Annotated in this window: 52 protein-coding genes and 2 pseudogenes (1 of these 54 only partly in view); 34 read left to right on the top strand and 20 right to left on the bottom strand. The window is 52.7% G+C overall.

The window, feature by feature from the left end; translation table 11 throughout:
* From G7064_RS00525 to G7064_RS00515, 3 genes are all read left to right on the top strand, one after another.
* A protein-coding gene (locus G7064_RS00525; protein WP_166072021.1) for a competence/damage-inducible protein A crosses the window boundary here: on the top strand, positions 1-694 show its 3' portion. Its footprint begins 557 nt before the window's first position; only the last 694 of its 1,251 coding nucleotides appear in the window; its start codon lies off the left edge, out of view; the stop codon is at positions 692-694.
* 221 nt (positions 695-915) lie between these two features.
* Positions 916-2,355: a dihydrolipoamide acetyltransferase family protein gene (locus tag G7064_RS00520; RefSeq protein WP_166072020.1), complete on the top strand. Its 1,440-nt coding sequence runs from the start codon at positions 916-918 to the stop codon at positions 2,353-2,355.
* Between the two features lie 90 nt (positions 2,356-2,445).
* Positions 2,446-2,634, top strand: a complete 189-nt coding sequence (locus G7064_RS00515) for a hypothetical protein (RefSeq protein ID WP_133273103.1) — start codon at positions 2,446-2,448, stop codon at positions 2,632-2,634.
* Between the two features lie 71 nt (positions 2,635-2,705).
* On the opposite strand, the gene G7064_RS00510 is transcribed toward G7064_RS00515, so the two are convergent.
* Together G7064_RS00510 and G7064_RS00505 are read right to left on the bottom strand one after the other, a co-directional pair.
* Entirely contained in the window at positions 2,706-4,835 is a 2,130-nt protein-coding gene (locus G7064_RS00510) for a S9 family peptidase (protein ID WP_410505519.1), read from the bottom strand.
* Between the two features lie 152 nt (positions 4,836-4,987).
* Entirely contained in the window at positions 4,988-7,618 is a 2,631-nt protein-coding gene (locus G7064_RS00505; RefSeq protein WP_166072019.1) for a valine--tRNA ligase, read from the bottom strand.
* A 223-nt stretch (positions 7,619-7,841) separates the two neighbouring features.
* Between G7064_RS00505 and G7064_RS00500 the strand changes: the two genes are divergently transcribed.
* Positions 7,842-8,759: a carbon-nitrogen hydrolase family protein gene (locus tag G7064_RS00500; protein WP_166072018.1), complete on the top strand. Its 918-nt coding sequence runs from the start codon at positions 7,842-7,844 to the stop codon at positions 8,757-8,759.
* A gap of 84 nt (positions 8,760-8,843) precedes the next feature.
* Positions 8,844-10,088 (top strand): N-acetyl sugar amidotransferase, encoded by a 1,245-nt coding sequence (locus G7064_RS00495; RefSeq protein ID WP_166072017.1) that lies wholly within the window; start codon positions 8,844-8,846, stop codon positions 10,086-10,088.
* 109 nt (positions 10,089-10,197) lie between these two features.
* Here the strand turns inward: G7064_RS00495 and G7064_RS00490 are convergent, their stop codons facing one another.
* Positions 10,198-10,548 carry a 4Fe-4S dicluster domain-containing protein gene (locus tag G7064_RS00490; protein ID WP_133273107.1) on the bottom strand — a complete coding sequence of 117 codons (351 nt, stop codon included), beginning with the start codon at positions 10,546-10,548 and terminating at the stop codon, positions 10,198-10,200.
* Positions 10,549-10,825: 277 nt separating this feature from the next.
* Here G7064_RS00490 and G7064_RS00485 point away from each other — a divergent pair, with 277 nt between their 5' ends.
* Together G7064_RS00485 and G7064_RS00480 are read left to right on the top strand one after the other, a co-directional pair.
* The gene (locus tag G7064_RS00485; RefSeq protein WP_317172796.1) at positions 10,826-11,785 is read left to right on the top strand and encodes an acyl-CoA reductase; all 960 of its coding nucleotides are present in this window, start codon (positions 10,826-10,828) and stop codon (positions 11,783-11,785) included.
* Between the two features lie 161 nt (positions 11,786-11,946).
* Positions 11,947-12,246, top strand: a complete 300-nt coding sequence (locus tag G7064_RS00480) for a hypothetical protein (protein ID WP_166072016.1) — start codon at positions 11,947-11,949, stop codon at positions 12,244-12,246.
* 54 nt (positions 12,247-12,300) lie between these two features.
* Here the strand turns inward: G7064_RS00480 and G7064_RS00475 are convergent, their stop codons facing one another.
* Positions 12,301-13,173 carry a nucleoside phosphorylase gene (locus tag G7064_RS00475; RefSeq protein ID WP_133273110.1) on the bottom strand — a complete coding sequence of 291 codons (873 nt, stop codon included), beginning with the start codon at positions 13,171-13,173 and terminating at the stop codon, positions 12,301-12,303.
* Between the two features lie 162 nt (positions 13,174-13,335).
* Here G7064_RS00475 and G7064_RS00470 point away from each other — a divergent pair, with 162 nt between their 5' ends.
* Positions 13,336-14,760 carry a Glu/Leu/Phe/Val family dehydrogenase gene (locus G7064_RS00470; protein WP_166072015.1) on the top strand — a complete coding sequence of 475 codons (1,425 nt, stop codon included), beginning with the start codon at positions 13,336-13,338 and terminating at the stop codon, positions 14,758-14,760.
* 104 nt (positions 14,761-14,864) lie between these two features.
* Here G7064_RS00470 and G7064_RS00465 read toward each other — a convergent pair whose 3' ends face one another.
* The 8 genes and pseudogenes from G7064_RS00465 to xerD all read right to left on the bottom strand — a co-directional run bounded on the left by G7064_RS00465 (position 14,865) and on the right by xerD (position 24,262).
* Positions 14,865-15,818 (bottom strand): rhodanese-related sulfurtransferase, encoded by a 954-nt coding sequence (locus G7064_RS00465; protein WP_166072014.1) that lies wholly within the window; start codon positions 15,816-15,818, stop codon positions 14,865-14,867.
* A gap of 117 nt (positions 15,819-15,935) precedes the next feature.
* Entirely contained in the window at positions 15,936-16,568 is a 633-nt protein-coding gene (locus tag G7064_RS00460) for a NeuD/PglB/VioB family sugar acetyltransferase (protein ID WP_133273113.1), read from the bottom strand.
* A gap of 116 nt (positions 16,569-16,684) precedes the next feature.
* Positions 16,685-17,956, bottom strand: coding sequence for a hypothetical protein (locus tag G7064_RS00455; RefSeq protein ID WP_166072013.1), 1,272 nt, complete (start codon positions 17,954-17,956; stop codon positions 16,685-16,687).
* A complete protein-coding gene (locus G7064_RS00450; protein WP_166072012.1) occupies positions 17,953-19,257 on the bottom strand; it encodes a DUF2851 family protein in 1,305 nt (434 codons plus the stop codon). The genes G7064_RS00455 and G7064_RS00450 overlap by 4 nt, the downstream gene beginning before the upstream one ends.
* A gap of 177 nt (positions 19,258-19,434) precedes the next feature.
* Complete coding sequence (locus G7064_RS00445) at positions 19,435-20,079, bottom strand: LolA family protein (RefSeq protein ID WP_133273117.1); 645 nt, start codon at positions 20,077-20,079, stop codon at positions 19,435-19,437.
* Between the two features lie 61 nt (positions 20,080-20,140).
* Positions 20,141-21,664 (bottom strand): annotated as a pseudogene (locus tag G7064_RS00440) (DNA translocase FtsK); the annotation flags it as partial.
* Positions 21,610-22,875, bottom strand: coding sequence for a DNA translocase FtsK 4TM domain-containing protein (locus G7064_RS00435; RefSeq protein ID WP_166072011.1), 1,266 nt, complete (start codon positions 22,873-22,875; stop codon positions 21,610-21,612). The pseudogene G7064_RS00440 and the gene G7064_RS00435, both read right to left, overlap by 55 nt.
* Before the next feature lie 487 nt (positions 22,876-23,362).
* On the bottom strand, positions 23,363-24,262 hold the full coding sequence (xerD, locus tag G7064_RS00430; protein WP_166072010.1) for a site-specific tyrosine recombinase XerD: 900 nt from the start codon (positions 24,260-24,262) through the stop codon (positions 23,363-23,365).
* Positions 24,263-24,460: 198 nt separating this feature from the next.
* On the opposite strand from xerD, the gene aroQ reads away from it, so the two are divergent.
* From aroQ to G7064_RS00400, 7 genes are all read left to right on the top strand, one after another.
* Entirely contained in the window at positions 24,461-24,907 is a 447-nt protein-coding gene (aroQ, locus tag G7064_RS00425; RefSeq protein WP_133273120.1) for a type II 3-dehydroquinate dehydratase, read from the top strand.
* 150 nt (positions 24,908-25,057) lie between these two features.
* Positions 25,058-25,972 (top strand): aminotransferase class V-fold PLP-dependent enzyme, encoded by a 915-nt coding sequence (locus G7064_RS00420; RefSeq protein WP_240935628.1) that lies wholly within the window; start codon positions 25,058-25,060, stop codon positions 25,970-25,972.
* 11 nt (positions 25,973-25,983) lie between these two features.
* Positions 25,984-26,118 carry a hypothetical protein gene (locus G7064_RS22625; RefSeq protein WP_262888630.1) on the top strand — a complete coding sequence of 45 codons (135 nt, stop codon included), beginning with the start codon at positions 25,984-25,986 and terminating at the stop codon, positions 26,116-26,118.
* A gap of 120 nt (positions 26,119-26,238) precedes the next feature.
* Positions 26,239-26,799 (top strand): MarC family protein, encoded by a 561-nt coding sequence (locus tag G7064_RS00415; RefSeq protein ID WP_133273121.1) that lies wholly within the window; start codon positions 26,239-26,241, stop codon positions 26,797-26,799.
* A 104-nt stretch (positions 26,800-26,903) separates the two neighbouring features.
* The gene (gene rnhA, locus G7064_RS00410; RefSeq protein WP_133273122.1) at positions 26,904-27,368 is read left to right on the top strand and encodes a ribonuclease HI; all 465 of its coding nucleotides are present in this window, start codon (positions 26,904-26,906) and stop codon (positions 27,366-27,368) included.
* Between the two features lie 124 nt (positions 27,369-27,492).
* Positions 27,493-28,605 carry an acyltransferase family protein gene (locus G7064_RS00405; RefSeq protein ID WP_166072009.1) on the top strand — a complete coding sequence of 371 codons (1,113 nt, stop codon included), beginning with the start codon at positions 27,493-27,495 and terminating at the stop codon, positions 28,603-28,605.
* A complete protein-coding gene (locus tag G7064_RS00400; RefSeq protein WP_240935626.1) occupies positions 28,545-29,267 on the top strand; it encodes a tRNA1(Val) (adenine(37)-N6)-methyltransferase in 723 nt (240 codons plus the stop codon). Before G7064_RS00405 ends, G7064_RS00400 begins: the two co-directional genes overlap by 61 nt.
* Positions 29,268-29,345: 78 nt before the next feature.
* Here the strand turns inward: G7064_RS00400 and G7064_RS00395 are convergent, their stop codons facing one another.
* Complete coding sequence (locus G7064_RS00395) at positions 29,346-30,701, bottom strand: saccharopine dehydrogenase family protein (protein ID WP_166072008.1); 1,356 nt, start codon at positions 30,699-30,701, stop codon at positions 29,346-29,348.
* 266 nt (positions 30,702-30,967) lie between these two features.
* On the opposite strand from G7064_RS00395, the gene cdd reads away from it, so the two are divergent.
* The 4 genes from cdd (at position 30,968) to G7064_RS00380 (ending at position 34,552) form a co-directional block, all read left to right on the top strand.
* Entirely contained in the window at positions 30,968-31,465 is a 498-nt protein-coding gene (cdd, locus tag G7064_RS00390) for a cytidine deaminase (RefSeq protein ID WP_166072007.1), read from the top strand.
* Between the two features lie 29 nt (positions 31,466-31,494).
* Positions 31,495-31,833, top strand: coding sequence for a hypothetical protein (locus tag G7064_RS22035; RefSeq protein ID WP_240935624.1), 339 nt, complete (start codon positions 31,495-31,497; stop codon positions 31,831-31,833).
* Between the two features lie 8 nt (positions 31,834-31,841).
* Complete coding sequence (locus tag G7064_RS22030; protein ID WP_240935623.1) at positions 31,842-32,144, top strand: alpha/beta hydrolase; 303 nt, start codon at positions 31,842-31,844, stop codon at positions 32,142-32,144.
* 371 nt (positions 32,145-32,515) lie between these two features.
* Complete coding sequence (locus tag G7064_RS00380) at positions 32,516-34,552, top strand: 7TM diverse intracellular signaling domain-containing protein (RefSeq protein ID WP_166072006.1); 2,037 nt, start codon at positions 32,516-32,518, stop codon at positions 34,550-34,552.
* Positions 34,553-34,732: 180 nt separating this feature from the next.
* Here G7064_RS00380 and G7064_RS00375 read toward each other — a convergent pair whose 3' ends face one another.
* The 4 genes from G7064_RS00375 to G7064_RS00360 form a co-directional block, all read right to left on the bottom strand.
* Positions 34,733-35,482: an SDR family NAD(P)-dependent oxidoreductase gene (locus G7064_RS00375; protein WP_166072005.1), complete on the bottom strand. Its 750-nt coding sequence runs from the start codon at positions 35,480-35,482 to the stop codon at positions 34,733-34,735.
* A gap of 91 nt (positions 35,483-35,573) precedes the next feature.
* A complete protein-coding gene (locus G7064_RS00370) occupies positions 35,574-36,275 on the bottom strand; it encodes a porin family protein (RefSeq protein WP_166072004.1) in 702 nt (233 codons plus the stop codon).
* 26 nt (positions 36,276-36,301) lie between these two features.
* A complete protein-coding gene (gene ubiE, locus G7064_RS00365) occupies positions 36,302-37,027 on the bottom strand; it encodes a bifunctional demethylmenaquinone methyltransferase/2-methoxy-6-polyprenyl-1,4-benzoquinol methylase UbiE (protein ID WP_133273131.1) in 726 nt (241 codons plus the stop codon).
* Between the two features lie 131 nt (positions 37,028-37,158).
* On the bottom strand, positions 37,159-39,372 hold the full coding sequence (locus G7064_RS00360; RefSeq protein ID WP_240935621.1) for an OmpA family protein: 2,214 nt from the start codon (positions 39,370-39,372) through the stop codon (positions 37,159-37,161).
* A gap of 528 nt (positions 39,373-39,900) precedes the next feature.
* Here G7064_RS00360 and yihA point away from each other — a divergent pair.
* From yihA to G7064_RS00345, 3 genes are all read left to right on the top strand, one after another.
* Complete coding sequence (yihA, locus tag G7064_RS00355; protein ID WP_166072001.1) at positions 39,901-40,518, top strand: ribosome biogenesis GTP-binding protein YihA/YsxC; 618 nt, start codon at positions 39,901-39,903, stop codon at positions 40,516-40,518.
* Positions 40,519-40,579: 61 nt separating this feature from the next.
* Entirely contained in the window at positions 40,580-40,999 is a 420-nt protein-coding gene (locus G7064_RS00350) for a TonB family protein (RefSeq protein ID WP_166071999.1), read from the top strand.
* A gap of 29 nt (positions 41,000-41,028) precedes the next feature.
* On the top strand, positions 41,029-41,661 hold the full coding sequence (locus G7064_RS00345) for a DUF5606 domain-containing protein (RefSeq protein WP_166071998.1): 633 nt from the start codon (positions 41,029-41,031) through the stop codon (positions 41,659-41,661).
* Positions 41,662-41,735: 74 nt separating this feature from the next.
* Here G7064_RS00345 and fbp read toward each other — a convergent pair.
* A pseudogene (gene fbp, locus G7064_RS00340) lies at positions 41,736-42,760 on the bottom strand (class 1 fructose-bisphosphatase).
* 136 nt (positions 42,761-42,896) lie between these two features.
* Here fbp and G7064_RS00335 point away from each other — a divergent pair.
* From G7064_RS00335 to G7064_RS00305, 7 genes are all read left to right on the top strand, one after another.
* A complete protein-coding gene (locus G7064_RS00335; protein ID WP_166071997.1) occupies positions 42,897-44,198 on the top strand; it encodes an aspartate kinase in 1,302 nt (433 codons plus the stop codon).
* Positions 44,199-44,269: 71 nt separating this feature from the next.
* Positions 44,270-45,043 carry an enoyl-CoA hydratase-related protein gene (locus G7064_RS00330; protein WP_166071996.1) on the top strand — a complete coding sequence of 258 codons (774 nt, stop codon included), beginning with the start codon at positions 44,270-44,272 and terminating at the stop codon, positions 45,041-45,043.
* 148 nt (positions 45,044-45,191) lie between these two features.
* Positions 45,192-45,674: a Fur family transcriptional regulator gene (locus G7064_RS00325; protein ID WP_166071995.1), complete on the top strand. Its 483-nt coding sequence runs from the start codon at positions 45,192-45,194 to the stop codon at positions 45,672-45,674.
* A gap of 126 nt (positions 45,675-45,800) precedes the next feature.
* On the top strand, positions 45,801-46,442 hold the full coding sequence (locus G7064_RS00320) for a peroxiredoxin (RefSeq protein WP_133273140.1): 642 nt from the start codon (positions 45,801-45,803) through the stop codon (positions 46,440-46,442).
* A 199-nt stretch (positions 46,443-46,641) separates the two neighbouring features.
* Entirely contained in the window at positions 46,642-47,904 is a 1,263-nt protein-coding gene (locus G7064_RS00315) for a 3-deoxy-D-manno-octulosonic acid transferase (protein ID WP_166071994.1), read from the top strand.
* Positions 47,905-47,917: 13 nt separating this feature from the next.
* Entirely contained in the window at positions 47,918-48,844 is a 927-nt protein-coding gene (gene rsgA / locus G7064_RS00310) for a ribosome small subunit-dependent GTPase A (RefSeq protein ID WP_166071993.1), read from the top strand.
* Positions 48,845-48,920: 76 nt separating this feature from the next.
* Positions 48,921-49,622, top strand: coding sequence for an SDR family oxidoreductase (locus G7064_RS00305; RefSeq protein WP_133273142.1), 702 nt, complete (start codon positions 48,921-48,923; stop codon positions 49,620-49,622).
* Between the two features lie 73 nt (positions 49,623-49,695).
* Here the strand turns inward: G7064_RS00305 and G7064_RS00300 are convergent, their stop codons facing one another.
* The gene (locus G7064_RS00300; RefSeq protein WP_166071992.1) at positions 49,696-50,307 is read right to left on the bottom strand and encodes a fasciclin domain-containing protein; all 612 of its coding nucleotides are present in this window, start codon (positions 50,305-50,307) and stop codon (positions 49,696-49,698) included.
* A gap of 218 nt (positions 50,308-50,525) precedes the next feature.
* On the opposite strand from G7064_RS00300, the gene G7064_RS00295 reads away from it, so the two are divergent.
* The 5 genes from G7064_RS00295 to G7064_RS00275 all read left to right on the top strand — a co-directional run bounded on the left by G7064_RS00295 (position 50,526) and on the right by G7064_RS00275 (position 55,996).
* Positions 50,526-50,984 (top strand): peptidylprolyl isomerase, encoded by a 459-nt coding sequence (locus tag G7064_RS00295; RefSeq protein ID WP_133273144.1) that lies wholly within the window; start codon positions 50,526-50,528, stop codon positions 50,982-50,984.
* Between the two features lie 259 nt (positions 50,985-51,243).
* A complete protein-coding gene (locus G7064_RS00290; protein ID WP_166071991.1) occupies positions 51,244-52,920 on the top strand; it encodes a hypothetical protein in 1,677 nt (558 codons plus the stop codon).
* A gap of 4 nt (positions 52,921-52,924) precedes the next feature.
* Positions 52,925-54,178, top strand: a complete 1,254-nt coding sequence (locus tag G7064_RS00285) for a radical SAM protein (protein ID WP_166071990.1) — start codon at positions 52,925-52,927, stop codon at positions 54,176-54,178.
* Positions 54,179-54,409: 231 nt separating this feature from the next.
* Positions 54,410-55,567 carry an esterase-like activity of phytase family protein gene (locus tag G7064_RS00280; protein WP_133273148.1) on the top strand — a complete coding sequence of 386 codons (1,158 nt, stop codon included), beginning with the start codon at positions 54,410-54,412 and terminating at the stop codon, positions 55,565-55,567.
* 237 nt (positions 55,568-55,804) lie between these two features.
* Positions 55,805-55,996: a hypothetical protein gene (locus G7064_RS00275; RefSeq protein WP_133273149.1), complete on the top strand. Its 192-nt coding sequence runs from the start codon at positions 55,805-55,807 to the stop codon at positions 55,994-55,996.
* A 71-nt stretch (positions 55,997-56,067) separates the two neighbouring features.
* On the opposite strand, the gene G7064_RS00270 is transcribed toward G7064_RS00275, so the two are convergent.
* Entirely contained in the window at positions 56,068-57,591 is a 1,524-nt protein-coding gene (locus G7064_RS00270) for a sigma 54-interacting transcriptional regulator (protein ID WP_133273150.1), read from the bottom strand.
* Between the last annotated feature and the right edge of the window lie 80 nt (positions 57,592-57,671).

Raw genomic sequence — 57,671 nt, 5'->3', positions numbered from 1 at the left:
TCAGACGGTAGGCATTGGCGAGTCGTTTCTGGCGGAGAAAATCTCGGATTGGGAAGACAGTTTGCCCCCCAATTTTAAGCTAGCTTACTTGCCTCACTTAGGCGCCGTGCGCCTCCGCCTTACCGCCACCGACGATGGAATACCCGACCTGCGCGGCCGACTGGAAGCGCACTTGCCCTTGCTTCAGGAACTGATTGGCGAGTATATCTTTGCCGTTGGGGAAGTGTCGCTGGAGGCGGCCGTCGGCCAGTTATTAGTGGAGCGCAACCTCACTATTGGCACGGCCGAGAGTTGTACGGGTGGCTATGTGGCCCACAAGCTGACAAGTGTGGAGGGCAGCTCCCGCTATTTTCTGGGGGGTATTTTAGCTTATCATAACGACATCAAAATCAAACAGCTGGGCGTTAGCACTGAAACCTTAGCTACACATGGAGCAGTAAGCGAAGCTACCGTGCGTGAAATGGCTGAAGGCGCGCGCAAGCACTTGGGCGTAGACGTGGCGCTGGCAACCAGCGGTATTGCCGGCCCCGGTGGCGGCACCCCCGAAAAGCCCGTCGGTACCGTCTGCATTGCTTATGCCGACGCCCACCAGACCATTAGCAAGCAGTTCACTTTCGACCGGGGGCGCCAGCTCAACATTGAGTACACAACTACAATCATCTTGAACCTGCTGCGGCTGAGCTTGCCGAAGTAACTTAAGCGGCGGATGGGAAGGGCTTAGATTTTCGGTAAAAGGGCATTGCTGTTTCAGGTTACTCCTGCCTTCTCCCTACCCGAAGCCTGCCACGCTTCCGCTACTCACTAAAACACCTACCTTTGATGCAGCTTGGCGGGCGTCCACCCCGCATACTATGGCGCCGACCAAGCAAGTTTTCTGACCTTCAACACCCAATAACCCCAACCCCCAATAACCGCATGGCACGAGTGGAAATGGTGATGCCCAAAATGGGCGAAAGCATTATGGAAGGCACCGTCCTGAAATGGCTCAAACAAGTAGGCGACGCAATTGAGCAGGACGAATCAGTACTGGAGGTGGCTACCGATAAAGTAGATACCGAGGTACCGGCCATTCATGCCGGCGTTTTGCAGGAAATTCTAGTACAGGAAGGCGAAGTAGTAGCGGTGGGGGCTCCCATTGCTATTGTTGAAACCGACGTGAATAGTGCCAGCGCTACGGCGCCAGCCGCAGCTCCTGCTGCTCCACAGGCAGCTTCGACCGTAGATACTCCAAATGGCCAAGATACGGCGGCCGATGTGCCACACGTACCTCAGCTGCAGGACGCGCAGGCTAGTCAATCATCGGCCCAGCCCCAACAAGGTCGCTTTTATTCGCCCCTGGTATTGAGCATTGCCCGGCAGGAAGGCATTTCGATGGCTGATCTGGAATATTTGCCTGGTACCGGCAAGGAAAACCGCGTTACGAAAAAGGATATTCTGGACTACGTGGAAGGCGGCAAGAAGTCGTTAAGCCAGACGTCTGGCACAGCGGCTCCTGCGCCCGCGCAAACTGCTCCCCAGGCCGCCTCAGCGCCCGCCACGCAGTCGGTGCAGTCGCAACCTACGGCTACGGCTCAGGTGGCGCCAGCCGAAGCGGCAAAGCCAGCCAGCAGCGTGCCGGCCAGCAAGCCGGCCCCATCGGTGAGCGGCAACCAGGAGCTAATCGAAATGGACCGCATGCGCAAGATGATTGCTCAGCGCATGGTGGACAGCAAGCGAATTGCCCCCCACGTTACGTCCTTTGTGGAAGCGGACGTGACTGACCTGGTAAATTGGCGCAACAAGCACAAAGACGCCTACAAGAAGCGCGAGGGCGAAAACCTCACCTTCACGCCTATCCTCATTCAAGCCATTGCCCGCGCCATTCAGGACTTCCCCAATATCAACGTATCGGTGGATGGCGACTACATCATCAAGAAGCGCGACATAAACATTGGCCTAGCGGTGGCGCTGCCTTCCGGCAATCTGATTGTGCCGGTTATTCATAATGCCGATCAGCTAAACTTGAATGGGTTGAGCAAGAAGGTAAATGACCTGGCTAACCGGGCCCGCATCAATAAGCTAACTCCTGGCGACTTGGAAGGCGGCACCTATACCGTATCTAATGTGGGATCTTTCGGCAACGTGATGGGCACGCCCATTATCATGCAGCCGCAGGTAGCCATCATGGCGCTGGGTGCAATCAAAAAGAAACCGGCTGTAATCGAAACGCCCCAGGGTGATTTGATCGGTATCCGTCACTTCATGTTCCTTTCCCACTCCTACGACCACCGTGTGGTTGATGGCTCGCTGGGCGGCATGTTCGTTCGTAAGGTGGCCGACTATCTGGAGCAATTTGACCCAAACACGGTTATCTAAATCTGCGCTTAACATCGTAAATAGCGGCGCGGCTGCACTTGAACAAGCCCGTCTGGTAGACGGGCTTTTCTTTTTCTAAATCAATTGCTTATGAAGAATATTTTTTCACTGATTGCCCTCGTCATTTCATTAGGGTTAATCATCTTTTTGTACTTCCAGTTATCCTCAACTCAAGAGGCGTTGCGCCAAGCAGAACAACGATATGCCGACTGCGAGAAGGTGACGTTTCAACTGCAAAATCAGCTAACGGCTCAGCAACGTGCGGCTGAAGCGAAGTAAAGCCTACCGCTGGCGCAGCCATAAAAAAAGCCCCCAGAAAATATCTGGGGGCTTTTTTCGGCTGGATAGTCCTACGACTTAATTCCCAAAAGCATCAGCATAAACGCTTGCTGCCGGGCTACGTCGCGGATGGACTTAAAGCGGCCAGATGCACCGCCGTGGCCCGCTGCCATATCGGTGTGCAGCAGCAATAAGTTGTTATCGGTTTTCATGGTGCGCAGCTTGGCTACCCATTTGGCGGGCTCAAAATATTGTACCTGTGAGTCGTGCAGACCAGTGGTAACGAGCATGTTAGGATACGGCTGCTTTTTCACATTGTCGTAGGGCGAGTATGAGAGCATGTAGTCGTAGTACTCCTTCTTGTTGGGGTTGCCCCACTCGTCATACTCGCCGGTGGTGAGCGGAATGCTTTCATCCAGCATGGTAGTTACCACATCCACGAACGGTACGCCGGCCAACACGCCTTTATACAGATCAGGACGCATGTTCACTACGGCACCCATCAGCAGGCCACCTGCGCTGCCACCTTGAGCAAACAGCTTAGCGGGCGAGGTAAACTTCTGCTGAATCAGGAACTCCGAGCAGTCGATGAAATCGGTAAAAGTGTTCTTCTTCTTGAGCAATTTGCCATCCTCGTACCACTGACGGCCCATTTCCTGTCCACCGCGAATGTGGCACAGCGCGTAAGCAAAGCCGCGGTTAAGCAGGCTCAGGCGCGCGGCGCTGAAGGTAGCGTTGGAAATAATGCCGTAGGAACCATAGGCGTATTGGAGCACCGGCGCATTGCCATCTTTCTTGAAACCCTTCTTGTACACAATCGAAATCGGAATCTTCGTGCCGTCTTTGGCCGTGGCGTACATGCGCTCCGTCACGTAATCTTCTTTGTTAAAGCCCCCCAGCACGGCTTGCTCCTTGAGCAGCGTTTTCTGCTTCGTGACCATGTTGTAATCGTACGTGGAATTGGGCGTGGTAAGCGAGGTATAGGAATAGCGCAGCACCGGCGTATCAAACTCGGGGTTTACGCTGATACTAGCCGAGTACGTAGGCTCCCCGAAATTGAGGTAGTGCTCCTCGCCTTTCCAGGGACGCACGCGCAGGCCTAGCAAGCCTTCCTTGCGTTCACCCAACACGAGGAAATTCTTGAACAACTCCATGTTCTCCAAAAACACATCCTTACGGTGCGGAATAATCTCCTTCCAAGCCGTTTTAGCTGTATTGCTGACGGGTGTTTCGAGCAGACGATAGTTGGGAGCGCCGGCATTCGAGCGAATGTAAAATTTGTCCCCCAGGTGCTCTACGTCGTAGAGATGGTCCTTTTCGCGGGCCAAGAATACTTTGGGAGCAGCCGTGGGGTTGCTGGCGTCGATGTAGCGCAACTCGGAGGACATGGTGCTGCCCATGCCGATGAAGATGTACTTCTTCGACTTGGTACGACCTACGCCTAGGTTAAAGGTATTATCCTTCTCCTCGTACACCAGCACGTCCTGCTTGGGGTCAGTACCCAGCGTGTGCCGGTACACCTGATAAGGCAGCAACGTGGTGGGGTCTTTTTTGGCGTAGAAAAGCGTCTTGTTGTCGGCGGCCCACACGGCATTACCGCTGGTATTCACAATTTTCTCGGGATACAGCTTGCCTGTTTTCAGGTCTTTAAAGCGTAACGTGTACAAGCGGCGGCTCACTGTATCGGCGCCGTAGGCCATCACCAGGTTGTTGTCGCTAACCTCGTAGCCGCCAATTTGGAAGTACGTTTTATCCTTACCCAACTCGTTAGCGTTGAGCAGAATTTCCTCCGGCGCTTTCATATCACCCTTCTTGCGGCAGTAGATGGGGTACTCGCTGCCCGCCTCGTAGCGGGTGTAGTAGTAGTAGCCGTTGTCGCGGTAAGGCACCGATTCGTCCTGCTCTTTTATGCGACCTTTTATTTCGTTAAACAGCTTGTCTTCCAACTCTTTGGCGGGCGCCATTTGCTTGTCGAAGTAAGCATTCTCAGCATTGAGGTAGCTGATTACCTCGGGGTTTTCGCGCTCATTCAGCCAGTAATAGTTATCGGTGCGCGTGCCAAAGGGCGAGGTGAGCTGCTTGGGCTTGATGGGCGCGAGAGGCGGAGTGGTCATGGTGTAGGTTGTGGGCTGGGTCTGGGCCTGCGCTACGCCGAGCGTCAGGGCGAAGGCACCAGCCAGCCAGAGTAAGGAATGATTCATAAAGGGTTAGGCTGAATTGGAGTGTAGAACAAGCTAAAGATACTGAAATGAATTAGCCTAGCTTACAGCGCAAGCTATTTCCAAACAGAAACAAGCATGCGCAAAAAAGCCCCCCAGTATGTGGCTGGGGGGCTTTTTTTAAAGGAATAAACCTACAGTGCGGCTAGGCTTTGCTCCAGCGCCGTAATTTTCCCCTCAGCGTCAGCTTGCTTCTGTCGCTCCCGCTCCAATACGTCAGGTTTAGCGTTCTGCACGAATTTCTCGTTGCTTAGCTTCTTCATTACCGACTCCAGAAAGCCGCGGGCGTACTCAATTTCCCTCGTCAGTCGCTCGCGCTCGGCGCCCAAATCAATGTGGCCTTCCAGGGGAATGAAGAACTCACCCGTACCCAGCACGAAGCTGACAGCCCCAGCCGGAGCAGCCTCTACGAAGCTGATGTCGCTGAGCGCGGCCAGCTTCCTAATTACTCCGTCGTAGTCGCGCAGCAAAACGGTTTCCTCGGTTTTCGCTGCCAGCGTCAGTGGCTTGTTTGGGCCGATGCCTTTCTGATTGCGCACATTCCGAACGCCGGCTACTATTTCCAGTGCTTTGTCCATGCGGCTCAGGATATCGGCAGCGTTTGCCAACGGCTGCGGCTTGGGCCAGGCCGCTACGCACACGTACTCTTTCTCACCGCGCTCAGCCAGTTCGTGCCATATCTCCTCCGTAATGAAGGGCATGAACGGATGCATGAGCTTGAGTAGAGTTTCGAGGTAAGCCGTGGTCTGGCGCAGCGTCTCCGGGTCGATGGGCGCCTGATAAGCCGGCTTAATCATTTCCAGATATACCGAGCAGAAGTCATCCCACACAAGCTTGTACACGGTCATGAGTGCGTCTGACATGCGGAACTTGGCAAAATGCTCATCCAGCTCTGTCTGTGCGCTTTGCAGCTTCGCCCCGAACCATTCTACGGCTTTTTCATTCACGAACGGCAGCTCCTGATTTACTTCCCAGCCCTGAGTTAGGCGGAAGGCGTTCCAGAGCTTGTTGGTGAAGTTGCGGCCTTGTTCCACGAGGCGAATATCGAACAGCAAATCATTACCAGCCGGCGACGAAAACAGCATACCAGTGCGCACGCCATCGGCGCCGTACTGCGCAATAAGGTCCAGCGGGTCAGGCGAGTTGCCGAGTTGCTTGCTCATTTTACGGCCCTGGTCGTCGCGCACGATGCCCGTGAGGTACACGTTGCGGAATGGCACCTCTTTGCGGTACTCCAGACCGGCCATGATCATGCGAGCTACCCAGAAGAACAGAATCTCGGGGGCCGTTACGAGGTCATCGGTAGGATAGAAATAGTTGATGTCGGGATTGTCGGGATCCTTGAATCCATCGAACACTGAAATGGGCCACAACCAGGAAGAAAACCACGTATCGAGCACGTCTTCTTCCTGCCGTAAGTCACTGATTTGCAAATCAGGGTTCCCGGTCTTTTCACGTGCTGCTTCAAGTGCTTCATCCGCTGTTAGAGCAACTGCAAAAGAGCCATCGGGGAGGTAGTATGCCGGGATGCGCTGCCCCCACCATAGCTGCCGCGAGATGCACCAGTCACGCACGTTCTCCATCCATACCCGGTACATGTTCTTAAACTTGGGCGGGTGCAGTTTGATTTCGTCGTTCTCCACTACGGCCAGCGCTTTGGCAGCCATCTGGTCCATTTTGCAGAACCACTGCATGCTCAGGCGCGGCTCAATCACTGCCCCGGTGCGCTCAGAAGTTTGCAGCACGCTAGCGTAGTCCTCAATCTTATCGAGCAGGCCGGCAGCCTGTAAATCCTTGGCTATCTGCTTGCGGGCAGCAAAACGATCTTGGCCTACATAGAGCACAGCCTTGTCATTCAGCGAACCGTCGTCGTTGAGGATGTCAATAACGGGCAGATTGTGCTTCACGCCCAACTCGTAGTCGTTCAGATCGTGGGCCGGCGTCACTTTCAGCGCGCCCGTTCCGAAATCGATGGCTACGTACTCATCCAGAATAATGGGCACCTCACGACCCAGCAGCGGAATGCTTACCTGCTGGCCGTGTAGGTGCTTGTAGCGCTCATCATTGGGGTTTACAGCCACGGCTACGTCGGCCATAATCGTCTCGGGGCGCGAGGTAGCTACGGTCAAAAACTGGCCCTCCTGCCCTACCACTGGGTAGCGCAGATAATACATTTTGGCCTGGGTATCCTTGGCAATAACTTCCTCATCGGAAATAGCCGTGCGGCTTTGGGGGTCCCAGTTTACCATGCGTATCCCACGGTAAATCTGGCCCTTTTGGTATAGGTCCACGAAGACGCGCAGTACAGCGTCGGTCAGTTCGGGCTCCATGGTGAAGCGGGTGCGGTCCCAATCGCAGGAAGCACCGAGTTTCTTGAGCTGCTCCAGGATAATGCCGCCGTATTTTTCCTTCCATTCCCAAGCGTGAGCCAAAAACTCTTCACGGGTGAGGTCGCGCTTATCAATGCCTTTTTCCTTCAGTAGGGCTACTACTTTGGCCTCGGTAGCGATAGACGCGTGGTCGGTGCCGGGCACCCAGCAGGCTTCCTTGCCCTGCATGCGGGCCCGGCGCACCAGCACATCCTGGATGGTATTATTGAGCATGTGGCCCATGTGTAGCACGCCCGTCACGTTGGGCGGCGGAATCACCACGGAGTAGGCAGGCTTGCGCGGGTTGGGCTTGGCTTTAAAAAAGCCCTGCTCCTGCCAACGCGTGTACCATTTGGCTTCTACGTCGGCGGGAGTATAGGTTTTGGCGATAGACATGGGCGCGGGGGGCAAATTCAGTTCTAAACAAAGACAAAAGTAGGCATTTCAACTGGGCAAATGCCCCCCAGAACATCAGATTGGCTAAACTGAAACTGGGACGTCAATTCTTAGCTTCTGGTCCTACCTTTGAGTCCGAAAAGGGATTGACCGATCTACAGAGAGGAGTCAGGTTCGTTTTTTGCTTTATTTTTACTGTTCTGTTCACCGTTTTTCTGTCGGCATGGCCGCTTTGTTTTCTTTTCGAAAAGCACCTAAAGCTGCTCCCAGCACTTCTGCACCGGTTAATTTGCCCCCCACTACCTCCGTACGAATCGGGATGGGCCAACTACTGGTAGAGGGCGGCGAACCACTGCGCAACTTGGAGCGGGCCGCTCGCATGATTGGTGAAGCGGCACAGCAAGGCTGCGAGTTAATTCTGCTACCCGAAACGCTCGACTTTGCTTGGACGCACCCAAGCGCCCTCACAGAGGCCCAGCCTATTCCAGGACCTTTCAGCGACTTGCTTTGCGAGCAGGCAAGCAAGCACAAGATTTATGTGTGCGCGGGCCTTACGGAACGATTGAATGGCCAGAACTACAACGCCGCTATTCTAATAAATCCGGAAGGCGAAATCATCGTTAAATATCACAAGATAAACCTATTAGGCGTTGAGTTGCCGTTTTACGCAGTGGGTCAGACCCTGAATGTAGTGGACACGCCTTTGGGGAAAATTGGGGTTAATATCTGCGCCGACAACTACCTCGATGGTTTGTCCATTGGTCATACGCTAGCTCGTATGGGCGCTGAGTTCATCATCTCTCCTTCCTCCTGGACCGTCGATTATTCGCTGACGGAAGAGGATGATCCGTACCGCGAAAAATGGGTGAATCCATTCTCCATTCTGGCGCGCCTATATAATGTGGTGGTGGTCGGTACCACGTCGGTGGGATACATTGTGGGCGGCCCGTATGAGGGCAAGAAAAGCGTAGGCTGCTCTCTGGCAGTCGATGCGAGCGGTGTGCGGGCCCAGGGTACTTTTAACGAATTTGCGGGTGATTTGGTGGTGGCCGACTTGCCCCGTCCTATTCGTCCGGAGCAGGGAACGGCCATTGGCGAAATGCTCCAACGCAAAGGCTATCAGTTTGATAAGTTGCTTTAAAATAACGCCTATCCAGTTATTCACGTTATAAACCTTACTAAGCAAAGCTTCAAATTTCCTAGTCTTTCACTTTTCCTTTGCCGCTTGTCCGCTCCTCTTCCTTCTTCCACTAGCTCATCAGTCAGGGCAACAGAGCCTGCTGCTGCCGTGGCGTCCGCTTATCAGCCGAAATCACCCGCCCAGCGCTGCACCCGGTGTATTATGGATAGCACCGTGCCTGGTATTCATTTTGATACCCGCGGCGAGTGCAGCTTCTGTGCTCTGCATAACAAGTTAGATAAAGCTTTTCCGCTGGGTGAAGCCGGTCGCCAGCAAGTGCAGAAGCTCGCCGACGATATTAAGCGCGTGGGCCGGGGCAAGAAATACGACTGCGTACTGGGCGTAAGCGGGGGCCGCGACAGTTCCTTTACGCTCTGGTATTGCGTTACCAAGCTGAAGCTGCGCCCGCTGGCAGTGCATTTCAACGACGGCTTCGGTAACCCCGTAGCGGGCGAAAATATGGTGAAAGCTTGCCGCAAGTTGGGCGTTGAGCTACGCACCATCACCTCCGACTGGCGCGAATCCAAAGACCTCAAAATTGCCTTTCTCAAAGCCTCCACTCCGGATATGGAGGAAGGTACTGACCTCGGTATTGCTACTGCTTTGTATGGAGTAGCGGCCAAAGAAGGAATTCAGCGCATCGTGATTGGCCAGAGCTTCCGTACCGAAGGCATCTGCCCATTATCCTGGAATTATCTGGATGGCCGCTACCTGAAAGCTGTGCACAAGCGCTTCGGCACGGTGCCGCTGCGGCCTTGGTCGCCCGCTGACCCAGGTTTCAATCTGGATTTGAAGGAGATGTTTTACTACGCCTTCGTGCGGCGCATCAAGACGGTAACCTTGCTTTACCACATCGACTATGTGCGGGCTGATGTAGACGAGTTGATTGCTCGTGAACTGGACTGGGTGAATCCGGGCGCGCATTACTTCGACGACCTCTACCAAAGTGTTATTTACTACCTCAACCGGACCAAATTCAATATTGATCGGCGGCTATTCAATTATTCAGCGCTGGTGCGCTCAGGTCAGATGTCGCGGGAAGAAGCATTGGAACGCACCGCTCACATCAATTCCATTGAAGACCCACGCGTGATTGACCTCTGCATCAAGCGTCTTGGCCTGACTCGTGCGGAGTTCGATCAAATTGTGGCCACGCCACCTAAAACCTTCCGCGATTACCCAAACAACTATTCCCTCATTCGTCGGCTGCGCTGGCCGATCAAAGTGCTTAGTCAGCTGAATCTGATTCCAGAGTCAGCTTACGACAAGTACTTTAACTGCGGCGCTTAAGCACTGCTTTCCAGAAGTATACGTATACCAAAAAAGCCCCCCAGATAGTTTCTGGGGGCTTTTTATTGCTAATTTTGGAAAGCGGAGAATGCCTGCAAGCTGCCGGCTGTTAGGCAGTAAGGTGGAGCCACTCTTTCTTTTTGAGCAGTTCTTCCTGCGTTTCGCGCAGATCGGGATCGTCTACGCAGCAGTCTACGGGGCACACGGCGGCGCACTGAGGCTCTTCGTGGAAACCCACGCATTCCGTACACTTATCGGACACGATGTAATAATATTCGTCGGAAACTGGGGTTTGGGGTGCCGTAGCGGATACGACAGCGCCACCGTCAACTTCTACTTGTTTCAAAGAAGTGCCATCGGCCCAACGCCACTGAGCACCACCTTCATAAATCGCATTGTTGGGGCATTCAGGTTCGCAGGCACCGCAGTTGATGCACTCGTCGGTTATCATTATGGCCATAGCCGCAGTCGTCTTGAGTTGGGTACTAGTAATTGAACATATACGCTTACGCAAAGATGCCCCCCAAAAGTTGATCTGGGTACGCAAAAGTAGAAACTAACCTTGTTTTAATTTTGAATGTTCAGCTTTGAGGGAGGAATAACTAAAAAATCTCTTTCACTCCTGCTTTGGTTGAACGCCCATCGCAAGCAGACATCAACAACGCTAGAAGTATTCCGAAGCCCTTTAGCCATTCGTAGTACTACCCCGCCACTTCTCTCATCAGAATACTTGCACAATGAATCATTCCGAACGCCTGGCCGCATTTACTAACCTCGGCCAGCGCCTGCGCCACCTCACCGAAGACGAAAAAGATGACTTATATCGTCGGGCCCGCAACAATAATTCGTGGTTTGATGCCCCCAACGTAGCCGCGGCTCTGGATGGGATTGCGCGCTTGCTGGAAGAACACAGCCTGCGCACCTGGGCTAGTCGTTACCCAGCGGAGCCTGCTACGCCCCGCGCCGTGGGCGTGGTGATGGCGGGCAATATCCCGCTGGTAGGCTTCCACGATTTGCTGTGCGTGGTGCTCAGCGGCCACAATCTGTTGGCTAAACCCAGTTCCGACGACCGGTATCTGATGCACTGGATTGTGGATGAGTTGACGAGGATTGAGCCACGCATGGCGGAGCGCATCACCTTCGTAGAGCGCCTGAATGCCGCCGATGACTTCATTGCCACGGGCTCCGACAACACGGGCCGCTACTTCGAATATTATTTCCGCAACAAGCCCAACCTCATCCGCCGCAACCGCACAAGCCTGGGTATTCTGACGGGCCAAGAAACCCCAGAAGAGCTAGCCGCGTTGGGGGCCGACATTTTTCAGTATTACGGCCTAGGCTGCCGCAATGTGTCGAAACTATTGGTGCCGAAAGACTACCGATTCGATAAGCTGCTGGATAATTTACAGCCCTGGGAGCGCGTGCTAGAGCAGAATCGCTACCAGAACAACTACGATTACAACAAGAGTATTCTGCTCGTAAACCGCGTGCCGCACTTCGACAATGGCTTTGTGCTGTTCACGGAAAGCGCCCAGCTCGTGTCACCGATTTCGGTGGTGCATTACGGCACCTACCACGACGAGGCCGACCTTCAGGAGCAACTGGCGCAGATAGCCAGTCAAACGCAGTGCTTAGTATCGGCTGGGGGCTTTTTCCAGACAGCTTTGCCTTCGGGCAAGCCCAATGCCCCAGCGTAAGCGACTATGCCGATGGCGTGGATACGATGGCTTTTTTAACGTCGCTCCCGTAGTAGTAAGAGCATAATAGCCCTTCAAGAGAACATTCTGAAGCCCGTTTCTACAGCTTATTACTTGCTCCAAAGCCTGCCAATCCCTGTCGCAACCAACCCTACTGCTTTATGAACTCTGACTTTCCCGACGTCGAAACAATTGAGAAAGAGGCAATTCCCGGCCTGGCATTTCCGCACGATGATGTATTAAGCGACCCAGCAGAACAACTCCAACGCCGTCACGATGCCGAACGCGCCTCAAAGCTTGGCAACTCGTATCAGGGTAAAGTGACGATCTATTTTCAAACTCACGAAGGCATCACCAGGCGCGTGCAAACCACCATTTGGGCCGTTCACGAGGAATACGTAACCTTGAAAGCCGGCATTACCCTCCCGCTGCGCTCCATCGTCCGATTTGATTTTCATTAAGAAAAAAGCCCCCAGAAGACATCTGGGGGGCTTTTTTGCTTTAACAAAGTAGCCTTACACGCGGTCCAATGTTTTAGCAATTAAGTCATTCATGGTTTGCTCGGCGTTGGTGGCAAATTCGCCAGTAGCCCGGTTCGCCACAATGGCGTTCAACGATACAATCTCGTGGCCCAGCATGCGACCAAGTGCATAGTAACCAGCGGTTTCCATCTCGAAGTTTGTCAGGCGGAATTCGCCCTCAGCGCTTTCGTACCGGAAGTTTTGAAACTGCTTAATCAGGTCGGGCTGCCGTAAATCGAGGCGGAGTACGCGGCCCTGCGGGCCGTAGAAGCCAGGGCAAGTGAGCGTGTTGCCAGTCAGCATTCCGGCCCCAATCTGCTCCCGAATAAGGTCGTGGCCCCGCACGCAGTACGGGCGATAATCGAGCTGCAAAGCCTTTTGGATGCCAGTGCCTACTTCTACTTCCAAGCCGGTTTCTACCAGCGGATAAAACTGCATCAGGGCATCGAGGCCCACGCCGTGCTCCGTTACGAGGTGGGCGCCCAAGGGAATATCAGGCTGCAAAGCGCCGCTGGTACCCACCCGAATGATGCGCAGCGTAATGCGCTCTTCCAAGGGCCGCGGCTCGCGGGTTACGAAGTCAATATTCACGAGTGCATCCAGCTCATTCAGCACGATATCAATGTTATCGGTGCCAATGCCAGTAGAAACAACCGCGATGCGCTTGCCCTTGTAGTAGCCTACATGGGTCACGAACTCGCGCTTGTTTACCTGCGTCTCGATGGAGTCGAAGTGCTGGCTCACCAGTGCCACCCGGTCGGGGTCGCCAACGGTAATAATGGTTTCGGAAATATGATCGGGCAGCAGGTTAAGGTGATACACGCTGCCGTCGCGGTTCAGGATGAGCTCGGAGTCGAGAATAGGCATAGGAAGTGGGATTAGAAAGTGGCGCGAAGGCGGCAAATTAGTCATAACCTGTTACGCAGCGGCTCAGGCATAGTTTGCGGGCCCCTCCTCTTCCAGTTGAGATACAACTGATTTCGAACTTCACTCGTTGGAATTAAGATACATCCACCAACGCCCCATCCCATGAGCAACACCCAGATTCAGGGAAAAGACTTTTATAATAGTGTGCTGCAGTTCTATGATCAGGCCGCGCAGTTTTCAAAACTTGATCCTGGCATTCTTTCTCAGATCAAGGCTTGCAACAGCATTTACAAGGTTAATTTCCCGGTAGAAGTTGATGGGCATGTGCAGGTTTTTGAGGGAATACGGGTACAGCACAGCCACCATAAGCTACCCAGCAAAGGTGGTATTCGCTACAGCGTGTATGTAGATGAAGAGGAAGTGATGGCCCTGGCCACGCTCATGACCTTCAAATGCGCCCTCGTCGATGTTCCGTTTGGCGGGGCAAAAGGTGGCGTCAAAATCAACCCCCGCACCAGCTCCGTAGAGACACTGGAGCGCGTAACGCGCCGGTATGCTAGCGAACTGATTAAGAAAAATCTCATTGGTCCCGGCATGGATGTGCCTGCCCCCGATTACGGTACAGGCAGCCGCGAAATGGCTTGGATTGCCGACACCTATCTAGCGTTCAAATTTGGCGACACCAACGCGCTGGGCTGCGTAACAGGCAAGCCCGTGGGCCAAGGTGGTATCCGCGGCCGGACTGAAGCTACTGGTCTGGGCGTATTCTTCGGCTTGCGCGAACTGCTAGCCGACAACGAACTCCTGAAAAAACTCGGGATGACGAGCGGTATGGCCGGCAAACGAATTATCGTACAAGGCCTGGGCAATGTAGGCTACCACGCGGCGCACTTCTGCGAGTTGGAAGGCGCCATCATCACGGGGATTGCAGAGCGCGAGGGGGGCATTTTTAACGCCGATGGCCTCGATGTAGCCGCCGTGTTTAAGCACCGCAACGAAAGTGGCTCCATCATTAATTATCCCGGCGCGCAAAACGTAGCAGAAGCTAGTCAATTGCTGGAGTATGAGTGTGATGTGCTGTTGCCCGCCGCGCTGGAAAACCAGATTCACGCTGGTAATGCCGCTCGCATTAAAGCCAAGATAATTGCGGAAGGCGCCAACGGTCCTACTACCAAGGATGCCGAGAAGATTCTGCTCGAACGCGGCGTTGTTATCCTCCCCGACCTTTACCTCAACGCGGGGGGCGTTACGGTTTCGTACTTCGAGTGGCTAAAGAATCTCTCAAATGTGCGCTTTGGTCGCATGGGCAAACGGGCGGAAGAAGCGTCTCTCCGCCGCCTAGTAACCACTATCGAGCAGACCACCGGTAAGAGCATCAGCGCTCAGGAACGGGAGCTAATCATTCAGGGCGCCGACGAAACCAGCCTCGTGCGCTCGGGCCTAGAAGACACCATGATTGTGGCTTACCATGAGATTAGAGAGGTAATGCATCAGATCAAGGGAATTGAAGATCTGCGCACTGCCGCCTTCTATAGCGCTATCGAGAAAGTAGGCGTCAGCTATCAGTCATTGGGTATATTCCCATAAGCCTAGATGCTTTTCGAAAGAACCAAAAACACAAAAGGCCGCACCATATGGTGCGGCCTTTTGTGTTTTTGGTTTGTGTTATGTGAAATGCCTGTTAGCGCCTCTTAATATGATGGAGCGCGGTAGGAAACCAAGCCTTGTTCGGGACGATAGTTGTTGCTCAGCTTCGGATACGTGCCAGTGCCATCATACGCCCGTTTATCGGGGTGGGCTTGGCAAGTGGTTGAGCAAGCACCTTCGAGTTCATGACCACAGTTTTCGCAGAGAGCTAGATGAGCGTTGCAGTGCGGATTGGCACAGTTCACAAGCCTGTCGGAAGGGGCTTGGCAGTGGTGGCAGTTGGAGATAATGGTGGGATTGACGCTGTTCACATCCACCGCCACGCGGTTGTCGAAGACGTAACATTTGCCCTCGAAATCTTCACCACCCTCTTCAATACCGTACTTAATAATGCCGCCGTGGAGTTGGTACACGTTCTCGAAACCCTGCTCCAGTAAGTAGGCGCTGGCTTTCTCGCATTTGACACCGCCAGTGCAATACGTCAGAATTTTCTTATCCTTAAACTCCTTCAGACGCTCCACCCGCTCGGGGAAGTCGCGGAAGTTTTCCATGTCCAAGGTGACGGCGTTTTTAAAACGACCCACGTTGTATTCGTAGTCAGAACGCACATCCACCACTACCACATCATCGCGGTCTTTGAGTTCCTTAAACTCTTGTGGTGAAAGATGTTGCCCAGTGCGCACGTGCGGCCGCACATGACGCAGGCTGCTGTGCACAATTTCAGGCTTCACGCGAACATGCAGCTTCTGAAAGGTATGCGCAGGCGCTTCATCAACCTTAAACTCTAAGGCAGCGAAGCGGGGATCGGCTTTTACAATCTGCATATACTCCTCACAGTCAGCCGCTAGCCCCGACACCGTACCATTGAGACCTTCAGCCGCCACGATAATGCGACCTAACAGCTTCAAACGCAGACACAGCCGATGATGCTCATCGCGGAACGCCTCCGGATTTTCAATCGGTGAATAGCAGTAGTAAAGCAGAACGCGATAATCCATCTCTGAAATGGTGTTTTGTGCTACGAGTGAATGCTAAATTAGGCACGAAGGGTTCCGGGGGGCTTTTTTTGCGTAACTAAATACAAGTCACGTTTCACCCTTCCCAAAAGTCAGTCCCTAAACTTTCGCGGCCGGGTTCCCGAATACCGTCTGGTTGGCTGCTACATCAGCTACTACAACAGATCCAGCACCCACGCGGGCTTTTGCGCCGATCTTGACGCCCCCAACGATGATAGCGCCCGGGCCGATAAACGCCTGCTCAGCCAACACGGCGCCTGCATTAACGATGGCTCCAGCGCCAACCTGCACAAAGTCGGCCAGTTCTACCTGCACGTCAATTACGGCATTGGCCCCGATCAGACAGCTGTTGCCCATTTTGCTGTTGCTGGATACGACGGCTCCAGCCCCGACGAGGTTGCCATGACCCAGCCACGCCTGTTCCGAAACGCTGGCGCGAGCGTGAATGGCATTAACTGGCACCACCTCATATTCATCACGAAGCATATTGGTGAGGCTGCGGCGGCTGGCCGTATCCTCGGTGGCCACGAACACTTCGCACTTTTTGCCCAATAGCTTGAGCAATTCGCGGTCGTCGGTGTTGCCCATCACGGGCACGTTGTTTAGCTCGGTATTCTGCAGCTTAGCATCGTCGTCGAGCAGACAATACACGACTACATCGTTGCTTTGAAAGGCATCTAGTGCCGTTGCACCCAGGCTTTGTGCGCCCAAAATGATTACTGGATTTTCCATGCGAAGCTAAAATGCCCCCAGGGGCGATTTTTTCTAAACTGCAAAGATACACCCTGCTGCGAGCGGGGCCAAGCATTGGGCAATAGTCGGCAAGTATTGCTATCGAAAACCAGTACCTACTCAGCCCTAAAGCGAGGAAGCCAGCGGGCCACGTACTCATTCTGGAGCAGCAGAAACACCAGATACGGTAGCAATACCGCCCGATAGCGGTTCAAAGTGCCCAGGTTAGGGGTGCTCAGTCCAAGTAAAGCAGCCAAAGCGAGGCAGTATAGCACTAAAACCACGACCAGCGCGAATGGTAGATAGCCGGGGCGCCGACGAGCCAATGCTACCAGAGTGACCCCAATTAATAATAGCAAAGCCAGGTTTTCAAGGCTAGCTACTATATATAAAAGCTGTTTATCCTCCCCAAGCCAGGGGCGAGTAATGGTACTTATTATGGCTTTCGGTGCATAGCTAAGCATGCTTTCCAACGTAGGCTTTAAGTCGGTGTACTCAATATGAGGGCGTGTTTGGGAGGCTCTTAGCAATTGGTAATAGTTGTTGCTGAGCTGATTAGTAAACTTATTAACGCGAAGAACGGGGAATATTTCAGCCGCCACCCGCATGCCTCCTACCAGCACTACCACGATAACGGCCAACTGAACCTGCCAATGCCGGGCGCGGCCAAAAAACTGTTGCACCAGATGCACTATAATAAGACTGCTTAATCCGCCCAAAAGCAGACCGGCGAAGAAAAAGCGCATTTTGAAGTGCAACCAAGCTAGCAGCAGAGCCCCAACCATCCCTGCCAGTCGAACGGGTTGACCACCATACAGCCAACCTACAACCAATGCGGTGAGCCAAGCCCCACTCCCTATTAGCAGGCTCTCTTTTGTGATGCCAGCCGACCAATAAACCACTGACGGCCATGCCAGCCATGCTATTGCCGCCGCCGCTAACGGTACTTGAGGCAAATACTTTTCTACCGCCCGCACCAGCTGCCAGCTGCCCACGAAACTGAATAGGCTTAAATAAGCTCCATTCACAAACGGATTCCCCAGCGACCCCAGATTCAGTACCGACAGAAGCTTGATGATAAAGAAGGTATTTGAAAAGCCGTGAAAAATGAGCTTTTCCCCGTAGCCATGGAATTCTTCACCCAGCAGCGTATGCAGCCAGGCACCAGGATTATCCCATAGTTGGGCGTTGAGTAGTTTCCCCCAGAACTGAAAATAATCGGCATCGCTGGTGAGCGCGAGGCACGCAGCGACACCCGCCAGGAGCCGTAGCCCCAAGGCAGGCAGCATCACCCGGCGCAACGCAGAAGCGCGGGCTTGCCGCCGCAGCCAATAAGCTAGCGCTACCACCATTACTATATTCAGCCCAACGGCAACTACGATCTTCACCTGGGGGGCAAATTATGTTGCAAAATCCGGCTGCCTACTGCGCATTGCAGGCAGCGGCGTGGCTGGCAGTAACCATGGTGCATAGCTAGCAGGCCTTGCGAATCGGCGGCAGTGCGGTGCTCAAAATGAAGTTTTTCGTAAGGCGCCGTAAGATGATTGCGCTCAGCGGGCAGCTGTTCTAACAAACCTATGGCTTGCTCCACCAACTCGGGCTGGCCCACATGGCGAGCATAGGCTACACGCAGGGGCACCACTACGTTGATTATCAGCAGATGAATGCTACTTTGACCTAAAGCAGCTACTTTACCGGGGCTGCCCGGCCGGTAGTGCGTTTGCCAATAGGGCGACACCGCCACCCGAAAAAACTGCTCCAAAGCCCCCACGCTAACCGCCGTAAGTAGCGCATCAAACAGGGCCGGACGGGCATGAAGCAAAGCCGCGAGCTGAGCGATACGTACAGTGGGAAAGTTAGCGGGCCGCAGACGCAGAAAATTCCAGGCATGAGCCGGCAGGGCCAGAGCAGCCAACTCATATTTATGGCGCAGAAACTCATACTCCCGACGCAGGTCGGCTAGGTAAGCATCACTGGGGGGCAAATCTGAGGCGGTGGGCAAGAGTCCGGCCTGACCGAAAAGCAACGCTTCCATCTGCAGGGAATCATGGCGGTGACGGCGTAGAATACTCAGCGGCAATGCCTTGGCCAACCGCGCTAAGGGTTCACTATTTTTCTTAAACCCAAATGCTGCCGCCAGTGCATGGTATGCTGTGGCCTCCCAATCGCCGCCCAAGTGTTTGTTCTGGATTTCTATCAAATCAGCCTTTTGCTCTACTCTTTCCAGCAATGCCCTCCCGAGCATCATGGTGCGGGTAATGCTCGGCACCAATGGCAAAAATGGCGCACAGGGCACTGATACTGTATCTAAATTGCCCCCCAGAGTGGCATAAGTAGTTAAAAGAGCCGGCGTTAGGCGTGGAGCTAGAGTCAGCGAAGGAATGGCAGAGCCATTGGTACGCTGCACGGGTTGATCGGCCGCATACACCACGTGCAATACCACTTGGTCGTACTTTGGGTCCGTCTGGTGCTGATGGCGCTGCCAGTCGGAAGCCCGCAAATGGATTTCAACGGCTCCATTCCATTCAACCTCTCCAATCTGAAGACGAGCATTCAGGAAGTCGGGACCGGCATCAGTATTGTGTTGACCGGGACGCAATACAACAAGCTTTTCCCCCTGATCTGTTAGCAAATCTGCTTTATCGAAATACTGGTGCTGCCAGACGTAGTGAAGTAGCTCTTCTTTCATAAGTAATAAGGTGATCTAATATAAGTAGTAGCCGGGCAGGACCGGATAACGCCCTGATTAACTAAAATTTGCTTGAAGGCGGTATACAAAAACCAAGCACTTCTTTCAGATTAGCCACCAAAAAAACGGCCCGCCTCCACCAAAAGTGAAAGCGGGCCGAAATTCTTGAGCCGTGGATTAACGCAGGTCAATCACCTTTACGCCCTTGTACTTCGCCTTATCAAAGTTGAAGGTAGTGGCATCTACCGGCGGATTCGGCTGGAATTTGCGGATAGTTACGGTTGTACGGCTGCCGTTCTTTTTGAACATCTTCCAGCTTTTCAACGATTTATCCGCCTTACTCACGGACAAACGCACTTTAAAAACCTGATTGTTCTTATCCTCTGGGGCTAGCTCAATGATATCAACGGCCTCACCGGCTTCTTTGGCTTCCTGTACATAAGAGTACTTATAGCCCTTTTTATACAAGGTATAAATCTGAGCCGGTGATATCTCGCCTTCTTCAGGCTCGTAGTCAGAGATATTCACCTCGTTTTCGTCCTTCATATAGGTCCACATCGTCTGGCCGTTGTTGATGATTTCCTGACCACTCAACTTCAGCCGAAACTTTTGGCCACTTACCGTTATGTCACCGGTCATGTTCTCCTTCACCTTAGCCGCGTCGTTTTCGAGGGTTTGGGTGAAAGTGGCTTTAAACGCTTTCATTGCCTGGTATTTGGCACTCATCTGGTCGAGAATCTTACCAGCTTTGGGGTCCTGCTGCACGGGAGCAGCAGCAATCAGCGTAACCGAAAACGCCAGTAAAGCGATATACTTTTTCATTGCAAAGGGAAAGGGATAGCTTGGGCGAAACAAGGATTTAGTTGACTTTAATCCTTCATTTCTAACTTTTGTTCAGGTTATTCAATAATTGCTCCAAACTGTACTCGTCCGGAATTAATACCTCACGGGCTTTGCTGCCCTCGAATGGTCCTACGACGCCAGCGTGTTCAAGTTGGTCAATCAGGCGTCCGGCGCGGTTATATCCTAGTTTCAGACGACGTTGGAGCAGCGAGGTACTGCCTTGCTGATGCGTCACGATAACGCGGGCAGCTTCCTCGAACATACTGTCGCGGGAAGCCGGATCAAAGTCTTCGTTGTTACCGCCCGTATCACCTTCGGCACCAGCCACTTCAGGCAGCAAATACGCTTCCGGATAGCCTTGTTGCTCACCCACGAAGTCGCAAAGACGATCTACTTCGGGCGTATCAATAAATGCGCACTGCACCCGAATCAGATCGGAGCCGGCTGAGAACAGCATGTCGCCTTGCCCGACCAACTGATCGGCGCCACCGGTGTCCAGAATGGTGCGGGAGTCAATCTTGGAAGTTACTTTGAAAGAGATGCGGCACGGAAAGTTGGCCTTGATAATACCGGTGATTACGTTCACGGAAGGCCGCTGCGTAGCTACAATCAGGTGAATACCAATGGCACGCGCCAATTGAGCCAGACGCGCGATGGGTGTTTCCACCTCCTTCCCTGCTGTCATCATCAAGTCGGCCAACTCATCGATAACCAGCACAATGAATGGCATGAACCGGTGGCCTTTTTTAGGGCTAAGCCGACGCTCTACAAACTTGCGGTTGTACTCCTTCAGGTTGCGGCAGCCAGCATCCTTTAATAGGTCGTAGCGCCGATCCATCTCCATACACAAGGAGTTGAGCGTGTTCACCACCTTTTTTGTGTCGGTGATGATGGCTTCTTCCGTGTCGGGGAGTTTAGCTAGGAAGTGGCGCTCTATCTTGTTGAAGATGCTCAGTTCCACCTTTTTAGGATCGACGAGCACAAACTTCAACTGCGAAGGATGCCGCTTGTAAATCAACGATGCTAGAATCACGTTCAAGCCAACTGACTTACCCTGACCTGTAGCACCGGCCATGAGTAAGTGCGGCATTTTGGCCAAATCGGCCACAAATACTTCGTTGGTGATCGTGCGGCCGAAGGCAATGGGCAGATCCATTTCACTGGTGCGAAACTTCTCGTGGCTCAGCACCGAACGGATGCTCACCATTTCCTTCTTGGTATTCGGCACCTCAATACCAATGGTTCCTTTACCCGGTATAGGCGCAATGATGCGAATACCCAATGCCGCCAAACTCAGGGCAATATCATCTTCCAAGCTCTTAATCTTGGAGATGCGCACGCCGGCGTCCGGCACAATCTCATACAGCGTCACCGTGGGGCCGATGGTGGCTTTAATGCTGGCGATGTTGATGCCATAGTGCCCCAGCGTTTCAACGATGCGGTCTTTGTTATCCTCGAGTTCCTCCTTGCTCACCTGGGCTTTGGCGGCACCGTAGTCGTTGAGTAGTTCTAGGGTTGGATATTGGTAGCGCGAAAGGTCAAGCGTGGGGTCGTAGTTCTCCGTGCCTTCGGCGAAGAAGTCGTCGTCATCGGCCACGGTGATAGCCATGGGGGCGTTTCGGCAGGAGTTGCCGGGGCAACAGTTAAAGGTGGTGAACTGGGCGCAGCCGTAGTGCCGTCAGCCAGATCAGCTAGGGAAAGCGGCGTAGGTACACGGCTACTCACGGGAGCTACCTCGGCATCAACCGGCATTTCAACGGAGAAGCTCGGTCCGCTGATGCTAGCAGCCGAAGCAGCCAATGCTGCCGCGCTCGACGTGGCCACGCTGGGCGCAACCGACAACGGCAGGGACTCGCCGGCTGGCGCCGTTACGCTGAAAGATGGAGAGGCAACCGAACCTGTATATGACGGAACTTCCACTTCCAACTCATCACTTTCGTCCTCCCCTATCGTTGAGGTAAACTGAGGCGCAACTTCCTCCTCCGGTTCCTTCCTAGCGACGGGCTTTATGTTGCGCAACGTCATCTGGGGGGCAATTTCGGTCTCTTCGGCATCGAGTGAGGCGGTGGGGTCAGCCCCGTGATTCACGCCAAGGCCGGTGCGGCCATACAGATCTAATCCATCGGTGCTTGCGTTGGGGCTCGCGGCATCTGCTTCCTCTTCGGCAGCCGTTCCCATGTTCAGACTGGTAACATTAAAGAAGAAGACCACGAAGGAAATCAGCAAAAATGCCAGCAGCAGTACCGTACCCCAACCAATCAGGCTATCGAGCCAGGAGGCTACTTCGTACCCAATGCCGCCACTCAAAAAATCGAGGGTATGCGCCAGGTTTGGGTCAGCGTCGGGGGTTTGGAGGGTAAGTACCACGTAGCCAAGCAAAGCACTCAGCCATAGCATCGAAAACAGGCACAACGCAATGACATAGCTGAGCGACACGCCTATTCCTGCCCGTCGGAACACGATTTTATACCCCAAAAAGAAGACGATAGGAATGACCGCAAACGCGGCTACGCCAAAGCCTTTATAAATGAGCACCTGCGCGGCCATTGCCCCTAACAGGCCCAGCCAGTTACCCGATTCTTGCCCCGCTTCCTTGGCGGGCGTGGTGGCCAAGCTACCTACCACACTCTGATCGGCGTGGCCCGTAAACAGGAACGACACGAAGGCAATTGTAAGGTAAATGGACCCTAGCAGGAAGAAAAAACCGAGAAAGAGTTGAAAGCGACGGTCGCGCACAAAGCTAAAAATGCCCCCAATGAAGGCGGTTTCGGCCATTGGCGCGGCGGTTTCGGGGCTTTGATAGCAGCCTTGGCTGCTGGTTTTGGACCAGCCTCATTGCGGCGACTATTCTCGCGGGGCGCCGGAGCGGGGTCTGGCGCGGGCGTTGGGCGCGTGGCGGGACGGGCGACCGGGCGGGGCTCGTTGCCGCGGGCCGGCGGAGTGATGGGTTGTTTATATGTATTCTTTGCCATGCTTAGGCACCGAAAGGCTAAATGTAAAAGTCACGAGGCGGTAGTGTGGCTTCTGCGGGGAATGATTTCTCCCGGCAGCCAACACCTCACGCTTCGTAAAGATACACTTGCCCGCCCGCAGTCCTAACCGAAAATTTGCCCCCCAAATTGCTCAGATGCTTGAATATGCTGGTTCCAAAACCATTACAGGACAAAAAGCCAATAGCAAATAACAAGCTTGAGCCCTTGGGCGGAGCTATCTAATGGCTCTACTCAAGGGCTCAATACAGAGTTGATCTGATACTGCTTGTTTAGCTGCGCGGGTGAAACTCAGTAATAACCTGCTTGAGGTAGTCCCGATCGAGGTGGGTGTAAATTTCAGTAGTGGTAATGCTTTCGTGGCCCAGCATTTCCTGCACGGCGCGCAGGTCGGCACCGCCTTCAATGAGGTGGGTAGCAAAGCTGTGTCGGAACGTATGTGGGCTTATAGTTTTGCGAATACCTGCTTTGTCAGCCAGCGCTTTGATAATGTTAAAGATCATTACCCGCGACAATTTTGCCCCCCGCCGATTCAAAAACACGAAATCCTCGTGGCCACGCTCAATGTCGAGATGGCAGCGCACGCCAGTAAGATAGATATTCAGGTGCTTGAGGGCATCGCGGCCAATGGGCACGAGTCGTTCCTTATTGCCTTTGCCCGTGACGCGCACAAAGCCCTGATCAGCATACAAATTAGACAAGCGCAGCTCCGTCAGTTCGGATACACGCAGGCCTGAGGAGTACAGCACTTCCAGGATAGCGCGGTTGCGAGTGCCCTCGTTGGTGCTTACATCCACCGCATCCAACAATTGTGTTATTTCTTCATACGCCAAGGTATCAGGCAGCTTGCGGCCAATTTTAGGCGCCTCCAGCGTATCAGTTGGATCGAGCAGCAGCATATCTTCCATAATAAGGAAGCTATAAAAGGCTTTGATACCGGAAAGCGTACGGGCTTGGGAAGTAGCCCCAAGGCCCAATTCTCCCAACCAAGCCAGAAAATCGCGTAGAATACGAGTTGTTACCTGCTCTGGGTTAGCCGGGAGTTTCGATATTTCCAGGTACTGCCGCAATTTGCCCACATCCCGCACATACGCCTCCACACTATTGCCTGATAATGACTTTTCGAGTTGTAAATAGCCCTCAAATTGCTTGAGGCTGATGGACCAATTCAATAGTATAAAAGTTAGAAGCGTGAGGTGTGAGGAAGAATCCAAGAGTCGTGCCGAATGGGGGGCTTTTTCCAGGAATCTGCAGGAGTATTAGGGTCGGGTAATAGTTGTAGCAGCAAGTAGTACTTTTTGGCTCAATCTAGAAAACGCTAGTTTTAGCCACGTTCCCCGACCTTTACCTTTTCGCTTCACTCCTGCTTCATGAAAATCATCATCATCAACGGTCCCAACCTCAACTTATTGGGTCGCCGCGAACCGGGCATCTATGGCAACCGCTCTTTCGAAGACTTTCTGCCTGATTTGCACGAGGCATTTCCCGCCATTAAGCTCGAGTATTTTCAGTCGAGCCACGAGGGCGAGCTAATTGATAAGCTGCATGAAGTGGGCTTCACTTTTCATGGCATTGTGCTCAACGCCGGTGGGTACACGCATACCAGCGTTGCCCTGGCCGATGCCGTGGCTGCTATCAATACGCCTGTAATAGAGGTACATCTGTCTAACCTGGCAGCCCGCGAAGAGTTTCGGCAGAAAAGTTTACTGGGCAAACATTGCGTCGGCACTATCACCGGCTTTAAGCTCGACAGCTACCGGCTGGCCCTGCATTATTTTGAAGGATTACGGCCCAAGCGCGTTGGTTTTAAGGTGTAAAGGTTAATTGCTTGCTGGGGGCTTTTTTGCATTCAGGCTCATATACTGAACATGAATCAAGCCGAGGCGGGCGTTAGTTACCCCAAGAAAGGCAGCGGCCAAACTCCGCTCCTACTACCTTTGTCTTCTCCACTAGCAATCACCAACTGAATGTATACTTTCAATCCTGGACCATCGGCGGTGTATCCGGCCGTGCGCCAATACCTCACGGATGCCTTCGATGAAGGCTGGCTATCGGCTCCGCACCGCGGCGAGCGTTTCACGGGCTTGGTACGCCAAACCGTGACTGATCTTCGGGCTAAGCTTAATATCCCACAAGACTACACCGTTTTCTTCCTCAGCTCGGCCACGGAGTGCTGGGAAGTTTTAACCCAAAGCCTGACGCCCACTAAGAGCTTTCACCTATATAGTGGAGCCTTCGGGGAAAAGTGGCTCGACTATGCCCGCGCCCTGCGCCCTGCCTCTACCGGCCTAGCCTTTGGACTCGATGAACTGCCCAATGTGCACACGCTCCCCTTCAACGACGACACCGATCTGGTTTGCCTTACCCAGAACGAGACCTCAAACGCGACTCAACTCCGCGATGGTTTTATCCTGAACGTGTTCAACCGCCTCGGCAACGCTTTACTAGCCATCGATGCCACTTCGTCTCTGGGGGGCATTCAACTCAAATATATTAAGGCCGATATTTGGTTTGCCTCAGTGCAAAAGGCTTTTGGCTTGCCCGCTGGCTTAGCGCTTATGGTGCTTTCGCCTCGGGCAGTGGCTCGCTTCCGTCACCTCAACGAGCGTGCCCACTACAATAGCCTGACGGCCCAGTACGAGAAAATGCTCAACTGGCAAACCAATTACACTCCCAACGTACTCGGCATTTATTTGCTCAGCCGCGTTCTTCAGGATCGAGCACCTATTAAGGCTGTGCACCAACACCTTCAAGACCGGGCCACCAAGCTCTACGATTTCTTCGATAGCGCTACCCAGCTGAGCCCGCTGGTGCAAAACCCCGAGACCCGCTCCACCACCGTCATTGGCTTGCAAGGCCCCCAGCCCTCATCGACGAGATAAAGCGCAGCGCTTTGGCCCAAGGCATGCAACTGGGCAATGGCTATGGCACCTGGAAAGCGAATAGCCTACGCATTGCCAACTTCCCAGCCATTCCAGATGCAGCCTACGAGAAGCTGGTGCAGTTTTTCGCTAAGGACTTCGCTTGATTTCAACTCTAAGCGTCAGCAGGCTCCTTTACTTCACAAAGTAGCCGATGGGCGTTATTCTAATTGTTTTGCTCCTCCACTCAGGCTGCATTTTGCAGCCCTCCGGTTGAGGTTACCAGTATGTTTTCACTCAAAGAAATCTTCTCCGTCACGCTTACGCTGTTCGCTATCATTGACATTCTGGGCTCCATTCCCATTATAATTCAGATCCGGCAGCGTGAGGGCAAAGTGCATTCCGAGAAAGCCACGTTGGTAGCGGGGGCGCTCATGGTGATCTTCCTATTTCTCGGCCAAAGCATTTTGTCCTTATTTGGCGTTGACTTTCAATCGTTTGCCTTAGCCGGCGCCATCATCATCTTCCTCATTGGCATGGAGATGATTCTGGGCATTGAGCTATTCCGCAACGATCCGCTGGCGGCATCGGGCTCCATCGTGCCTCTTGCTTTCCCCATCATCGTAGGGGCCGGCACCATGACCACCTTGCTCTCGTTGCGTGCGGCGTACTCCTTGCCTAATGTACTGGTAGGCATCGCGCTGAACCTTGTCTTTGTGTACGCGGTACTCAAAAGCAGCGCCTGGATTGAGCGCAAGCTCGGCAAGGCCGGAGAAGACATTCTACGCCGCGTTTTCGGGGTGATTCTGCTAGCAATTGCTATTAAGCTATTTAAAGCCAACTTTTAAGTAAGTATCTGATTATCCGGATTGTCGGCTGACCATTCACACATCCAATCGATGCGCGGTCAGGCAGTCGGCAATTCGGATATATTGCCATCCAATCCGTAAGAATGATTTATCTTTTTACCGACGGGTCGTCCCGCGGAAACCCTGGCCCGGGCGGCTATGGTGCCATTCTACGCTTCGGCCGACATGAGAAAGAGCTTACTGAAGGCTTTCGGCTCACCACAAATAACCGAATGGAGCTACTCGCAGTAATCGTTGGTTTGGAGGCTGTAACGCGTCCCGAAATGCCCATTACTGTTGTCACCGACTCGAAATATGTGGTTGATGCCGTTGAGAAGCGCTGGGTATTTGGTTGGGCGATGAAGCCTGATTTTGGCAAGAAAGCTAATGAAGACCTCTGGCGTCGCTTCCTAAAGGTGTATAAGCAACGCACGGTGCATTTTCGCTGGGTGCGTGGCCACAATGGCCACCCCGAGAATGAGCGCTGCGACCGACTAGCTGTATTCAGTGCTACCCAAGGCAAGCTACTTGTAGATGAAGGCTATGAGCTTATTGAGGCTAAACGGTAAATTCACTTTCATACCGCTCACTCGGCTTATTTACCGCAAAGCATAGCCATAGTACTAGCCTAATTCACTAATGCGACCCCCTTACTATTCTTCCTTAACGGGTGTGCGAGCAGTAGCTGCGTTCATGGTCTATTTGCACCATTATAATCCGGGGCAACTAATATTTAACAGTCCTTTTTTAAAATCTATATTTCACGAATTCCACGTAGGAGTAACAATTTTCTTTACCCTTAGTGGTTTTCTTATTACAGAAAGATACTTTGCTACTGATGTAGTATCCATCAAAAATATAAAAACATACCTTATCAATCGATTTGCGAGGATATACCCCTTGTATATTATTTTGACTCTTCCAGTCTTTTTTATTGCTTTTTATAATGTGGGTTTTAGTAGATACTATTTATATGCGCTTATCCTAAACATTACGCTTCTTAAGAGTTTATCTCTAGAATACGCATTCACTGGGCTGCCCCAGGCTTGGTCGCTAACCGTGGAGGAGTGTTTCTATTTTTTTGCCATATTCTTTTTCGCAGCTCTAAATGCTCCCCGATTCAGTAAAGCTATAGTTTGGATATCAGCTATAGTTTTACTACCCGCGACAGGGTTTGTACTGGTTAAAATCTTCAACAATCTGCACTTGCCATTCTTTGAAAATATATCCTTTGTGGCATACACTACTTTTTTTGGCCGCTTTTTCGAGTTCTTTATTGGCGCTGGTTTAGCGTTGTTATTAAAGAAAGTAAAAACTAATCATTATTTACCTTTTCTCACGTACGGAGGCATTACACTATTTTCACTTGGCGTATTCGCATTAACAAAAATAAAAATAGCGTACGAAGCTAATTTTGGCATAAGCCCACCCATTGGTATTGCAGTAAATAACCTTTATTTTCCTTTATGCATAGCCATTATATTTATGGGATTACTCAGAGAAAAAAGCCTTATATCAACGTTTTTATCTACCAAACTATTATCTGTACTTGGGAAAAGCTCTTATGCATTTTACCTGATTCATATGGGCCTTATTCACGAGTTACTGTCGCCTTATTTCAATGAGGAATCAATATTAGGGGCTGTGGCCATTTATTTGGTCCTGGTAGTGTTAGCAATAGCTTTGTATTTCTTTTTCGAAGAGCCAGTAAATAAAAAAATCAAATCACTTACTTCTCGTCACAATTGGCCAACTCCTACTTCCAGTTCAAGCAATTCCGCATTGAGCAAGGCCAGTGTGCGATGAAGGTGTGCACCGATGCCTGTGTGCTCGGTGCGGCGGCTTACTTATCTGAAGATACTCGCCTCTTGGATATCGGCACGGGTACTGGGCTGTTGGCCTTAATGGCCGCCCAGCGAAATCCTGCTATTCGGATAGACGCAGTTGAAATAGATGAACTGGCGGCCGCACAAGCGATTGATAACGTGACGGCCAGTCCTTGGCCAGAGCGCATCAAGGTTCACGGAATGAGTTTAGCGCAATTTGCTGGTACCCAACCAGAGCCTTTCGATCATATTATCTCTAATCCGCCTTTTTTTCGGCATTCCCTGCGCTCTCCTGACGTAGCCCGGACAACGGCCCGCCACACCGCCACTGATACGTTATCCTTTGAGGCACTAATTGCCTTCACTGCACAATATCTGACCCACAGCGGTCGGCTTACTATACTATTGCCTCCGCCGGAAATGCACCATTTCGAACAAACGGCAGCCTTAGGGGGCTTTTTTCCTAGCGTGCAGCTGGAATTGCATCATCGCTTGGGTAGCCGAGCCAACCGACATATTACTACCTTCACCCGAATGCCGGTGGCTACTAAAAGTCACAGTCTGGCCATCTACACTGAGACTGGGTCAGCGTATTCTCCCGAATTTAAGGCTTTGCTACGCGACTTTTATCTGGCTTTCTGAGCTGCTTCTGCCATTCTTAATAAACCTTAGCACGTTAAGAATCGCCCACAAGCTCAAACCTGATGTGAAAACGATTTATTAATCCGGAAGCTCGCTTTCTTCTTCCTGAAATTGAATTCCGTACTCAGCCTCTAGTTCAGCCAAAATCGGCTCGTATAAGTTGGCGTGCGTTGGGATAACCACGCCACGCTGGGGCACCAGACCACGGGTAAGGCGGCGCACGGCCATTCCCAGGGGCAAGCCTACTGTTTTGGCCATTGCCGTGTGCGTGGCGTCGTCGCCGGGCACAACCAGCGAGGAGGTACGCCGGTATCGTTTGCCCTGCAACGTAAACTCAAACAGGTGCTGCATCACAATCAAGTCGCGGTCGCCAGGCTGGAGACGCCATTTTTCGGTCAGTAAATGCTCCAGTAGCTGGGCGGGCGTGGCATTGGGTAGGCCAACCGCTACATGCTTGAATAGCCCGAGCCAGCTGAGCAGTCGCATTTCCTCCCCTTCCGGATTCAACTCCAGATAATCGGCAAAGTGTATTGCCAAATTGCCCCCCACGGCAGCGGCGGGAGGCAAATAGGCAGCAATAAGTTGTTGCCACGTCCAATCGGCTGTATTTCCCAAATGCACGGTGTCATCGGTGAGGCCGAGGCGCACCAAAGCATTCCAGGCAGCACAATAGCCCGGCCGGCGTAGGGTGCCGCGCAAAATGGTCGGGATAGTATCGAGGCCATACGGCGCGCGGTAACTGAGCGAATCGCGATTAGCATAGCCTTCAAACTGTCCGTAGCCGGGCACTTCCAACACCTCAAAGCGGCGAAATAGCTGTTGGTACGGAATAAAATGCGGCCGACCATTTTCAAGGTATTTGGCGGTGCTTTGCCCAGCCAAAACCACATTGCGCGGGTTCCAGGTAAACTTGTATCGCCACGGATTATCCCCTTCTGACTCGGGAGTAAGCAAACCGCCACAGTAGGATTTGAAAGACAGTAATTGTCCCCCACGGGCCCGAATCGCGCCTATTGCCTGCATCGCCGACATATGATCGAGACCCGGGTCGAGGCCACACTCCATCAGCAGCGTGACGCCGGCGGCCTGGGCTTCTGCATCTAAGGCCCGAATTTCGTCGGTGGCGTAGCTAGCGGTGGCCAGGTGACGGCCGTGGTGCAGGCAAGCGCGAGCTACCATAGGATGAAACGCCGCGGGCAGCATGGATATCACTACATCAGCGGCAGCTACTAATTCATTCAGCAGCACATCATTCTGAATATCAAATGGTACTACGCGGGCGTATTCGGTGTGCGCTACGAGTATGGGCACCAAATGAGCTGGCTGCACATCGGCCACGGTGAGGTACCAGCCCTCACTGGGCGCATGGCGCAAGAGGTAGTTTATCAGAGAAGACGCCGAACGACCGGCCCCGAGCAGCAGAATATTTTTCAAGAGATGGGTGCGAAGTGATGCGCAATTGTACGAACTCTATCTCTAATTGGAGCCTGACGGCTGGGCATTACGTTTATTGCGAAGAGGCAGCAGTTGCAAATACTGTTGGGGCTGCTAACGAACGAGGCAGGGGCGTGGGGGGCAAATTTTTGAATGTTTGGATGTAGATACACTTGTAAAAGGATAAATGTCTTACATTCACCGCCCCTTCTCCTACCGGGGCCGCTTGGTTGGTGATGGAACGCTGCATTTCCTTAGACCTGCCAATGGCTCACCCGTTACAACTGACTATTACTGTGGATGTACTGGCTTCCGAAGCGGAGCTCACACCATCCGAAGCCATCATTTGGCACGCGGCCCGCGCCGCCACCGATCATGCCTACGCTCCTTACTCTCACTTTAATGTGGGTGCTGCGCTGCTCCTCGACGACGGCTCGGTTTTCCGGGGTTCAAATCAGGAAAATGCGGCGTATCCATCGGGTTTGTGCGCCGAACGTACGGCTTTATTTGGCCTGGCGGTAAGCCAGCCTGAACGTCGCATTGTTGGGATGGCGGTGGCCGCACGCCCGGCTCAGGGCGATTTTATGCTGGCAATGCCGTGCGGAGCCTGCCGCCAAGTGATGACTGAGTACGAAAACCGCCAGGGCCAGCTGATTCCGCTGCTTTTGCCCGGCCCCGAAGGCACTATTTACCGCTTCCGCACGCTGGCCGATTTGCTGCCGTTTCAGTTTTCCGCCGAAAATCTACCGGGGCAGTCCACATAGTTACTGCTGTAATATTCTAACGATCAGGTGTGGCTTTAGCTCAGGAACATCAGCTCACAGTGGCGCGTACGGCGCGGTACTATCAGTTGGGTGAGTTTTCTGAGCGCACCCGGCACGTGTGGTTTGTGTGTCATGGCTACGGACAGTTGGCGGCGTATTTTATCCGGCATTTTGCCGTGCTCACCGAAGCCGACGACATTGTCATACTAGCTCCCGAAGGCCTCTCCCGCTTTTATTTACAGGGCAATGGCGGTCGGATCGGGGCGAGTTGGATGACGCGCGAAGACCGACTGGCTGAGATTGACGACTATGTTGCCTATTTAAATCAATTGGCTGGGACGCTTTTCGAAAAAAGCCCCCCGGCGTAGCTGTCACTGTGTTAGGCTTCTCGCAGGGCGCAGCTACCGTTAGCCGGTGGCTGGCCCGCGCAACGTTTCGGCCAGACCGGCTCATTTTGTGGGCTGGTGCCTTCCCCGACGATATCGACTACGCGGTGGCTACCCATTTACTACAACGCCTGCCAGTAGTGCTAGTGTGCGGCGACCAAGACGAATTTATCAAGGAAGCTGACTTACAAAAGCAGCGCGACTTTCTCCTTAAGTTGGGCGTTGAGCCAACCATCCTGCGCTTTACGGGCAAGCATGAGCTTCAGGCCAGCGTCTTAAGGCAATTGAAGTAGCGCGGCGCTTAGCTGGCTATCAGCATATCAGCATCGTTTTACCTTCCGGGTTGATTTCTTGGCTTTTTTCGAGGCCTCATATCGTTTGCCGGCCTAGGTGAATAATGGAAGCTCGACATAAGCGGTCGTTCTGTGAGGGCGGCATTTTTTGAAAAGCACTTACCGCCGCAAACCAGAAACATAAACTATCAGTGGTTTCTCCCAGTGAACAAGTTGGCATTAATAGCTGATCATTAGAAAGTTGGTTTCGTATAAGACAGCAAGACAATGCTACATTCTTATATTATTTTACGATATATGCCTACAATTAGGTGTTTCTAAGCAGTAGGATCGCATGTAATTGACGGGTAACTTTTCATTGCTAATCAGCTATGCAGCGAGGCATTATCCATTTGACTTATCCCACGTTTGCCTGCGATGGATCAGTAGTGATCAGCGCATCCTCTATTGGCTTTCCCTGCCTGCCCGTTTGCAGTTATGTAATTGTATTTGTGCTGCTTTTGGGATGTGATTTCCTGATGCCATCAGTTGCGAAGGCTGCCCCTAATTTGCCCCCCAAGCTTGCCGATACGCTTTACCTGCGAGAATCGAATGGCGCTCACCTCTCCGAAACCTACCGTTATTACACAGAGCCTTTTTCAGCCCCTGCCACACCTACTCACGCCGATAGTATGTTTAGGTCTGGGGCTTTTAGCGCAGGCCCATGGCATCGGACGCTTAACTTGGGCTTTGCGCACCAGCGACTTTGGCTGCGATTGGCTGTGGTGAATACGTTGCCGCAACGCACACGTTTTATCTGGAGCCTCTATAACTACACCGATAGCGCTACCCTTTACTACCGGCGGGCGGGCGACGAGTTATTTACGCGGGTTTCCGCTGCTTCCTCCCAGGTTCCGGCTGCTGAGCGCATATTTCCGGCTCGGGCCTTGTGCCTGCCGTTCACGCTCGCGACCGGCGAGCAGGCCGAATTATATCTCCGCATTGATCATCATGCGGGCGCTCTCTACGTGCCCACCGACGTGACCACGACCGAGGATTTTCTGGCTTGGGAAGTGAATTATGTTTTTACGAAGCGCTGGATTTGGCTCATCGGGTTTTATTTGGGTAGCGCCGTATTCAACCTTGTTTTGTTCGGGTTCCTACGCGACCGAATTCACCTGTGGTATGTAGCGTATGTGGTCTTCACCACAATTTTCCTGCTAATGGAGGATGGGCTGGATGCGTTGGCTTTTCCGGCCGGTATCTACCGCTTGCTGTGGTCTATTGGCCAATTCAACTTTATGCTGCTGGCAGCAGCCTGCGGGCTTCGCATACTGCAGTTATTTCTGCGGCTGCGCAATGGCTGGTCGTTTCTCTACCGTTTGGGTACTGGTTTGATTGTTACGGCCGCTGTTTTTGTGCTGGTTTACACGCTGCTTTATCCGTCCGCTCGCATTCAGGGAAATACACTGGGTCTTACCCTGCTCAACGGTGGGCGGGAGGTGCTGCTGGTTGCCATTTTCACCTATTGTTGGGTAGCGCTCATAACCGTTTTCCGGGCCCCGAACCACCGCCGCCTGGCTCTCTACTACTCCCTCACCTACTTCTTTTTCTTCGGGGGGTTTGTACTGTTCTGGCTAAACCATGTTGGGCTTACAACACTACATTTGGTTGAGCCCAATGCTTTGGCTTGGGGGCTATTTCTGGAGCTGTTGGTACTAAGCTTCTTGCTCACCGGACGCTTTCGCCACACATTACGCCAAAATGCCAAGCTGCGCATCCGGCAGCTTCGCCAGCGCAATGACATGGGCGCCCGCCTGATAGCTGCTCAGGAAGAAGAACGTGAACACCTGGCCCGTGAATTACACGACGCCTTGGGGCCAAATCTCATGGCCTTGCACATGGCCTGGCAAGGGCAGGCAATTCGTGATGCCCTGGCTGCATTCCCCGAGGCCGCCGCCGCCGCACGCCAAACCGAATTGCTATTGCGCCACCTGCGCGACGAGGTGCGTACCCTAAGTCATGCGCTGCTGCCCGCCGAGCCCGGCCTGGGTGGTTTAAGCGACTCTATAGCGCACTTAGGCGAGCTATTGAATCTCTACGGCCACCCTACCGTGCGCACCTACTGTGATGCCCAACTCGACACTATTCCGCAACCCTTGCAAATGTCAGCTTATCGAATTGCGGCTGAGTTGCTAAATAACGCGGTGCGCCATGCTCGTGCCTCCGAAGTAAACGTGCAGCTACTCAGACACCCAACCTCCTTGGAGGTTCTGGTAGAAGATAATGGAAAAGGCTTTGAATCAAGTACTGCTGGCAATGGCATTGGCTTGCGGGGCGTACGTGCCCGCGCCGATTATTTGGGCGGTCAGGTTCACATCGATAGCTCCAGCACTGGCACCAGTATCATGGTTTGGCTACCGTGTTGAGCTCGGAAAGTCTTGCTAGCAAGGTCAGGGTGAGCTGTCATTTCCACCACGCCTTCGGCAGGCTACGCTACTAACTGTTGATGCTATGTTTTGCTATCGACTATAACTTGTGAACAAAAAAGCCCCCAATTCATATTTGGGGGGCTTTTTTGTTCACAGTTTTATCTTGAAAGCGGATACTTATAATTCTTTTCGCATGGTAGTAGCGGCTGCTTGCGCGGCTGGCAAAAGCAGAACTTCCGCGATGTTTACGTGGGCCGGACGCGTAACCATAAACTGAATGACATCTGCCACATCTTCGGCTCGCAGGGGTTCGTAGCCTTTATACACGTTACTGGCGCGTTCAGTATCTCCTTTGAAGCGAACCGTTGAGAACTCCGTTTCTACCGCCCCCGGATTGACCTCTGCCACCCGAATGTGGTGGGGCAACAGATCCAAGCGCATACCTTTTGAAAGCGCAGCTACGGCCGCTTTGGAGGCACAATACACGTTGCCATTGGCATAGGTTTCACTCCCGGCAATCGAGCCAATATTGATAATGTGGCCCTGCTTACGTTGCACCATGCTGGGTAAAATGGCTTGGCTCACGTTGAGCAGACCTTTGACATTACTGTCCAGCATTTGATCCCAATCGTCGGGGTCGCCGTCTTGAATTGGAGCTAGGCCATGCGCACCACCAGCATTATTGACCAGCACATCGATTTGCTGAAACTCTGCAGGCAGACTCGCCACGGCAGCATCGGTGGCCGCACGGTCGCGCACGTCGAAGAGCAGCAGATGCACGGGTGTAGGGGCAAGCTGTAGCGCTAGTTCTTCTAGTCGTTCCCGCCGGCGCCCCGTCACAACAAGTTGAAAACCCGCGTGGGCCAGTGTTACGGCCGTCGCCCGACCAATTCCTGAAGAAGCGCCTGTAATGAAAGCTGTTTTCATGATAAGCTGTGCAAATATGGAAGTTACAGACAAGAAAAAAAGCCCCCCAGAGCACGGAATCAGGCGCTGGGGGGCTTTTTTGGCTCTTGATCTATTCGAAAGTAAAATATAGTGTAACAGTGTGAGCGCGCATACTTTGCAGGCTACGGCTGTACACGTTGTCGCCGGGCTGTAAGAGGTTGGTCAAGCCGTGAGATACTCTTAATTCAGGCGCAAATTTAAACAGCGGGTAGAATAAGTCGAGCCCAACACCATACTCAATGGCTATGTCGCTATCATCGGTGCGGAGCAGGTTTCGCTCAGGGTCTTTTCGGCGGTTGCCCACGTTAAAGCTCGGCTTGACGCCTCCTACTACATACACCCGCGTGTTGCGCCGCCGGTCAGAGTGAAACTTCAACAAAAGTGGAAATTCAAGCTGCGTAGTTCCTATTTCCTGCGTCTGAATGGAGTCGCTGGTGAGTAGAGGTTTAAACTCCACGCGGCGCGTGATAAAGCTCACTCCCGGCGCGAAACGCAAGTTGAAATGATTAGCTAAGCGTACATCACCCACAAAACCAACCGAAAAGCCGGGACTGATTATAGAGTTAGCGGTTACCGCCTGGCTGCCTACATACGCTTGCGACTGCTCAATGCGGTAACTCGAGAAATTGGGCGCGATATAAAAGCCAGGGTGAAACCACCGGTTGTCATAATCGGCCAAGTTATCGACGGTGATAGATTTAATATTTCCCCGCTTACCAATTTTGGCGCGGGTCTTTCGCTGCGCCTCTGCACTTAATGGCAGCAGCAACAAAAGAAATCCGACGAGAGCCAGACAATTTATTTTTGAGCTGTGTAAATGGAGCTTATGCCGAACGTGAGGGGTTGCCATGCGGGATTTTTGAAGCCAACCTGCGTTAAAATGGACAGGAAGTCAGGACCATCGGGGAAAGCCTGCACCGATTCGGGCAGGTAGGTGTACGCAGCGCGGTCTTTGGAAATAAGCTTCCCAAAAACGGGCAATACGCGCCGGAAATAGAAATTATACGCTTGCTTGAGCGGGAATGCAGTGGGTTTGGAGAACTCCAGAATCACCATTTTGCCCCCCGGCCGCAATACCCGCTGCATTTCAGCGAGTCCTTGCTTCAGGTTTTCAAAATTACGCACTCCAAACGAAGCAGTCACCGCATCGAAGTGATTATCTGGAAAAGGCAGGCTTTCTGAATCGCCTAGCTCGAGTTGAATACGATGAGAAAGGCCCTTATCGACCAGCTTGCGCCGTCCTACCTCCAGCATACCTTCTGAGATATCAACACCGGTCACCTGCGTTTCCGGCGACAGGCGCAGGCTCTCAATAGCAAAGTCGGCCGTACCGGTAGCAATATCCAGAATGCGCGTCGGGCGCAGATCCTTCAACTGATTCACGGCCTTACGCCGCCAATAAATATCAGTACCAGCGCTCAGGAAGTGATTCAGGAAGTCATACTTGCCAGCGATGCTGTTAAACATCTGGGCTACCTGCGACTTCTTGCCGGCAGCATCGTCTTTATAGGGTACAACAGTCATAAGGATCTGGGGCAAACAACGAAAGAAGGGGGGCAAAATTGCTCAAACATAACGCGGTGGGGGGCATTATGTTGAAAAAAAACGGGTCGGGCATACTGCCCGACCCGTTTTTTAGGGTAGTCGAAAGCCGATTAGTCGTTGTCGGTCTTTACTTTGGTCTTACCGTCAGCATCTTTCACTTTGGAGTCAATCTCGCCATTTTTGGCTTTGGTCTTCGACTCTTCGCCATTGGCTGACTCCGTCTTGATTTTCACTTTCTCATCATCCACTTTCGTTTTGATCGTAGTGCCGTCGGCCGTTTTAACCTTGGCTTTACCATCTGGCAACGCAGTGCCCATAGGAGCAGCAGTTGTGGAAGAGTCTGTGGTCGTAGCTGGCGTGGTTGAAGCTGGGGCTACTGATTGGGAAGTCGATGGCGTCGTGCCAGCGCCGGTAGTGGTAGTGTTGCCACCTGTGTTCAGGGCTGGAGCAGGCTCGCCTTCACGCTGAATCACGCGGAACTCAACCCGACGGTTAAGCTGCATGTTCTCAGGCGTATCATTCGGAGCAGCCGGACGACGCTCACCGTAGCTTGCCGTTACGAGGCGAGCATCAGAGATGCCCTTACGCAGCAAATACTTATAAGCGGCCGTCGAGCGGTTGTCGCCGAGGGTCATGTTGTACTCATCCGTATTACGTGAGTCACAGTGACCTTCCACCGAAATATTTACGCCGGGGTTAGCCTTCAGAATGCTGGCAATTCGATCTAGTTCGGTGATAGACTCAGGACGCAACGCGTACTTATCCGTCTCGAAGTAGATTTTCTTGAAAGCATACACATTGGAGCTGTCCACGTAAGGCACGTAGAAGTTTTTCTCAACGATTGTCGAGTCGTTGATGGCTACTGGCACCTGGAACTCCTCCGTAATGATGTTCTTGCCATCTACGGATACGGCAACCTGATAAGGACGACCCGACAGTACGCTTACCTGGTAATCACCCGTTCCGGGCTTAGTAACGTCGCGGTAGCTAAGGGCAGTCTGGTCAGCCTGTGCACCACTGAACACCAACTCTACGCCTGGAATAACAGTGCTATCACGCTGGCTGAATACTTTACCACGGATAATAGCATTCTTGATGTAGTTGATGGTATAAATATCTTTCTCACCGTAGCCGCCAATGCGGTAGCTAGATAAATACGCATAGGTACCATCTGCACTCAGGCGGTAGTAGGTATCATCATCAGGCGTGTTGATTGGGTAGCCCATATTCTCGGGCCGGCCCCACTTCCGACCTATGGAGTCGTAAGTAGACTTAAAGATGTCATACCCACCCATGGTGTTTAGACCACGTGAGCTGAAGTACATCGTTTTGCCGTCTTTGCTCAAGTAAGGGCTGTCATCATCATACTTGGTGTTGATGCCAGTTACCGGCTTAGGCTTACCCCAGTCTCCATTGCCAGAGCGAGTAGACACATAGATATCCAGCGTATTATCCTCAGAGTACTTACCCGTAGAAAAATACATTGTCTGACCATCTGGCGTAATGTAAGCGTCCGACTCGAAAGCACTGGTATTGATATTGCCATTCAGCTTTTTAGGTGGAGTCCAGTCGCCTCCCGTTTTTTCGGAGTAAAACAGGTCACCATTCTCGTCCTGGCGATACATCAGCATTTTGGTGTCGTTATCGTACACCTGAATGGATGCGTCATGGCCTTTACCGTTGAGGACACCGCTGAGTGAGCGAGGCTTTTCCCACTCATCGTCTCCAATGCGCTTCGCTTCGAAGATATCCTCGAAATACTCACCGTCTGCGGCTAGATTACCGCCTTTTTTGCTATTGCCAGCGCCGGCACCAGTTACATTCTCGCCCCGGGAAGTGAAGAGTAGAACTTTGTCATCGGACGTAATAACGGGGCTATGCTCAGAGTGAATCGTATTAATCGTGGGTCCGAGGTTCTTCACGAAGATGTCCTTCGGAGTGCTGAACTGAACCTTTGCGTTTTTGCTGTGCTGGATCAGCTGCGCCAATTCGGCTTTACGCGTGTCCTTTTGCTTTAGCGTGGCGTTATAGGTCTGATAATGGGTGATTGCCTCATCAAAGTTGTAGTTGAGGTGATCAACCCGGCCCAACCAATACTCAACATCCTTCGAAACCTTCGGCTTCAAACGCTGAGCTTTATAAATATAGTCGCTAGCTTTTTCCTTGTCGAACGACATGTAAGAAACACCGGCCCGAAACAGAGCAAGCGCATTGTTTGGCTCTGCGGCTAGTACCTGCTCGTAAAAAGGAATAGAAGCTCGGTAGTTCTCTTGAGAAAAGAACTTATTCGCAGTCTTGAGTTGCTTACGGGTACCCTGTGCCATTGCGGGCTGAGCTACAGCAGCGGCAAGGGCGAAGGCACAAGAAGCTTTCAATAAACTTCTGACTAAGTTATCCATTGTTGGAGGGGGGTTTATTACTAAAGAGTGCTGGAAGTATGATGTAGCAGAAAGGCGCTTAACTTATGAGGAAAGGAATCCGGTCAAATGGGCCCTTATACTTGAATGTAGTTCTAAAGTTTGGAGCTATTTAGCACGTTCTAAGAAACGGCGTTTAAAAAGTGCAAATAACATTCTAATTAAACCAGCATATTTCTATCCAAAAAGCAGGTACTTGGCGGCAAAGATAGAAATTTTATAATACGACCTTCATCCTATACAATTTAATTAAAAAAAATCCTGTGACGGGTTTTAAACGCATTAAATTCATTGGCCTAAATATATGGAGGCAAATAATAATGTGCGCGCATAATGCATGCAACAACAACGCTCTGCGAGTAAACTAAATAGCTACGGAGCGTTACGGCCAAGGCTTTCACTTACCTTTGCAGCATCACCCGTGCAGAGAAAACCATGCTGATTCGCGAAGCTAAATTTGTTACAAGTAACTCACGTGCAGACCAATGCCCGCCCCCTACCCTGCCTGAATACGCTTTTATCGGGCGCTCGAACGTGGGGAAGTCTTCACTGATTAACATGCTTACGAATCAGAAAGGATTAGCTAAAACCTCCTCTTCTCCTGGCAAGACGCAGCTAATAAATCACTTTCTTATTAACAATGAGTGGTATTTGGTCGACTTGCCGGGTTATGGCTATGCCAAAGTAAGCAAGACAGCGCGAGCGACTTGGAGCAAAATGATTGGATTCTACATGCGCCAGCGCGAGAACCTGACTTGCGTGTTTGTGCTTATCGACTCGCGCCATCCGCCCCTCGCCCCTGATATTGAGTTTATCGAGATGCTGGGCAAAGAAGGCGTTCCTTTCGTGCTTGTATTTACCAAAGCCGATAAGCAATCGGGCTCACGTACCCAGCAAAATGTGGTAGATTATACCCGAAAGCTAAGTGAAACCTGGGACGAACTTCCGCGCTATTTTATCACCTCAGCGGAGGATATGACGGGCCGCGATGAAGTGCTGGATTTTATTAATGAGATAAATAAGCAGCTAGCGCAGACACCAGACACTCCTTAAATTGGCCTTGTAATTGCCAATACGAGAATATTATTTTTCGACGTATTAATCTGTTTTTTTCATGAAAAGAATCTCATTTGTTTTTTTTCTGGCTTTACTACTTAGTGCCGCACCGAGCTTCGCTCAAACTCCGGCTGCTAAACCAGCAGCTCCTACCGGCGTGGGCAAAGCTATTCCGGTTGCTGAGTATTATGAAGGTGGTCAGGAAGCCATGTATGCTTTTATCGATAAGCAAATCAACTACCCTGTGCTTGCCCGTCGCAATCGTATTCAAGGTACTTGTATCGTGAGTTTTACGCTGAACACGGATGGTACCATGACGGGTATTAAACTGGTGAAGGGCGTGGGCGGCGGTCTTGGTGAAGAAGCTTTGCGCGTTGTGCGCCTGCTCAAGTTCAACAAGCCCGATTACGCGATTCTGACTAGCTTGCCCATCGTTTTCCGCTTGTCAGCTAACAAGCCGGCTGGCAACACTGAATAACTTTTCTTTTTCATCCCAACTGTTTTTTTATGCCCTACGACCTGAAGGAAATCGCCGCCATAAGCGGAATGCCGGGTCTTTACCGCTTGGTGCGCCCAACCCGCAACGGCGTTATTGTAGAGTCGCTCGACGAGAAGGCGGCCCGCTCGGTAGCCTCAGCCCGCAATAAGGTTTCGCTCCTGCAGGAGATCTCCATTTATACCCAGGATTACGACCAGACGGTGCCTCTGACGGAAGTATTCGATCGGATTTATCAGCAGCACGGCACTAGCCTGTCTGTCACGAATAAAGCTGATGACCGCGACCTGACGTCCTTTATGGAAAGCATCATTCCAGACTATGACCGCCAGCGAGTGTATATGTCTGACATTAAAAAGCTGGTATCGTGGTATCATGCCGTAAGCAGCCGCCTCGACTACCAAGCGCCGGCCGCAGAGGAAGCTGCCAGCACTGAGGAAGCAGATGAGCCCGCCAAAAAAGCCCCCCAAGCCAAGTCGAAAGAGGCGGATAAGGCTGGCACACAGCAGGAAACCGCAGCAGCAGATGAGGCACTGAGCACGGCTGGTATTATTCCCGCAGAAGGCGAAACGGATGAGCCTACAAACCCCGAAGCGGGCGATGAGACCAAAGCAGCTAAGAAGGGCAAGAAGAAAGCTGAGTAAATAGCTTCGACCCTATAAAAAAGCCCCCCCAGAAATTATTCTGGGGGCTTTTTTATAACCTAAGGATGATTCTATTAACTGACTGCGACATCGGCAGCCGCTTGCTCTTTGGCCAATAGCTCCTCGGCTTTTTCTACTAATTCCGTGGAGCCAATAAATAAGGGGCAGCGCTCGTGCAGATTGCTTGGCTCAATTTCCATCGTCCGTTGGCGACCATTGCTGGCTTTGCCGCCAGCCTGCTCTACAATGAAAGCTAAGGTATTGCACTCATACAGCAGGCGTAATTTGCCTTGGGGGCTTTTTTGGTTGCTGGGTAAATATAGATACCGCCTTTGAGCAGGTTGCGATGGAAGTCAGCAACCAAAGACCCGATATAGCGAGCCGAAAAGCTATTCTCTTTACAGTGAGCGACGAAGGCCGCTACGCCCGGTGAAAACGAGTCAGAGCTACCTTCATTGATCGAGTAGATCGTGCCTGTTTTAGGCGAAATAATATTGGGATGTGAAAGGAAAAACTCACCCAGCGAGGGCTCATACGTAAAGCCGTTTACACCATTGCCCGTAGTGTACACGAGCATGGTGCTGGAGCCATAAATAACGTAGCCAGCCGCTACCTGGTGGGTGCCAGGCTGCAGACAATCCTGCTCCGTGCCATCGGTGCCGGTGGGCGAAATGCGCCGGTAAATACTGAAAATAGTCCCGATAGAAACGTTTACGTCAATATTGGAAGAGCCATCCAGCGGGTCGATTGCCACGACGTACTTACCCTGGGTGTTGCCCGTTTGGATCATCTCATCGTCTTCTTCCGACACGATGGTGCATACCTCGCCGCCATTGCGCAAGGCCCGGATAAAGCGGATATTAGCAATCACGTCCAGCTTCTGCTGATCTTCGCCCTGCACATTACGATTGCCATAAGCCCCGGCGATATCAATGAGGCCGGAACGATTGATTTCGCGGTTCACGATTTTGGCCGCTAAAGCAATGTCGCGCAGCAACTGAGAAAGCTCCCCCGTAGCGTAGGGAAAGTCCTCCTGCTTGCGCATAATGAAACGGTCGAGGGTGGCGCCGACCGGAAGAGCGAGTTTATTATGATCCATATGGGTGGGATAGAGAACCGTGGGTCTGGTATGCAAAACTAAGCGATTTGAATTGTTTCCGAAGTGCTGAGTTGAAGCGATTGTACCTTTTCGGGCACAATTCGCAACACTAAAGCCGAGTACGTACTTTTGGCCCATGCAGGAAAAGCATCGTTTGCTGGTTTACAAATTTGGCGGCGCATCGGTGCGCGATGCTGAAGCTATTCGCAATTTGGCGCGCATTGTGGGCGCAAATGCCCCCCATACTCAACTACTCATTGTGGTATCGGCGATGGGCAAGACAACCAATGCGCTAGAGGAGATTTTCCATCTGGCGCATTCGGGCCTGGATTACGCCGCCCCGCTCGCTGCATTGCGGGAATACCATCAGAACGTAGCGTTGGAACTGCTGCCAGAAATTGGGGGGCAAATTAGCACTGATGGAGCAGTCGAAACGCAGCTCGGAATGCTGCTAAGTCAGCTCAGCGACCAGCTCACCGTCCTCACTCCCGGAGACTACGACCGACAGTACGACCAGATTGTGAGCTACGGCGAGCTGCTAGCAACCAGCATCGTGGCACAGGCGTTGGGCGCACATTGGCTTGATTGCCGGCCTCTTATTCGGACTGACTATACCTGGCGCGAAGGCCGCCTCGACTGGCCCACCACGGAGTATAATATTCGCGATGAAGTGCCCCGCCTCCTACTGGCGGGCCCCGTCGTGACGCAGGGGTTTCTGGGTGGAACGGCTAGTGGCGCCACCACCACGCTTGGCCGCGAAGGCTCTGACTTTACCGCTGCCATTTTTGCGTATTGCCTACACGCAGAGTCTGTTACGATCTGGAAAGACGTGGCCGGCCTGCTCAATGCCGACCCCAAAATATTTGCCGATACGGTGCGCTACCCGGAAATCAGCTACCAGGAGACAATTGAAATGGCGTATTATGGCGCCTCCGTCATTCATCCCAAAACCATCAAGCCGCTGGCGGTGCAACATATTCCGCTGTACGTGAAGTCGTTTCTGGACCCCACGGCCGAAGGAACTCGCATTGGTGATTGTCGGCACGCGGCCTTGGCACCCGCCTTTATTCGCAAAACTAATCAGTGCCTGATATCCTTCGAATCAAAAGATCTCACCTTTATTTCGGAGGAAAATCTGGAAGTCATTTTTGGCGCATTAGCTCAAGTGCGGCTCAAGATTAACCTGATGCAGAACTCCGCAATATCCTTCTCCGTCTGCACCGACTTTTCCGCCTACCGCTTAGAAAAACTGCTAGAGCATCTGCGCGACCAGTTCACCATTCATTACAATACGGAATTGGAGCTATACACCATCAAAAACTACGACTCGGCCAGTATCCAACGTCTCACTAATGGCCGCGAGCTACTGCTGGAACAACGCACCCGCCTTACTTTTCAGTTTGTATCGCGAGGCGGGTTAAATGAATTCGTAAAATAAGTTTGGTTACTAATCAGCCTTCGAGCACTACACCAGCCTCTTAATTCAGCATCCTCTACCCCACCCACCACATGGAGTTTATAACTGTTACGCCCGCCGCGCGGCCTCAGGTAGCCCTCATTCAGCTCAATCGGCCCAAAGAGTTGAACGCTTTGAATTTGCAACTGATGCAGGAGGTGGCCGCGGCCCTGAAAGAATTGTGCGCCGACGATACCGTGCGCGTCATTGTGCTCACCGGTAGCGAGCGAGCTTTCGCGGCCGGCGCCGATATCAAGCAAATGGCGGGGCGGACGGCCATCGATATGCTCACCATCGACCAGTTCAGCACTTGGGATCAGATTCGGAAAACGCATAAGCCGCTAATTGCGGCCGTTTCGGGCTTTGCGTTGGGTGGCGGCTGCGAGTTGGCCATGACCTGCGACATGATTGTGGCCTCGGAAACGGCGCAGTTTGGGCAGCCTGAAATTCGTATCGGTACGATGCCAGGCGCGGGTGGCACACAACGGCTTACGCGGGCGTTGGGCAAAGCGCGCGCTATGGAAATGGTACTCACCGGCCAGTCGATTTCGGCGATGGAAGCCGAGCGCCACGGCCTTGTAAATAAAGTAGTGCCCGTGGGGCAGTACTTGGAGGAAGCGTTCCGATTGGCGGCCAGCATTGCGCAGATGTCGCCGGTAGCGGCGCGCCTCGCTAAAGAATCGGTGAACCGGGCGTTTGAGACGCATTTGGACGAAGGACTGCACTTTGAGCGCAAAAACTTCTATATGACGTTTGCTTCTGAAGACCAGAAAGAAGGAATGGCGGCTTTTGTGGAAAAGCGGCCCGCCGATTTTAAGGGGCGCTAGTATCTGGTATCCAGAGTGGGGCAACGTAGTCGAAGGCGTTGTTCCACTTTGGATCTTCTACTGCAACGCCACATTTTCGCTGCCCAGCGAACATTATTGTCCTTCTACACCTTATTAAGGTACCGTTTAAGGAGAACCTATTTTTTCTGTGAGCACTTCAACTGAACATTCTGACGCTTCATTGCCAGCGACTCCTACCCGCCAATGGCTGCGCGACCGGCTAACGCAGGTGGGTTTGCGGGCTACGCGCCAGCGGCTTGTTATTCTGGAGAGCGTGGTTGTGGAGAAGGGCCACCCGACAGCCGAACAGGTGCACCGCCAAGTGCTGATGCACGATGCGACGGTGTCGCTGGGAACGGTGTATAAGGCGCTTGACAGCTTTGTTACAACGGGGCTGTGCAAGCGAGTGCCTACGGCTGAAGGAGCGTGTCGCCGCTACGATGCCGACTGTTCAATCCATCACCATTTGTATTGCTCCAACACGCAGGAAATAATTGACTACTGCGACCCGCAGCTGGACGCGCTGATTCGGGAATTTCTGGAAGCTCGTGGCTTTCAGAACTTTCGGCCCCGCTCCTTTTCGCTGCATATCACCGGCGAGCGGGCTGACTCAACAAACGAGCAACAATAATTGCCCCCCAGCTTCATCTTAGCGTATAGCAAAGCTGCCGAAGCTGCACGTTAGGATAAAATGCGCCTTTAGGCAACGTACAAGTCATCTACGTTCACCTTATTTCACCCCTCAATCACCTTTTCCATGGCAGTTTTAGTTGGCAAGCGTGCACCCTCTTTCAAGGCTACGGCCGTTGTTGATGGTGAATTCGAACAAGAGTTTTCCCTTGATCGGTATCTGGGCAAAAAACATGTAGTCTTTTTCTTTTATCCCGCCGACTTCACGTTCGTTTGTCCTACCGAAATTCTTGCCTTCCAGGATAAGCTGGCCGAGTTTGAGTCGAAGGGCGTTGCCTTGGTGGGCTGCTCTACCGATACGCATTTTTCGCATTTTGCTTGGCTCAGAACGCCACGCGCAGATGGTGGCATTGAAGGCGTGACGTATCCACTAGTGGCCGATGTTACTAAAACTATTGCCGCTAACTACGACGTGCTTGGCGGCCACTACGACTACAACGAAACCGGCGAAATGACCTTTGTTGGGTCGCCTCTCGCGTATCGGGCCCTTTTCCTGATTGATAAAGATGGTATCGTACGCCATCAGCTTGTTAACGATGGCCCGCTGGGGCGCAACATTGACGAGGCCTTGCGTATGGTGAGCGCCCTTCAATATTATGAGGTGAAAGGCGAACAATGCCCTGCTAACTGGACTGAGGGTCAAGAAGGAGTATTCGCAACCCGCATCGACGTGTTTGACCACCTTTCCAAACAGGGCGTTACCCAATAATTTCACATTTCGTATCAACAACAAGCAGAAGCTCTGGCCACTTGGTCAGAGCTTTTTTGCAAATGGCTAACCAGAAGGCTGTAATTTTGCCCCCCCAACTGCTGGCCGAACGCTACTGGACGGCCGCACAAAGCCATAACTGTCACCCCAGATAGTGAGCAGCTTGGTATTGGTCTCTTACCCACTGACAATCAATTCATTGCTTTTTCTATATAATCTTGCTCTCCAAACCTATGCCTTGCTGCTGCGCTTGGTTGCATCGTTTGTGCCCAAGGCAGAGCAATGGCTGAGTGGGCGGCGCGGGTTGCTGCCTCATATTCAGCAGACGCTCAAGGACGAAACGGCGCCGTTGGTGTGGTTTCACTGCGCTTCGTTGGGCGAGTTTGAACAGGGCCGTCCGCTAATGGAAGCGTTCATGCAGGAACATCCCCAGTTCAAGCTTGTGCTCACGTTCTTCTCGCCATCGGGTTATAACGTGCGCAAATCGTGGCCGGGGGCACACTATGTGTTCTACCTGCCGCTCGATACTGCGGCCAACGCCCGCACTTTTCTCGATGCCGTGTGCCCTCAGCTAGCTGTATTTGTGAAGTACGAGTTCTGGTATCATTTCCTGACCCAGCTGCAGCGTCGCCGCGTGCCGGTGGTGTGTGTGTCGGCTATTTTCCGGCCCCAGCAAGTATTTTTCAAACCTTGGGGGGCTTTTTTCCGCAAAATTATTGGCCGCTTTACGCACATATTCACCCAAAACGAGGCGTCGGTAGAGCTGTTGCGAACTATCGGCATTCGGCAGGCCAGCGTGGCCGGCGACACCCGCTTCGATACGGTGGTGCGCACGGCCCTAGCCTCGCCCAAGCCGCTGCCCTTGGTGGAGGCCTTCGTGGCCGATGGCGCCCCGGTGTTTATTGTAGGCAGCAACTGGCCCGAAGATTTGCCGGCCCTCACGCCCCTGTTGCGGCAGTATCAGGAGGAGATGCGCTTCATTTTTGCCCCCCACGAAATCACCGAAACCAATCTGGCTTTAGTAGAGGCGGCGCTGCCGGGCCGCGTGGCGCGTTACTCCACCGCTACCCAGGCTACGGTAGCCAAAGCGCGCGTGTTACTCATGGACAATGTGGGGTTGCTAAGTCAGTTGTACCGCTTTGGCACCTACGCCTATATCGGTGGCGCATTTGGGAAAGGGCTGCACAATACGCTGGAAGCGGCGGCCTTTGGCTTGCCTCTGTTTTTCGGACCTACCTACACTAAGTTCCAGGAAGCCGTTGATCTAGTGGAGATGGGGGCTGCGTTTCCTGTGCACACAGCCGAAGAGTTGAAAACGGCGTTTGGGCTCTTATGGTACCAGAATGAGGTTCGACTGCGCGTGCAGGATATGAGCTTGGAATATGTACACCAACAGGCCGGAGCCACCGCCAAGATTATGGCGGAGCTGGCAAAGATGCACGTGGTACCTGTTGTTAATTAATAATCAAGACTCCATGACTGGCACTGTCATCAAATCAACCGGCTCATGGTATCTGGTGCGCGAGCATAGCACGGGGGTATTGCACCGCTGCCGGCTACGCGGCAAATTCAAGCAGAAAGGCTTGAAAGTGAGTAACCCATTAGCTGTCGGCGACCAGGTGGAGTTTACGGTAGAGGAGCAAACCGAGGGCGCCGGTGTGATTCATCACATTGAGCCCCGCCGCAACTACATTATTCGCCGCTCGGTGCACAAAACCGAGCACGCCCACATTGTAGCCGCTAACCTCGATCAGGCCTTGCTGGTCGTGACGCTAGTGTCGCCGGCTACTTCGTTTGGCTTTATTGATCGGTTTTTGGTAACGGCTGAGGCTTACAGCATTCCGGTCACGCTCATCTTCAATAAAACCGACCTGTACGACGACGATCTATCAGGCTATCAGGATCAGATTTCGACTATGTATGAGCGCACGGGCTACCCCAGTTTGCGCTGCTCCGCCGCGTCGGGCGAAGGGCTGGAGGCGGTAGATGCGTTGCTCGATGGCAAAGTAACGCTGCTGTCGGGCCACTCAGGCGTGGGCAAAAGCACGCTTATCAATGCGCTGGTGCCGGATCTGGATTTAAAAACCGCCGAAATCAGCGAGTTTTCGGATAAAGGCGTGCATACCACTACGTTTGCCGAGATGATGGAAGTGCGGGCGGGCACTTACCTAATTGATACGCCGGGTATTAAGGAGCTAGGCTTGGTCGATATTCCGCCGGCTCAACTGGCGCACTTCTTTCCCGAAATGCGGGCTTTATTGAATCAGTGCCGCTACCACAACTGCCAGCACGTGCACGAGCCGGGTTGTGTAGTGCGCGAAGCCGTTGATAAAGGCCGTATCGCGCTGCCGCGCTACGACAGCTACTTGAGTATGCTGGCTGGGCAAGATAACCGGCATTAGGCTTGCCTCCTGAGCTCGGGTAACGAAAGGCCGAACAATCCCGCTGTATCCTCGTTTTCCTTAGAAAACTGACTACATGCAGCTCCAAAACTCCACTTTCCTTATTACCGGCGGCACGCTGGGCATTGGTTACGCTACTGCCAAATTACTGATTCAGCACGGCGCGAAAGTCGCCATTACGGGTCGTACGGCAGCTACTGTAAAGCGTGCCGCCACTGAGTTGGGTGCCCTTGGCATTACGGCCGACGTTAGTAAGCCCGCCGACGTGCAGCGCACCTATCAGGAGTTTTTGGCAGAATTCGGCCACCTAGATTGCCTGATTAATAATGCAGGTGTTGGAACCAGCAAGAAACTGGTGGATCTAACGCCCGAAGATTTCCAGCGGGTGCACGACACCAACATAGTGGGCGCGGCGCTGATGGCCCAGCAAGCAGCTAAACTGTTTATGGAGCAGAAATCCGGCAACATTATCAATATCGGCTCTTCCGCCGCCACCAAAGGCTACGAAGGCGGCTCCATATACGTGGCATCCAAGTTTGCCCTGCGCGGCATGACCCAATGCTGGCAAAGCGAATTGCGCAAGTATAATGTGCGCGTTATCCTAGTGAACCCCAGCGAAGTAACGACGGCCTTCGGCAGCAAGGAGCGCCAAGAACGGCCGGAGCAACCCAACAAGCTGCGCGGCGAAGAAATTGCTTCCGCCATCAAAGGCGCCCTCGAAATGGATGACCGCGGCTTTATTACCGAGTTAAATGTGTGGGCTACGAATCCGTTTTAGCACTTAAATTAACTAAAGAAAAAGCCCCCAGATTGAGTCTGGGGGCTTTTTTAAATGGTTTTGTTACCTGCGCTTATTTGGCAGCGGGCATCAATACCTGGTCAATAACGTGGGCTACACCATTGTTAGAGAGCACGTCGGCTTGTACTACATTGGCGCCGTTTACGGTTACTTTGCCGCCTGCTGTGCTTACCGTTAGCTTTTCGCCCTGCACGGTGGTCAACTGCTGTCCATCCTTCAGATCAGCAGCCATCAAACGACCTTTTACCACGTGGTAGGTCAACAAGCCAGCTAGCTTCTCTTTACTTTCTGGCTTCAACAGGCCGTCGAGGGCTCCTTTAGGCAACGCCTCAAATGCAGCGTTCGTCGGAGCAAATACCGTGAACGGACCCGCGCTGGCTGCTTCGTCATCGAGGCCGGCAGCCTTCAGGGCCGTGGTAAGCGTGCTTATTTGCGATACAGCCATGGCGTTTTCGGCCAGGTTTTTACCCGAGGTATCCATGCGCGACGAGTCGTTCATTGCCATTGCCGGATCCATAGCCGTGGTATCGGTCATGGCTGCGTCGGTGGTTTCGGTGGTAGTGGTCGTCTCGACAGTTTTGTTGTCGCCGCAGCTCGTAACGCCAAAAGCGAAGGCAGTGGCGGTAAGCAACGTAAACGAGGTGTTTCTCAGGGTCTTTTTCATAAGACGCGAATCAGGGTTTTGGTTGAAGAAAAAAAGAAAGTAAGGTGGTAAGGCAGAGGAAGGGAACGCAACTTTACTGGGTAATTATGGCTAAGCATACGCTCTGAACCGACCAATGGGCACGTGCGCCCTGGGTTTTGGCTACCTTTGCGCCGCTTAGTTGAGCTTAATAAGCGCCAACTTGCACTTTGTGTTTAAAAAATTTATTTACTGCCCGCATGAAAACTGCTGAAATTCACACCAATAGAGGTGTAATGAAGGTGGAGTTCTTTGAGAAAGATGCTCCCCAAACTGTCAAGAACTTCACCGACCTGGCCCAGAAAGGCTTTTACGACGGTCTGAAATTTCACCGCGTTATCCCCAATTTCGTGGTACAGGGCGGCGACCCGAATACCCGCGAGGGCGCCAAAGGCATGCCTGGTACCGGCGGGCCCGGCTACAAAATCAAGTGCGAAACCTCCGGTGATAACCAGTACCACGACCGGGGTATCCTGAGCATGGCCCACGCTGGCAAAGACACGGGTGGCTCGCAGTTTTTTATCGTGCACTCGCGTGAAAACACTGCCCACCTCGACCGCGTGCACACCGTATTCGGCAAAGTGGTGGAGGGCCTGGATATCATCGACCAGATCAAAGCCAACGACGAAATCCAGAAAATCGTGGTGACGGAGGCGTAGTCCACTGTAACCCAATTTTCAAAAAAGCCCCCCAGAAACATTCTGGGGGCTTTTTTGGCATTTAGGTAGTACACGCCACGTGGTGCTAAAACAGATTACAAAGTCTGATTTAGCACGATTAATCTATTGTATCACAACAACTTAATTCATAGTAAATATTATATACAAAGTCAGATAAGCACCACGATTGGTTTGACTTGGCCATTTACAATGGCCTACTTAGAGGTAGCACGCTCGCTTCGCATTTTACTCCTCTTGTATGGCCTCTGCCTCTACCCCCACGTTCGCTGTTGTGCGGCTGTTTCGCCAAGGGCTCCTTTCCACTACGCTTAGCTGGCTTGCGCTGGCCGCCCACATCATCCTGCTTTCAGGGTGCAATTATTACCGCACAAAGCCCCAGGAAATAACCCCGACGGCAGTTACTCAGCTAGCCGAATCCAAGATTTTCCTGATCCATCAGGGCAGCACGATCTGGCAGCTCAACAATCCGCAACTCAACGGCGAGGAGCTTACAGGTCAAAAAGCGAGCGTCCAGCCCAGCTTGGCTCCTTACGTTGGGCCAAACACCCGGGTACCGCTGCGTTACAAATCGAAGGATAGGGAGCAGGTATTAAACTTGGTGCACATTTATATCACCGATTTCCGAGCGGGTGAAGCAGACCAGGTCAACATTCCGCTAACGGCAATGAATCGCCTGGATTTGGTTGAAGCCAATACTGGCAAAACCACCCTCTCCTATTTACTTGGGGCAACAGGCATTGGCGTGGGGATTTTCGTCTTGGTCGGGGTTATTGCGTTGCTCACCAAAAGCTCCTGCCCATTTGTGTACGCGCACAATGGCGAGCAATATCAATTTGTGGGCGAGGCGTATGGCGGGGCCATTTTTGCGCCATCCGAGCGCGACGACTATATGCCTCTTCCTGGCATCCAAGCCACTGGGGGGCAATTTCAGGTCAAAATAACGAATGAGCTGCGCGAGCGGCAGTACACCAACGTAGCCGAGCTGTGGGTGGCGCACCACCCCGAAAAGGTGCAGGTGCTGCTGGACAAAACCGGCAACGCACACACCATAACCCAGCCGCAAACGCCGACTAAAGCCATATCCATGAGCGGCGTAAACTATACGACTCAGCTTAGCGCCCCCGACCACAAGGTGTTTCTGTTCAACGAAACTACGCCTGGCACAACCCAAAACAGCGTGATCCTCAGCTTCGATAACCCGACCCAATCTAAAACGGGCAAACTGGTGCTTCACGCGCAGAACTCGCTATGGCTAGATTATCTCTACGGCGAGTTCACCAAGAAATTCGGGAGCGCCTTCAACAAATGGGCCCGCACCCAGAAAGATGTCCCGGCCGAGGAATTGAATCAATGGTCATTAGACCAGGGCATTCCGTTAAAAATATCCCTCAAAACCGCAAAGGGCTGGGAACTCATCGACAATATTCCCACCGTAGGTCCTCTCGCCTCCCGCGATTTGGTTATTCCCTTCGCCTTGCCCGCTGGGTTGACTTCGCAGCCGCTGCAAGTAAAAATAGAAGCGGGCTTTATGTTTTGGGAGCTAGACTATGCCGCCGTCGATTTCACGCCAAATCAGCCGGTGCGTCTGGAAAAAAGCCCCCCGCAAACGGCCCGCGACGAAATCGGCCGCGACCAGCGTCAGGCTCTTTCCAGAGTGGATAGCGACTATCTGAGCCAGCTTCAGCCCGGTACGGAGGTCACGCTCACGTACCACGCCACGCCGCCAGCGGCCGGCCAACGCACCACCGCTTTTTTGCGCACTCGCGGTTATTATGAGCACATTCGTCAGTATGAGGGAGTGCCCAATCTGCCCCAACTGTACGCATTTCGCCGGCCGGGCCGCTTTATCGAGTTCTCGAAGGAGAAGTATCAGGAGTCACAGCAGGAAATGAATCTGGCCTTAGTTAATCCTTAGCACGATGGAATCAACCTTCATTCCTGAACTCAACTATTTGGATGCTGCGCCCGCTCCTGCTTCGTTAGCCACGGAGCCGATTTCAGTAGCCTTGCCAACTTTGCCCCCCACGGTAATTGCGTCGCCGTTCAAGCGGGCTATGCTGAATGGCGTGATTGATCTGGCGGGAAACAAGCTCGTATTTCAGTTTATGCGCACGCCAGCCCGAATCACTTTAGCGGCCAAGCAGGTGCAGATGCTGCGGACCACCTACTACGGGGAGCTTCAGGTACGAAAAATAGCGTGCGTGGCGGGGCGCTACTACCAGGAGTTTCAAAAGCCGGGCTGGCCATCGGCCGCGTTCAACAGCTATATAGCAACCACCATCGACCGCCTAGTGCCCTTTCGCGCTAAGCAAGACACGTTGCAGATGGTGTTTATGGCTATCACCAAAAAGTGCCCCCTAGCCTGTGAGCATTGCTTTGAGTGGGATGCGCTAAACCAGCGGGAGAAGCTTTCCCTGGCTGATTTGCGTTCGATGGTGGCAAACTTCCAGAATCGGGGCGTCACCCAGCTATTTTTCAGCGGCGGCGAGCCTATGGTTCGTATCAACGATATGCTGGAGGTGCTGCGCACGGCCAGTTCCGGTACCGACTTCTGGGTATTTACTTCCGGCTTCAACTTTACACCCGCCAATGCCCAGCGGCTCCGTGGGGCCGGCCTGACGGGCGTTTCCATCAGCCTCGATCATCATGAGCCCGCGCGGCACAACGCATTTCGCGGTTCGGCGGAGGCATATGAGCTCGCTATTCAGGCCGTGATTAACGCAAAAGAAGCTGGCTTGGTCGTCGCCCTTACTTTGTGCGCCACACAGTCGTTTACTACTGCCGCCAACCTAATGGCTTACGCCGCAATGGCTAAGCAACTGGGAGTCACGTTTATTCATGTGCTGGAGCCGCGGGCCGTAGGGCATTATGCTCAACAGGAAGTTGACCTGAGCCCGGCCCAAACGGCACTCTTAGACGAGTTTTACCTGAAACTCAACTACAGCGGCGACTACCACGATTACCCCATAGTGCATTACTACGGCTACCACCAGCGGCGCATGGGCTGTAGCGGTGGCGCCGACCGCTTCCTCTACGTCGATACCGACGGCGACATGCACGCTTGCCCTTTTTGTCAGAAGAAGTCGGGCAGCGCGCTTTCCGCTTCGTTTGATGAGGCGCTACAGGGAGTTAGGCAAGGCGGGTGTCATCAGTTTCCGGCGTCTCGTATATGAGCTAAGAATCCGGAAGGTGAAAGCGGGCCTGTACTATTACAGGCTCGCTTTTCTGTTTTCTATCGAGTTGGGTGTGCTGCAATTAATTAGGCGCTAACGGTTTGAAGCGGTTGGCTACCTCTCACTTTCTACGCAACTGAAGCAAACCAAGAAAAAATGTAAAGTTTCCATAACAGTCCTAAGCCGAGGATTACCGTTCTTTACTTCTCACCCACTAAACCAAACCCCTCTATGAAACACCTTACTCGACTAGCAGCCTGTTGCTCGCTTGCCTTACTGGCAGCCTGCAACGACGACAACAACCCGTTTGTCATTAACAAGCCTATTCAGGTTACGTCGCTCCGCTTTATTGGCGAGCATATCGTGCCGTTTGGTCAAACGTACAATGGCACCACGCTGGGGGGCTTTTCCAGCATTGACTACCGTGCAGATAATGGTTCCTATTATATTATGTGCGACGATGCCGCTACTCTACAGCCGGTTCGGTATTACACCGCCAACCTCAATTTCAACCAGAATCAATTCCTAGGCGTCACGTTTACGAGCGTGACTACGCTGAAACGGCCTGACGGTGGCAATTTTACCAGCCTCGCCGCCGACCGTAATAACGCCATTGACCCAGAAGGCATCCGCTATGACCCTACCACGATGCGCGTTATCTGGTCGAGTGAGGGCATTCGGAATTTGACTTTCACGCCACCCGTGCTAAACCAGCCGTTCCTGCGCGAGGCCAACCTCGATGGCTCTTACGTGGCTGATTTCAGCATTCCGTCGTTGTTCCGCATTCAGGCCACCGAGAATGGCACCCGTTCCAATGGCGGCTTTGAGGGTTTTGACCTCACCGCCGACGGCCGCTACCTGTTTGCTGCCCAGGAAGAACCGCTGTACGAAGATGGCCCCCGCGCTGATGTAGGCGTAGCCAACTCACCCACCCGCATCTTGCAGTACGATAAAGCTTCCCGTCAGCCCATTGCCCAGTATGCGTACCTACTCGACGAGGTGCATCAGGCGCCAAATCCTTCCAACCAATTCCGCCTCAATGGTATTGTGGAAGTCCTTACGCTTTCCGACAAGAAACTGCTGGTGATGGAAAGATCGTTTGCCGTGGGTGCTACGCCCGATTATTCGGTGAAGATCTACGAGGTTGAGCTGGCTGGGGCTACCAATATCTCGGGCCTCAATTCGCTGCAAGGTGCTAATTACAAGCCTGTGCGCAAGCGCCTGTTGCTTGATGTAGCTACCACTGGCATTCGCCGGATCGACAACCTGGAAGGCATGACGTTCGGTCCGAAACTGCCCAATGGCAACCGTTCCCTAATTCTGGTAGCCGACGACAACTTCAGCAACGGCCAGATTTCGCAGTTCCTGGCGTTTGAGGTTAAGCCTTAAAGGAGTATCAAAACCCGCAGCGTAAAGGCAGCCTATGATCTTCATAGGCTGCCTTTTTTGTAGCCACCCAGGCCGGCGTACTTACTGCTGGGGGCCATTTTCAATGCGCCGTAACAGGCGCAAAATGAACAATTTATAAAGCTGACCCGTAAGCACAGAAGTACATAAGATATAGATACTATGATGTTCAGGACCAACATACAGCGAGGAATCCTGCTTCTTTCCCTGCCCTTGACGATGAGTTGCGCTCTTATTGGAGGCGGCAATTCATCCGACCCGCAGGTGCAGGAGCTGGAGCAACGGGTAGCAGAACAAAAGCGAATTTCGGAAGAAGCTGACTTGCGGGCGAAAAGCGAAAAGCAGGAGCTAAAGGCGCGTCAGTTGCGCCTCAAAGCCGCTAAAAACGAAGCCAAAGCCCGGAATATATAATTCACTTGGCTCTCACGCATAAAAAAGCCCCCAGACATAATCTGGGGGGCTTTTTTGGTTAATAATAGTTACTATCGACGACGGCGCGGCTTCTCTTCTTCCTCGTCCTCATCTTCATCTCCGCCGAAGCTGGGCATGGTAAACATAGAGCTAAGCAGGTCTTTAAACTGCGTGCCAGCCGTGACGCGGTTGCGCGAAATCAGGCTATGCTCAGCTAGGCCGTGCAGGCAGAATTCCATCAGGAAGTAAGTTGTGTCCTTATCCTCATTGGGGTGCAGGAAGGTCACAATATCACGCAGGCCAGGCACCTCGTCCAGAGACTTACGATACTCCTTATCGCCCGAATCGTTGAGTACATCGACGGTGTTGCCGGCTCCAAACCAGTCCTGAACGGTTTTATAGGGGTTCGGAATGGTCTTCTTTTTCTTCTGCTTATCTGGGTCGGGGAAGTAGTTGAGGAAGTAGGTGCGGATGGCTTTACCCATGAGCTTCTCGGCCACCAAGCCAGCTCCCTCCTGCTCACCTTCGTACACCAGCTCCACTTTGCCCGTGAGGGCCGGCACGGCGGCCATAAAGTCGGCAATGCGCACGTAGGTTTTCTTCTCACCATTAATGAGCGCCCGACGCTCAGCCGCACTAATCAGGCTTTCATAGGCCGCAATGGTTAAGCGGGCTGACACGCCACTTTTAGCATCCACAAACTCGGAGCCACGGGCCTCAACTGCTACTTGCTCCACTAGGTCGCGCACTAGCTCGTTGGTAGTCACCATACCTTCCTGGGCGGGCTTGATGCGGGCTTCCTGACGCGTAATGCGCTTCCCAATTTCAATCGACTTCGGGTAGTGCGTAATGATCTGGGAGTCGATACGGTCCTTAAGCGGCGTCACGATAGAGCCACGGTTGGTATAGTCCTCGGGGTTGGCGGTAAACACAAACTGAATATCCAGCGGCAAGCGCACTTTGAAGCCACGAATCTGAATGTCGCCTTCCTGTAAAATATTAAACAGTGACACCTGAATACGAGCCTGCAAGTCAGGCAATTCGTTAATGACGAAAATGCCCCGGTGCGAACGTGGAATCAAGCCAAAGTGAATCACGCGCTCATCGGAGTACGGCAGCTTTAGCGTAGCCGCTTTAATCGGGTCGGCGTCGCCGATCAGATCGGCCACCGATACGTCGGGGGTGGCCAGCTTCTCGGTGTAGCGCTCCGAGCGGTGCAGCCACGAAACGGGCGTATCATCGCCTTTCTCAGCAATCAGGTTCTTAGCAAAAATCGACAAGGGCTGCAACGGGTCGTCGTTCAGCTCCGAGCCTTCCACTACCGGTATGTATTCATCGAGCAAATCCACCATTAGGCGGGCAATGCGGGTTTTGGCTTGACCACGCAATCCGAGCAGATTGATGTGGTGCATGCTCAAAATAGCGCGCTGCAAGTCTGGAATCACGGTTTCTTCGTAGCCGTAGATACCAGGAAACACATCTTCCTTGCTTTGTAGTTTAGCAATCAAATTATCGCGCAACTCCTGCTTCACGGAGCGGGGCGTATAGCCGGATTTTTTTAGGGCACCAAGGGTGCGGATGTCGGTTTGGATCATAGAGGGAGAGAGTTACCAGCCCAGATGCAAAAGCAGAACAAAGGGAAGTTCAACTTAGGGGCTAGTTGCTGATGAATATA

This window comes from Hymenobacter sp. HDW8, assembly GCF_011305775.1.
In the GTDB taxonomy this organism is placed as follows: domain Bacteria; phylum Bacteroidota; class Bacteroidia; order Cytophagales; family Hymenobacteraceae; genus Hymenobacter; species Hymenobacter radiodurans.
This window is presented reverse-complemented; position numbering and strand designations above follow the sequence as displayed.

Coding starts and splice junctions, on each gene's coding strand:
- G7064_RS00520 (WP_166072020.1), top strand. CDS start 916: ATGGCACGAGTGGAAATGGTGATGCCCAAAATGGGCGAAAGCATTATG.
- G7064_RS00515 (WP_133273103.1), top strand. CDS start 2,446: ATGAAGAATATTTTTTCACTGATTGCCCTCGTCATTTCATTAGGGTTA.
- G7064_RS00510 (WP_410505519.1), bottom strand. CDS start 4,835: ATGAATCATTCCTTACTCTGGCTGGCTGGTGCCTTCGCCCTGACGCTC.
- G7064_RS00505 (WP_166072019.1), bottom strand. CDS start 7,618: ATGTCTATCGCCAAAACCTATACTCCCGCCGACGTAGAAGCCAAATGG.
- G7064_RS00500 (WP_166072018.1), top strand. CDS start 7,842: ATGGCCGCTTTGTTTTCTTTTCGAAAAGCACCTAAAGCTGCTCCCAGC.
- G7064_RS00490 (WP_133273107.1), bottom strand. CDS start 10,548: ATGGCCATAATGATAACCGACGAGTGCATCAACTGCGGTGCCTGCGAA.
- G7064_RS00485 (WP_317172796.1), top strand. CDS start 10,826: ATGAATCATTCCGAACGCCTGGCCGCATTTACTAACCTCGGCCAGCGC.
- G7064_RS00480 (WP_166072016.1), top strand. CDS start 11,947: ATGAACTCTGACTTTCCCGACGTCGAAACAATTGAGAAAGAGGCAATT.
- G7064_RS00475 (WP_133273110.1), bottom strand. CDS start 13,173: ATGCCTATTCTCGACTCCGAGCTCATCCTGAACCGCGACGGCAGCGTG.
- G7064_RS00470 (WP_166072015.1), top strand. CDS start 13,336: ATGAGCAACACCCAGATTCAGGGAAAAGACTTTTATAATAGTGTGCTG.
- G7064_RS00465 (WP_166072014.1), bottom strand. CDS start 15,818: ATGGATTATCGCGTTCTGCTTTACTACTGCTATTCACCGATTGAAAAT.
- G7064_RS00460 (WP_133273113.1), bottom strand. CDS start 16,568: ATGGAAAATCCAGTAATCATTTTGGGCGCACAAAGCCTGGGTGCAACG.
- G7064_RS00450 (WP_166072012.1), bottom strand. CDS start 19,257: ATGAAAGAAGAGCTACTTCACTACGTCTGGCAGCACCAGTATTTCGAT.
- G7064_RS00445 (WP_133273117.1), bottom strand. CDS start 20,079: ATGAAAAAGTATATCGCTTTACTGGCGTTTTCGGTTACGCTGATTGCT.
- G7064_RS00435 (WP_166072011.1), bottom strand. CDS start 22,875: ATGGCCGAAACCGCCTTCATTGGGGGCATTTTTAGCTTTGTGCGCGAC.
- aroQ (WP_133273120.1), top strand. CDS start 24,461: ATGAAAATCATCATCATCAACGGTCCCAACCTCAACTTATTGGGTCGC.
- G7064_RS00420 (WP_240935628.1), top strand. CDS start 25,058: ATGTATACTTTCAATCCTGGACCATCGGCGGTGTATCCGGCCGTGCGC.
- G7064_RS00415 (WP_133273121.1), top strand. CDS start 26,239: ATGTTTTCACTCAAAGAAATCTTCTCCGTCACGCTTACGCTGTTCGCT.
- rnhA (WP_133273122.1), top strand. CDS start 26,904: ATGATTTATCTTTTTACCGACGGGTCGTCCCGCGGAAACCCTGGCCCG.
- G7064_RS00405 (WP_166072009.1), top strand. CDS start 27,493: ATGGTCTATTTGCACCATTATAATCCGGGGCAACTAATATTTAACAGT.
- cdd (WP_166072007.1), top strand. CDS start 30,968: ATGGCTCACCCGTTACAACTGACTATTACTGTGGATGTACTGGCTTCC.
- G7064_RS00380 (WP_166072006.1), top strand. CDS start 32,516: ATGCAGCGAGGCATTATCCATTTGACTTATCCCACGTTTGCCTGCGAT.
- G7064_RS00375 (WP_166072005.1), bottom strand. CDS start 35,482: ATGAAAACAGCTTTCATTACAGGCGCTTCTTCAGGAATTGGTCGGGCG.
- ubiE (WP_133273131.1), bottom strand. CDS start 37,027: ATGACTGTTGTACCCTATAAAGACGATGCTGCCGGCAAGAAGTCGCAG.
- G7064_RS00360 (WP_240935621.1), bottom strand. CDS start 39,372: ATGGCACAGGGTACCCGTAAGCAACTCAAGACTGCGAATAAGTTCTTT.
- yihA (WP_166072001.1), top strand. CDS start 39,901: ATGCTGATTCGCGAAGCTAAATTTGTTACAAGTAACTCACGTGCAGAC.
- G7064_RS00350 (WP_166071999.1), top strand. CDS start 40,580: ATGAAAAGAATCTCATTTGTTTTTTTTCTGGCTTTACTACTTAGTGCC.
- G7064_RS00345 (WP_166071998.1), top strand. CDS start 41,029: ATGCCCTACGACCTGAAGGAAATCGCCGCCATAAGCGGAATGCCGGGT.
- G7064_RS00335 (WP_166071997.1), top strand. CDS start 42,897: ATGCAGGAAAAGCATCGTTTGCTGGTTTACAAATTTGGCGGCGCATCG.
- G7064_RS00330 (WP_166071996.1), top strand. CDS start 44,270: ATGGAGTTTATAACTGTTACGCCCGCCGCGCGGCCTCAGGTAGCCCTC.
- G7064_RS00320 (WP_133273140.1), top strand. CDS start 45,801: ATGGCAGTTTTAGTTGGCAAGCGTGCACCCTCTTTCAAGGCTACGGCC.
- rsgA (WP_166071993.1), top strand. CDS start 47,918: ATGACTGGCACTGTCATCAAATCAACCGGCTCATGGTATCTGGTGCGC.
- G7064_RS00305 (WP_133273142.1), top strand. CDS start 48,921: ATGCAGCTCCAAAACTCCACTTTCCTTATTACCGGCGGCACGCTGGGC.
- G7064_RS00300 (WP_166071992.1), bottom strand. CDS start 50,307: ATGAAAAAGACCCTGAGAAACACCTCGTTTACGTTGCTTACCGCCACT.
- G7064_RS00295 (WP_133273144.1), top strand. CDS start 50,526: ATGAAAACTGCTGAAATTCACACCAATAGAGGTGTAATGAAGGTGGAG.
- G7064_RS00290 (WP_166071991.1), top strand. CDS start 51,244: ATGGCCTCTGCCTCTACCCCCACGTTCGCTGTTGTGCGGCTGTTTCGC.
- G7064_RS00285 (WP_166071990.1), top strand. CDS start 52,925: ATGGAATCAACCTTCATTCCTGAACTCAACTATTTGGATGCTGCGCCC.
- G7064_RS00280 (WP_133273148.1), top strand. CDS start 54,410: ATGAAACACCTTACTCGACTAGCAGCCTGTTGCTCGCTTGCCTTACTG.
- G7064_RS00275 (WP_133273149.1), top strand. CDS start 55,805: ATGAGTTGCGCTCTTATTGGAGGCGGCAATTCATCCGACCCGCAGGTG.
- G7064_RS00270 (WP_133273150.1), bottom strand. CDS start 57,591: ATGATCCAAACCGACATCCGCACCCTTGGTGCCCTAAAAAAATCCGGC.